This is a genomic window from Alicyclobacillus pomorum DSM 14955, from assembly GCF_000472905.1.
GTDB lineage: Bacteria > Bacillota > Bacilli > Alicyclobacillales > Alicyclobacillaceae > Alicyclobacillus_A > Alicyclobacillus_A pomorum.
This window is the reverse complement of sequence record NZ_AXAR01000022.1, coordinates 1-48,217: the sequence shown is the minus strand read 5'-3', so window position 1 is coordinate 48,217 and position 48,217 is coordinate 1. Positions and strand designations below refer to the sequence as shown.

Sequence of the window (48,217 nt, the reverse complement as noted above, 5' to 3'; positions counted from 1 at the left end):
CTAGGCCGGTATCATAAAGGAGGTTGTCCTGTTGGAACTCAAGGGGAAGACCATTGGATTCGCAGTGACGGGATCGCATTGTACGTATGCAGAAGCGTTTCCCTCAAAAGTGAGAATAAATCAATTCCAATCGAATTCGAGCCTTCCGTCTTTATAAACAGTGACTTTGTGAATTGCAGTCCTGAGGATCATCGATCGTTCTGTTTCGTTCAAATTCTCCCATTGGTTACGTATCTGATACAGTGATGTTCGAATCTCCTCAAAAGTGTCGTCTGGTTGCATCATCTCTAACTCGTCTAAACGGGTCAGGAGAGCCTTTTTTTCTTCCTCTAAGGCATTTACCCTTGCTACGACCTTTGCTTCGTCTATAGAGCCATTCTCGAAGGCTGTGTACCATCGTTCAAGCTTGTCGTCGATGGATTGTATTTCTGCTGAAATTGATGCAATTGCCTGGTCGATGTCGTTGTCTGTATTTCTCTCGCGTAATTCTTCACGCAACAATTCGGGATCAATGGTTGCCTCATCCTGTAAGGCACGGATGACGGACGCTTCCAACTCATCTCGTTTGAAATATCGATTAGAACATGATGAATGACCTGCATGCTTTGAGCTACATAAATAATAATTATGTTCGCTTCGACCGTTATCCCGTTTGTAATGAATGTGTTTCATCGTGGACCCACACTCGCCGCAAATGAGCAAATTACTCAGTAAGTATCGACCGTACGGGGAACGTCCTTTCTTGCGTTTACGGATTTCTTCTTGAACTGCATACCAAGTCTCTTCATCGACAATCGGGTCATGAAGGCCATCAACAAGGTTTCCGTCATAATTGAGTTTCCCCATATAAATGGGGTTCGTCACCATGTACAGAAACGTTTTATGGTGTGAGAAGAAGCGCCCTTTTTCCCGCTTATCAAGCCAACGACCGATTGATGTATAAGACTGACCTTTCAGCACACGACTAAACATCTCTCGAACTAGGTCCGCTTGTTGTGGCACAACAATAAGTCGTTGTTGTTCTGTTGACCACTCGTAACCGTATGGAATGGGGCCACCATACCACAAACCACGCCTGGTACGTTGACGCTTACCTGTTCGTGAGCGTTCAACAATCGTGTCTCTCTCTAATTGTGCGAACACAGCTAGAATCCCAAGCATCGCCTTACCAATGGGAGTGGATGTATCAAACGGTTCGGTTGCAGAACGAAACGCAGCACCATTTGCTTCGAATACATCTTCGAGCAAATACAATGCATCGCGTAGTTTACGACTCAGGCGGTCGATCTTATACACAACCACCATGTTCACGCGGCCGCTCCTGATATGCCGAATTAAACGTGTGAGTTGTGGACGGTTCAAATTGGTTCCTGTGTACCCATCATCCACATAATGCTCGTAGTCCTTCCATCCCTGTGACTCACAGAATGCCGCGAGTCTTTCCTTTTGATGGTCAATGGAAAAACCATGTTGCGCCTGTTCATCGGTTGAAACGCGGCAGTAAAGCGCTATGGTCACCTATAATCACCTCGGAACCATACTAACCAACCATCAATCAGTTAACATCCCCAAATAAATTCCTCTGAATCGACCTGTTCAACCTGTTCCAGTCCTGCTTTCACAATGCCATCTAATACGCCTAACACAATGAAATCATTCCGGTTGCGCCGCTCGGATGGGATTCTGTCGCCGCATACACGTAGAATCGGTTCTGTGTTCCAGATGTCTTCAATGATGCGGAGTGATACGTCATCTCCGAACGCGACCACGCACACCTGGCACTCGTCATTCGGCCACCGTTGTTCACGGAAGATGGCGTAGTCACCGGGCATGAGCCCGGCTGAATCCAGTCCATCATCAACCACTTGGATGGCGAAACGTTTGTATGGCGTATACGAGCGCACAAGGAGGTTCGGGGCGTCATAGACCGGATCCATGATGGTGTATTGCAGCGAAGGTACGGCGCCCATGATTTGAACCGCGAACATCTCACTCATGCGTAACCTCCTTACAACGCGGCGCGCCGGCGGCGACCAATGACGCGACCGTCTTTCACAAGGTACTCAATCGAGGGATTGAAGTGATTTCGGTAACTGTAGTCGTATGTAGCGCGCTCCTCAGCGATGGCAGCGGCCAGTTGTGCTTCGGCCGCGAGTGCCTGCATCCGTCGTTCAAGGAGTCCTAAACGTCCATCCATAAACGTCTCGGGCACGTCAAAGTGGTATGCCAACTGACTGACTTGCTGCTCACGCGACGAGGCTTCTACCCAACAGTTCGCAATCATGAATGTGGGCACCAAGGCGTATGCCGCAAACTTATCGGCCTGCCACTCTTGGAGTGCGCGGAAATCCTCCCTTAGAAACTCCTGTCGTCCGGCGTGAAGTAGAACATGACCGAGCTCGTGTGCCAGCTGGACCTTCTGCAACTCCCAGGGCAGACGGTTATCGACGATTATGGAGTACATATTGTGATCGGTTTCAATATGCGTAGTGGGCATTGATGAGTAATGAATCCAGACCCCCGCATCCCATGCGAACATCTCCAAGTCGATGTCTTGAGGTGACTTGACATGATTTTTGCGGTAAAAATCGACGATTGCAGCTTCCAACGGCGTGGGGCGATAGTACTGTAGTTGCAACAACGAGGCTTCCTCCTGTGAAAATGTGGGTGTTCGTTGCGAGTGATACGAACACACGTTCGACAAAATGTGCTAAAATTGTATCATCGTTTGGTGGTATTTGAGAAGAATTATTTTTGTGGGATGATCCACCCATATGGTAAGATGCAGGTGAACATGAACGGAGATGATTGCTGTGGCAGTCATGAATTCGCATATCGAGTGGACTGAGGCTACCTGGAATCCCACAACGGGATGTACGAAAGTGAGTGAAGGGTGCCGCCACTGTTATGCTGAGACGATGGCGAAACGACTCAAGGCGATGGGGCAACCCAGATATCAAAATGGATTCAAATTGACACTCCACGAAGACCTCGTTGATTTGCCGCTCAAGTGGAAGAAGCCGCGCAAAGTGTTTGTGAACAGCATGTCGGACCTATTCCATAAGGATGTGCCGACGGATTTTATTGTGAGGGTATTCGCTACGATGAATGCGGCAAGTCAGCACACGTTTCAGGTTTTAACAAAGAGACCGGAACGTGTTGCAGAGATCGCACATCTTTTGAACTGGACGGACAACATCTGGATGGGAACAAGCGTTGAAGACATGCGAGTGGCCGGTCGCGTTGAGCACCTTCGCAGAGTACCAGCTGTGGTCCGATTCCTTTCGTGCGAACCCCTGCTCGGGTCACTTGCTGACCTAAATCTCGAGGGAATTCATTGGGTGATTGTTGGGGGAGAGTCAGGACCGGGAGCTCGTCCGATGGATGCGAAATGGGCTCGTGAACTCAGGGATAAATGCCTTGAAAGAGGAATAGCCTACTTCTTTAAACAGTGGGGCGGCGTCCAGAAGCATCGTACCGGCAGACTTCTGGATGATCGAACATGGGATGAGATTCCGTCAACGCTATCGACGTATGCATGAACAGGAGCCAATTGGCTCCCGTTCTTTATGAGAAAGCCATTATGGTACCAGGTGGGAAACTCCCAGTTTTCTTTCGGGATGAATTGACTACCTTAAGTTCATTGCCTTTTTCCATTGGGTTAAGAATCTGGCGCTTGAAGTGCGTTGATAAAAACGGAGTTTCGCACAGTACAAAGTCTTCTATCTCCTCTATTGTCACCGTTTGACCACTGAATTTGTTTACGATTAGTTGTTTAAGGTACGCGTAATCCGGTTCATTGCTGAATAAGACTGCCTGCGATGGGTCGGTAGCATCTGAAAATGTATAGGCACCGCCAGTGTCGACTCTCCACATAGCATCCTTCATTTTTTCCAATCCTTTCTTGTGGTTAGTACCGTAGAAGAGAAAGTACTTGGTGGTATTCTTAAAACCTTTCATTTCAAACGAACGAACATAACGAGCTGCATGTTGTTCTAACTGTTTTTGATACAAGTCATGAATTGCTTGTCGACGTGCTGATGGGTCCAAACTCTTAAGATTTAAGGTACGCCAATCATCACATCCAAATAACATTGTCATTACCTGTTCTTGACCCGCGCGAGTGATGAAACGGTTAACGAATTCATACATGAAATTGATAAACACTTCACATTTGGGGTGCTTCATTAAGCGTTGGATTAAACTGAATGGAAGTGTGTAGCCGAAAGGGTCTATAAACACGAACGCCGGTGCTAGGTTGGATCCCTTGCTTTCCAGGAAATCGAGGATATTTGACGTGGCTACCTCGAAAGTCGAGTTCATTGTCTTAACAGATATTTGCTGCGGGATTTTCATCTGAGCGATCGTTTGCGTCAGTGAGGCGAAACGGTCGCCGTCTTGTTCAATGAACAAACAAACAATCTCTGGCTTAGGCCAATTGTTTTTCGTACACGCGTCAAGGTAATTCATTGCTTCTTTTAACACAATGACCGGTGAACCATCTTCGCCTTGGTCATACACACCCGGTCCTGCATAACCGTCGATGAAAAGAATACGTTGGTTCCATTTTCCCATGATCGGGAACCATGCGCGCAGATAGTTGCGAAGAATAATGTGTTTAGCAAGAGTATGTGGTTCTAGTGTCCAGATTGTCGGCAGATTGTCGTTCATTAAAACGACCTCCTCTATGAGTTATTGAATTGCGCACCTTAGAAATCACTGAATGTTCCAACAATGATGGACAGAAGAACGTTGCTCAGTGAACAACGTTCTCTCCCAAACTGCTTGTTATTGAGTTTTCACCTCATTACGACACATGCAACGTCAATCGAATGGTCTTACCGTTGGCGGTTATGTACACAGGCCAATTGCCCGGTGTGGTCCGTGTGCCAACCATCCAAGTCCATGTGACAATCCCCGCTGAAGTGGCTCTCTTGGGAGTTAGCCCCGCCGCTTTACTTCTGCCGGACTTGTAGTACACCGCGATGGAGCACCAAGCTCCTGGCGACGTTTTAATGGTCACATAGGCGTTGGCACCGTGACGAACATTCAGTTTCGACGATACAACTTTGATGCTAGTCGTGGTGGCTTTAACCGATGATGACGAGTGTACCGCTGTGGCAGCCGAAGCCGTTGTGGCAGGTCCAGTTGCAAACATAGATGTTGCAGCGATGACGGCCGCGCTGATCAGTCCAGTGATCCTTGCCCATACTTTGCTTCGCAAATCCATTCCTCCTATCTATAGTTGAAATTAAATATTCCAATAAACCGCATAGTTTGCGGGTTATTGGGCTGCGTAAAAGATAAGGCGTGACTAGCACCTTTGTTTGTACTCCCTTTACTTCCGCCCTGTTCTGTTACATATCCCTCACACTGGCCCACATCGAGTACAGAATGACGACGAAACCTATAGCCCCACAGGCGACTTGGCTTAGGCTCCACACCTTGCCGCCAACACTAATGTAGGCAGCATTGAACAACGCAGAAGCACTCACCACGAACGTTCCAAGTAGTAGTGCCTTTCGAGCACGAGTCATTCGTTCACGGAACTGCAGGCCCACCATAACTAAGATGCAGACGAATACCAGAACATCGAAAGCAACTATCATTGATCATTCCCCTTGCTTTTGCCCCGGCTTCCGACCTTTCTCCAGGTCGTATATCAGCTTCAAACTCCGCATATATGCTTCCTTGTCTTTCGACTGGTGGAAGTCGTAAAAAAACTGCCCGGTCACGTGTTCTTTTACCCATTCAAGAAACTCGCGTTCTTCGGGGGAGATAGATGCATCTACACCTTTCGATACTGTATCCCCCGTGATGAGGTAGTCGGTGGTCGTATCTAATAACTCAGCGAGCTTAGCCAAAGTGTCGGCATCCGGTTCATTTACGCCATTTTCGTACTGGGATATTGTTGACTTCGCAAGTTTCAGTCGATCAGCAACGTCTTGCTGTGTCATTTTCTTTGCCTTGCGGAGTTGTCTTAACCGCTCGCCAATCATGCCGTTCACCACCTCATAACCAGATTGTACACGGACAATGAACAATCAAAATTTCTTTACCAAAAAAGTTCATGAAAAATGTATTTGTGTATTGACGTTCATAAATCATGAACATATAATCGAGGTGTAAAGTTCATGAAACATGAACGGAGGTGAAAGCAGTGAATGAAGCGCTCAAGACCGCTCGTTTGGAAAAGGGATATACCCAAGAACAAATGGCTGAGTTCCTTGGATACAAGTCAAAAAGCGGTTATTGCATGATCGAGCGCGGAACAAACCAACCGCCCCTGAGAATTGCATTGAAGATCTCTGAACTTCTTGGAAAACCGATTAATGTTCTTTTTCATGGGATAGATGTTCATGATTCGAGAACATCTGACGAAACGGCATGAAGAAACGCTCTCCACTCAAACGCAAGACACCGCTTTGGCGGACCAGTTCCTTGAAAAGAGCGTACCCAAAGAGGAAGAAACTCAAGCGGACGACGTACACCAAGGAGTTGCGCGAGCACATCACGGAGCTGGGCGAGTATTGCCGGGTTTGTGGTGGAGCTGGTCATCACGTATACCACGTAATCCCATGAGGGTGCTACAAGGTACATCCAGAGTGGTACACGATCAGCGGCGTAAACGACGAGCGGAATCTCACGTACGTATGAAGTCGTACCACAACAAGATCCACTCTGATGAATTCCTGCGGTAGTCGTGAGATTCAAGAACAACGATTTGGACCGCACAGAAACGTGGCGTTGGTTGATCCATCCGCAAGTGACCAAGCGGAGGCGGCATAAGCCTTAACGAGGAGGTGGCGTAGTGGTTGAGTCCAAAATCAGCCGCGAAGCGCAGCGCATCATCGCCAGGATTCTTGTTGAGGCTGCCATGCGGAAAGAGCGAGAACAAGGAAAAGCTACTCAGCCGAAATCGACAGCTTAATATCGACCTCGCTGTACCGTTTGCGGAGCTCGACGGCAAGGTCGGCAAGCATCTCCTGCACCAGTTGTAGGATGGTCTGAACACGGAGACTCGGTTCATTTCCTGGTAAGTGGTCAATATGTTGACGGATGTTCACGGAAATCTCTCCTTAAGTGAGGGGTTAGGGGAGCGGCGTGAACCGCTCCGGGGGAATTTTGGACAAGCGAGAGGAGGTGAGGACGTGAGGAGAAAGGACGCAATGGTGCGGAAGATGCTGAGGTTATTGCGTCAGGGGGCAGGACTTTCGACAGAAGCGCTGGCTCACAAGCTGAACGTAGACCGGAGCCTCATCAGCAGGATTGAGAGCGCAAACGCGCCGCTAGGTCCCGAACTCATGCTCGATTGGATAACGGCATGTGGTGGTAAGTCGCTGACCTCCTTTGTGATCGCAGGTATGCAAGGTCTAGAAACATTCTACGACCTATTTAACGGGAATCATGCTGGCTACGCACTTAGCACCTTAGCACGGGAACTTCACACAAAACGTGCAGAAATACAGCAAATCGTGAAACTTGCGGAAGGAGTGAACGAGATGTCACGGATGAGCACAGTGGACTGGATGAGGACCTACGGCGTTGAAGTGGCTGCAACAGAGCGGTTTAGTGTGGTTGGCACTCCAATCATCACAACGAGCGGTCTTGCAAAACTCGAGACTAGCATCATCAAACTGCAAGCCGCCATCGACGTACTCCGGGACAGAAAAAAGGAGTTTGACGCTCAAGGTGAGTGGAAAGCAGCAACGATGTGTGAATCGGTGATCGGTTGTCTGCTAGAAAATTTCCAAGTTTTGAGGTCATTACAAAAAGACCTCCTCGCAGTCCCGGGCCGGTAGGCGAGAAGGCTTTGTGAAAACACACAGTGACAATTTAGCATAAAGGAGGTTTGGAACGCGAGCGCATTGGCTGGAGCAATGATTGCACGAGAGAACGTAGCCCTTCCAATGTCATCGGGTGACTCCGTGATACGAGGTAAATGGGGATGGTATCTCAGACCAATTCGGATGCGCATTTCACAGATATTCCAGATTCATTCCTTGGTCCGCAATTGATTACATCGAAGTCCACAGAGGTGCAACTGATGCCGAGATGAGTGTTTCGACGGCCACGACCTACATACATCGAACACGGATACTCACGTGGTGGCACCAGGAGAGTCATAGACTATAGCACGGTGAGTGGATACAAGGCATGACACATGGGATGTGGTGGACGAAATAGAGCGGATTTACGGGTTAGGTAGTTCAGACATAAGCCAGGGCAAGTTCTAATAGTACCGTAGCGGGGAAGTGACACGATGAACTTCTTTCGAGAGTTGAACGCGTTCCGGGATTGGTCAATGCTAAACGGTCCGTCAACAGGTCAAGTTGCTTTATGGTACTCGCTCATGAGCATAAACAACGTTACCGGTTGGGTTGACTGGTTTACTGCGACCAATCAAACGCTGCAACTCATGACCGGTCTTTCGCGGCAAGGCCTAGATAAAGCACGTAATCAACTCGTACAGAAAGGCTTGATCGAATACCAGAAAGGTTGTTCGAATCGCGTCGGGAAGTATCGGATGGTCAGCTTTGAAAGTCACAAGGTAGGCACACAAGTAGTCACGGGAGGAGCCACAGCAGTGGACAGACCGGTTGACGCAGTGGTAGGCATAGCAGGAGCGTTTGAGGAGTCACAGCAGCAGCGTTCTGGTAGCACATTAGTTAAACATAAACAAAACGAAACTAAACAAGACAGGAAATCATCATCATCGTCTAAGGCGCTTGCGTTGGTCTCGCAAGCCTATGAATCCGAGATCGGCGCTGTTACGAGCATGGTGGCCGAGGAACTTGTCGCATTGTTGGATGAATACTCCGCGGACTGGATTCTCGATGCGATCAAGCAGGCCGCGGTGCAAAACGTCCGCAAGCTCTCATACATCCGCAGCACGCTCGCCAACTGGCGGACGGAAGGCCGTGGAGGAAAAAACCGCAAGGCGAAGCTTGCGCAGATTCATGCCAAATCATCGAAGGGGTCGGAGTTGAAGGATGCGAAAGGAGGGGCACAAGGTGGAAAGCATCGGTCAATCACTCAGCCGGATGATGAGTGGGCTCGCATCGAAGCAAAATTCTTCGGCGGCTGAGTGCCGATATTGCGGTAGCCCCATGCGGCACATCACGACCGTCAAGCTCGGCGACACGGAATACCCGTTCGGCCCGCTCGTCTGTGACTGTCCGGAATTCGTCCGCAAGCGCGAGGAAGAACGGCGCCAGCGCGAAGAACAAGAGCGTCTCGAACAGGATCGGCAACGGGAAGCGCACATCGAGGCGCTGTTCCGCCGAAGCGCGCTTCCCGAACGCTGGCGGACCCGGACATTCGAACGGTTTGAGGTCACGCCCGCAAATACCGGGGCCTTTGCGACAGCCAAGGCGTATGCGGAAGGATTCGATCCGGAAGCGGGCAAAGGGCTGCTGCTGACAGGAACCGTCGGGACCGGCAAAACCCATCTGGCGGCAGCTATCGCCATGGAACTTATCGGCCGCGAGCACACGGTGGTGTTCGGCACGGTCACGAGCCTGCTTGCTCAGGTTCGCAGTGCCTATGGTGACGACAGGGTGTCAGAGATGGACATGATGCGACGGTTCACGCGTTGCAACCTGCTGATTATCGACGACCTGGGCAAGGAGAGAGTCAGCGATTGGGTCGAGCAGACGGTTTACGAAATCATCAACACGCGTTACGAGCGCAACCGCTCCCTTATCATCACGACGAACATGAGCCTTGCTGAAATTCGAGCGAAGTACGTGAACGTGGGCAACGCCATCGTGGATCGCATTCTCGAGATGTGCCAGGGAATCAGGATGGTTGGTGACAGTTGGCGTCATAAGGCGCTTCTCTAGCGTGGTGAAGTGATTGGGGATGAAGCGTAAGGCGAATGTGACGGAACTGGAGCCGAAACAGACGGATGTGTGCTGGATGTTTGTTGGGTCAAGATTCCCGACAAGTCGAATGTGAGCAACATCAAGGTCACGCTCCGAAGTCTCGTCTCCCAACTCGACAAATAGCCAGAGTTCAGAGCGGTCAAAGGCATCCGGCTCTCGTGGGAGAACAGGTCGATCCGAATCGAGCTTGAGGGAAACTGAGGCCTCGTGATGACGCTGAACGCGGGAGACTGTTCCGTCGTCAAGCGGCGAATGGGAAACACCCCAGGACCTGTCTAATCGCCTAAACGAAGAGTTTTGCTTCGACCTCGACGTCTGCGCGACCGCCGGAAAATGCGAAATGCGAGCGGTATGTCACGCCGGAACAGGGCGGCCTCGATGCAGCGGTGGGCGTGGCACACGTGTTCCGATCTCACAAAAACAGGAGTGAAGAACATGCAAGACTTCATTCGGGAGTACCAAGAGCAAATTGTCCTTCTCCGCAAGAAAAAGAACCTCTGCAAGGACTTCGAGCAAAAGAAAATCTACGTCAGCATGATTGAAAGCCTCAGTTATGCCCTCCGAGAAATGACCGGGGAGGATTACGAAGACACCCGGACTGTGCTAGTTGACCCCGATGTTTTAAGCAGCATCGCCGTAAGCCACGACACCTACGAGATGTTTGAGCATGAAAACCACGAAACGGACGCCCCGGTGGCACTCGATATGCGCTGCCTGTCATGTCAGGAATCGCGTGTTCTCCGTTTGCTCATGGGCGGAATGAGCTTTCAGGAAGTAGCCCAGGACATGGGCGTTACAAAAAGCACAGTTCAAAAGTACGCGGAACGCGCCAAAGCCAAGCTCCGAAGGCTGCAAAACAGCGGCGTTCAGATGGCCCTGTTTGACGATACGAAGGATACCGAAGGTGTCTATATCTCGGGCCTGTGGAAGTCCAAAGTTGCCGTACATTGACGCTTTTATGAGGCGATGGACATGAACATAGAGCATTTTATCTGCAGGAAGTGCGGGTATTGGCGCACCGTCGAGAGCCGGGGAACCGTGGTAAGCAGCCCCGTATGTCGCGTGTGCAATGCTCCAATGCGTAAGGTGCGACTGATCCAAACGACATTGAATCTGGAGGGATACAAGTTTGACGTGGCTACTTCGCAATGAGCTCGTTGCCGGTGTTGTTGGCGCTGTTGTCGTTGCCTCTCTAGCTGGGTGCGGTATTTTCTCTCGGACCCCAAACGTAAGCGGAACGTGGACGGTGAAGTACAGCCGGAACACGGAGGTAGATAAGCTCACCTTGACAGAGCAGACCGACGGGTCACTGGCTGGGGAGGTTGCTGATACATCATCGACTGATTCCATGCCCGTTACGGGCCGCATCACGAATGGCGGACAAATCACGTTTACCGCCTCGGGAGTAGGCACGGCGGTTTGGACCGGAATGCTGAAAGGCAATGAAATCACTGGAACATTTCACGCGCCATACACCCCATCACAAACATTTGAGGCAAACAGGAGTTGATTTACATGATTCACGCAACAGTTCATCACGTAGAAGTTGATCCAGCACCAGTCCATAAAGTCGTTCATGCAGCGCCCGCGCCAGTTTGCAAAATCACAGAGCCGAAGCGTTGCTGAAGGTGGAGATCTATACACAAGCGACATGCAATATGAACGTAATCTTCGGGTTTGTCTAGACCACATGGAAGGCAAGACAAACGTCTTTAGTGTACGACCAGATGCCGTACTGCGAAGCCACAATCAACTGGGGCAAAGTGACGAGTACAGGCTAGTACCATGTTTTGATTGCTTGCATTTGACATACGCCTCCGCTGATGCGAGAGGCGTTTTTTAGTGGGAAAGGAGGGACAACGTTGAACTACCGCACGCACTCGATGACGGGAGCGTTGGCAATGGAACTGATACTGGTCGAGACACATGCTCCAGTACATTGGTGGTCTCCAGTTTTGATTATCGCGTCAGGACTATCGGCCACGGTTCCAGATATCGACCACCCCGAGAGCGCGGTGTCGCACAGAGTGCCGCTTGTCGGCATAATCGCCCGCTTCTTGAAACACAGGACTGTCACACACAGCTTACTTGCAGTCGTTGCAGTATGGGCCTTGTTGGTCCGTTTCTTGTACTTTGATTTGCCTGGGGGGATGCCGTGGGATAGCCTCGCGTGGTCTATGGTGATTGGATACGCAAGTCACCCGTTTATCGACCTATTCAACCCGGAAGGCGTTCAGTTGTTTTGGCCCTTGCCGTACTGGGTGAGGGTGTTACCTGAACCGCTGGCTATTCCAGTGAATTCGCTACGCGAAGAGATTGTTTGCTTGATTTTCAAGTTGGCTGTCGTTGTTATCGGGATTTCTTGGGCGTTGGTGAATTTGCGTTTTCACGTGCCGGTTCTGGATTCCTTCGCTTGGCACGTCATTAAAACCATTACTTTCGGGAGGTACTAACGATGAAAAAAGCGGTTATGAGAAGCATAGCTGCAATGTTTTTAACCGCAGTATGCAGTGTATCGGTTGCATTTGCTGCTAGCAATCCATTAGCAAGTGTACCGTCTGTAGGAGTTGGCGGTAGCGGCCCGGGGAGCGGGGTGTATATCTACGTCATGCCGCAGGTGGCGTTCGTGTTCCTGTTGTTCTTGGCGATTCTGGCTACGTGGTACTTCATTACGCACAAACATACAAAGCTCATTTCGTTGGTCGTTGTTGCTGTAATCGTGGGCGTGATGGTACTCGACCCGAAGGCGCTCGGTCCTCTCATTAGCTGGTTCGCCGGCCTGTTCCAGCAGCTATAAGGTGATGTAATGGCGAACAGGACATATAGAAAGCTGTGGCAACAGCGGCCCGCGCTCACCAGTTTGGGGAATTTCAAGTTTCCGTTTGGCTTTCGTATCACCCTAGACGGGATGCTTGCGTTCCTCATTTGCCTTATTCCAGCGCGTTTCTTGCAACCGATGATTTCAGGCCTATCCGCTATCGTTACGGGTAGGCCATTGTCAAAGCCTCTTGTGATCTTCGGGTTAGCCGCACTTGGGGCGTGGGCTTCGACCAAGATCGACCCTGACGGAAAGCCCCTTCCCCTCTATGTACTAAACTTCGTTGCGTACCTCTTTAGGCCGCACGGAACAAACGGATGGACACCAGTCCGAATACGAAAAAAGCCCATGAATGTAACCCTTAACGCAAAGTGCATCATTCGTCGTACACCTCCCCAAGATTGAGGGAGGTGTTTTTAGTGGCTCAACTTTTCCCGGCTATACACTGGCACGAAAACCGGATATTCGACTCGCGGGGCCGCGTTTGGGGCGTGTATCGGTTACCCCAGTTCCCGTATGAACATCGGGGACAGAATGAGCAGTGGTCGGTTTCCGAGAGGTTTGAACGGTTCCTGCACATGTATAGCGGGCAAGGCATGTTGCTGAGTGTTGCAAGGCAAAAGTCACTCAGGCAGTTGGAAGAACACATGCGCTCCCGATCCGATAGCGAAGAATGGCAAGCGCATGTTGACGCCGCGATTGAAGAGTTGGCGTTCCGTCAGGCGTACGACCGGGAAGTGTATCTCGTCCTTCCGCTGCGTACATCGGTGGCAGGGTTTCGTATCGACACGGCCCTTTCGGACTCTGAGCATATCAAACGGTCCATGTCACAAGTGGCGCAACAGGTTCTTGGAGGTCTTGCTTACCTAAAGGACAGAGTGTTTGGCGTAGGACGAGAGATCCCGGTGCATCTCATTGAAACGGCCGAGATTGCAGACAGACAGTTGTTGGCGAAACTAAACGCCGCGATGGGCGGCTCGGTACAGCGTGCGAGTCCTGCCGACATCGAATGGCTACACCGAAAACCATATTTCAGGGGTCTCGAAGAACCGCCAAGCAGGATGCCGAAGGAACTGGCGACAGCAACCTCCATGAGACGCGGGCGGAAATCCAAACGGCCTTACCGTTCCACGATGATTGATATAGCGTCCGCCTACGTTAAAGAGGACCTGTTTCGGCTGAGGATAGTGCATATCAACAAGCGAGTCAGTTATCAGTCCATCATGGCGTTGGCGAACTTCACAGACTCCATCGAGGACTTCGGTGACGAGTGGCTTTACTATCCGCTGGAACGGCTGGACTTCCCGATTGACGCCTGTGTGCATTTCGAGGTAACGCCCGGGCATTTGGCGCGTGGTAAGGTTCGACGCAAGAAAGGCGCGGCCTTAGACCAGTGGGAAGAATTCGAGAAGGATGGCGAGTTATCGCTCGACCTCGAGGACGGTCTTGCAGATGCACCAGTTCTAGAGCAAAAGCTGAAGCGCATGCCGCTTGTCGAATTCCAGGCATTCCTCGCGATTGGTGCGGATAACGAGGACACGCTAATCGAGCGAGAGGAAATCCTGATTAACGCCTACGACGGGTACGCAAAGCCCGTACATCCTCCGGGCGATGCAATTGCGCTGTGGCGAGCATTCTTCCCCTGTACGGTCGGTGGCGTCCATTGGAACGTGCCAGCCGAACCGAGAGTGCTGTCCTGTGCCGCGCCTTTGGGAACGAGCGCACTAGGGGACCCGGAAGGGATGTTGCTCGGTCACTTGCTCGGTAGCGGCAAACCGGTATTCATGGCGCCGGAAAGACCGATGACGGTACTGAACCACACGGGATCTATTGCCTTGGTTGGTACGCTCGGGTCTGGTAAGTCCATGACAGCGAAGTACATCGGTGACCACATCCTCGCTATGGGAGGCGTGGGATTCGTCCTAGACCCTAAGCAGGACGAATACTGGAGCCTTTACGACAAGTGGCAGGATGAAGCGTACTGGTTGCGGTATGGGTCGGATTCAGACGCGGCGTTCAGCCCGTTCCGATTGGCGAAAACCGCGCACGACTGTCGGGCTATCGCGCAAAGCTGGCTGTCGATTCTGTTCAACATATCTAGCAGCCGAGAGGACAAATACGGGTCCATCGTAATAGACGCGGCGCTTCATCGGATGTACCAAGGCGACACATGGGACATGGATACGTTCATCCAGTGCCTAGAGGAACAAGTCAACGAATCCGATGACCCGGAAGAGCAAAGGGTCGGGAAGCTGTTTATCCGGCTCTTGGAGCAGTATCGTACGGACCCGGTGAAGTCTTGCGTGTTCGGTAAGGACGGTATATCCCGCTCGGTTGCGTCCGCACGATTGGTTGTGCAAAGCCTGTTGGGTCTTGATTTCCCTGACGCTTCGCAAACGAACCCGGACAAATGGCGTGACAGCCAGCGTTTCGCGGTGTCGATGCTGTACCTATCCACGCAGATCGGCCTTAAAAAGCTGATGGAGTCGGACATAAACACCATCAAATTCTTCTTGATTGACGAGGCGTGGATGCTGCGGGCAATACCCGAAGGCCGTGCGCTAATCAACAAGGTTCTGCTGATGGGACGCGCCATGAATCTAATCCTCATCCTTGGCGTACAAAACCCGGACGTGCTACTGCCGAAGGACGAGAACGACGACATCACGGCGAACCTTGGTTGGATGTTCTTCTTCAAGCTGGAGAGTCGCATCCAAGTGAAACACGCCGTAGAAATCCTCAACTTGCCGACAGACGAGGATTGGCAGAAAACATTCTCCGCCTACGAGAAAGGACGCGGCATAGTACGTGACCCGCTCGGGAGAGTCGGTGAAATCCAGATTGACATTCTGCCGGAAAGCCTGAAAGAAGTGTTCAGTACGACACCCGGTCAGGCCCGCAGAAGGCAGGTGGCGGTGAGTTGATTCCGTGGAATCAGTACCCGCCTACAGCGTACCAGTGGGACTACATCCCGCCTAGCGCGTGGAAGACACTTAATCCGTTGAGCGGTGTAGTCCCGGGCGCGTTAAACGATGTCGCCAACTTCGTTTTTACGCTTGGGACGATGAGTTTCAACACCTTGCTTTCGTTCCTGCAATTCTCTATCGACCCAAGCTCGTTGCTGAACCCGGTGGAACAGGAAATCGGGAACTTGCTCCATAAGGGTTACAGTTCGGTGTTCTTGCCGCTGTTCCCTGCCATGGTCTCAATCGTCGCGTTGTTCCTGCTGTATCGCTTCGTCCGGGCGCATCACGCATCGGTAATGCAAATTATCACGATGTTTGTTGTGATAACGGGCATGGCGATGTACTTCTACACGAACTTCGCGCCCGTCATGAAGCAACTGACGACGTTTGACGATGCAATGTCCGGCTGGATGCTCAATACGGCGTCAGAGATAGGCCAAGCGGCCACGGGAACAGTCGGCGTGAATCCGAATATCAACAACACGCTTTCAGTGATTTGGGACCAGTACGTGTTAACCCCGTGGGAGCAAGGCGAATTCGGTAAGGCAAGCCCGAACCTGTCAGACTACAACGTGAGCAAGCAGGAAGTCGGGAAGACATGGAAGGATGACAACGGGAAACAGCAAACCATCAAGCCAACTGATAACTGGGTCAATCTGATGCTCAGTCACGAGGAAGGCGGAGACGCACGAAGCAATCTGGCCGGAATCCTTTACGACACGAGCACTCAGCGGGCGGGAGCGTACGCAAACGCGAATCCTGACCCATCTGCACGATTGGCAGAGGCTGCGTTCTATGTGTTCTTCCCGTTGGCGATTCTGCCACCCATCATCTTTGTGGGGCTCATGGGTTGCCTTCTCCTAGCGTTTACGTTCGGGTTTATCTTCTTGGTGTTGAAGCTCGCGGTGACGTTTCCGCTCGGGATTATCCCGGACTACGGATGGAATTACTTTTTCAAGACGCTTAAAAACACAGCCGGGGTGCTTATCTCCAAGGTTCTGCATGCCATGTATCTCGGGATTACGCTGTTGGTCTTGGAGCTCGTGTCAAACGCCTTATTCTCGGCGAACTACGGAACGATGATGGTCGGATTGATGATCAATAGCGTAATCTGCGTGATGGCGATTATCTACCGTGGTTGGTTCATCAAAGCGATATCGAGCCGACTTCCGAAAGAATATCAGTGGTCTTGGAAAGAGCAAATTCAAAAGGCCAAGATTGAGGCTCAACGCGGAACCGCGCCAGTTCGCAACATGGCTCGGAAAATCGCGCAGATACACAACAGGAAAGCGGCAACTGAACCCACTGGCGTACAGGCACAAAGCGATACCAAGACCGCTACAAAAGGCGCGTTGGCAGGTCGCTTGCGTCCCACAAATACGGAGCGTGTTGTGGATGACGCAAAACCGAAACGTCCAGTAAAGCCTGTGACGAAAGGTGTTATGGCTCACTTCGTCAGTGAAAATAAAAGTTTCACAGAGCAGAGCCAAACCAAGAATGAGAAGCCGATACGAAAGAGAGTGCGCGATATCGCTCCCCCGGTTCAAAGGGATAGTTCAGAACCACCAAAGGTATATCGCGTGAAATCCGGTCAATCGGCTTTGAAGGAAAAGGTCGCAACGATGTCGCAGAATCCGCCGAAAACCGAAAAGCCAGCGCCAAAGATGGTGGCGAGAAAGGTTCAGGTATCTACGACACAACAACCGCAAAACAATCGGCCCGTTCGTCGATTTAGGCCGATAAGATGACCCCGCTCGGGGTCTTTTTTATTGCCGTTCAAAGCCGCTTAGTAGGAGGTGATTCCTTTGCTGGAAGCCGTGGTATTGCGGTGGGTAAAGGCGAATCCGGGTAAAACCGTTCTCATTGCGGGTCTCGCGATTTCTCCTTTCATCCTCCTGCCTTTCATGTCATTGGTCACATTCTTAACGATTCTTGACCCACAAGCATTTGACGCTGTTGCAAACATGCCGCTTCCGGGAGACTGGAACGGGCCTGTCGCGGTAAAGCCCGGCGTTATTCCGGCCAAGTATCTACCCGACTTACAGCACGCCGCTATGGCAGAACGTGTGCCATTACAGCTACTTGCCGGGGAAGCGGAAACCGAGTCTGGATTTAGGCCGGACGCCACGAACTACGCGCCTGGAACGCACGCCGCAGGGATGTTTCAGTTTGAACCCGCTTCATGGTCTGGATGGGCAAACCCGTACTCGAACAACTCCACATTCGACACAAACCCATCACGCATCAAGCAGTACGGAGGATACGGCGTAGACGCAAACGGGGATGGCTCAGCAAGCCCGTTTGACCCTGCCGATGCGGCGATGGCAGCGGCCACGTACCTGAGACAGCTTTACAACCAGTATGGACATCGTTGGAGTCTCGCGTGTTTTTGGTACGGGTCGGAGACACAGGCGTACGTGAACACGGTTTTCGGCTACACAGAAGGGTTTATAGCCACGACGCCGCCGCAAAAGGCCGGAAACGGTTACTGGTTCCTTGGCGGCACGAATTCAAAGTTGAGTCAAAACAACGGGAACAACATCACATTATCGGCGCCAGCGTGGGACCCGATAATCGCGCCTGTCGACGGTACGCTTTCCATCCAGTACGGAAGCTCGGGTGATTCCATCTCACTAGACACCGGGGCCGGGACGCTCAAATTCTCGGGAGGCGTTGTGGCGTGGACCAATAACGGGAGCGACGTAAAGGCTGGCTCGGTGATAGGCTTCACAACCGGAAACATCAACGTGACAGGTCCACAAAACCCGTTGCAGATGCTAGGAATTTCAACGCCGAAATGGGCGCAATAAGGAGGTTGTGTATATGGATTGGCGTTACCTTCGGATTCTACCGAAAGACAATCATCAACTTCACTCGGGCCAAGTAACGCAGTTCCTGAACAAGTTGTGGGGATTCCAGCGGCCTATGGTGCAAGCACTTCGCAAAGGGCAAACCATGTTTCGCTCCATTTTCCGCAAGACGACAGCGGGAGAGGTCGAGTGGTACATGGGGATTGCCGAAGACAGGATGCAAGGCTTTTCTGCCGCGTTTCTTTCGTCCTTTCCTCAACTGGAACGTGCAGAAGTACAGCCCGAGTATATGGACTTTTTACAGCGCGTATACATGGGCACGTTCCTGAAACTCGGGCAAAAAGGAGACCGCAAGGGCCTTCCCCTTGGAACGCTAAAGGATGGAGACCCGCTCCCGTCGATTCTGTACGGTATGGGGGTTGGCGCGGAAAGCAACGAAGAAACTGTTCTCGATGTCGTCATTTCCCCTGCGTCTCACAGAACGCTGTACAACGTTGTGAAGCGTACCGAACGCGCCGTGAGCAAGCAAGGAGACCAGCGGATTGACCCATTGGATCGTTTGGCACACTTAGGACACGAGGTCGCCCGAGACCTTGTAAGCGACGGCCACGGGACCCCTCCTAAGAAGACCACGAAACAAACAAAGATGTCGGATCTAGACCCGCAAGACCAGAACCGCGTCCAGTCAGTTCGCCGCCGATATACGGGTCAGGAGTTCGGTTTTCAAACGTGGATTCGACTTGGAGTATGCGCCACTCCAGATAAAGGACAGGAGAAGTATGTGAAAGCAGTTGCGAACTCCCGCTTGCGGTCGATGGTCAACGGCTTTATGGACTGGCAATCGTACAACTACCTCACGGAAAACCGCTATTTTCGTGGGAAAAAGGCTGCGGAAAGCATACGGTCAGGCCGACCTCCAAGATTTCATGAAATGATACTCACGGCCCCGGAATTGGCTTGCCTGTGGCATATTCCCGACTCGCGCAATCCGGTCTTTCAGTACATCCCATCTGTACGTGAACACGCGCAGACGTTGAAGGATGGCGAGCTGAACCAGGGCGTGTATATCGGAGTGATGAAGCACCCCGTTCAGAAGGAAAGGCAAGTGGCGATTCCGTTCAAAGAGTTCCAGAAGCACTTCCTGCTTACGGGCATGACTGGCTCGGGTAAATCCTCGGAATTAGTGGCTATGTGCGATTCGTTAATCCAGCAGTGGAAATCGTCTCCGTGTTCCCCGGGGTTTAGCTTGATAGACCCGGCGCAGGAAACCATCGTGATATTGCTTACCCGTATGTTGAACGCGGGCCTGACAGACGAACAGTGGAGTAAGGTTCACTATGTATCGCTCAAAAACTCGGAGCATCCTATCGGCCTGAACCTGCTTTATAGGGCTCCGGGAACATCTGCCGACGACTTGGCGGAAGAAGCGATGGAATTGCTCAAATTCGCCTACGGTGGCGACACGCCGCAGATGGACCGACTGCTGAGAAACGGGCTGCGGACGTTGCTGGAGGACGAATCACAGGCCCATACCATTGTCGGCCTAATCCCGCTGTTTACTGACGAGAGATTCCGCGAACGTGTACTCGCGCATGTACATGACTCAGTTCTCCGCATGTTTTGGGAACGAGAATTCCCGGCGATTGAGGGCAATATCGAGAAGGCGATGGGACCGCTGTTGAACCGTCTGAATCCGTTTATCTCAAATAAGGCCATGCGCCGTATGTTTGGACAGCGCGAGTTTAGCCTAGACCTCAAACGCTACATGGACGAAGGCCACATTTTCTTTTGGGATGTCCTCGGAGTTGGCAAAGAGCAAATGAAGCTCGCTGCCGGATTTCTGATTACGCAGTACCATAGGGCCGCGCAGACAAGGCAAGTTGGCTCCATGACGCACTTCCTTATAGTTGACGAGGCTCACAAGGTACAGATCCCGGTAGAGGAAAAAATCATTGCGGAGGACCGGAAATTCGGATTGTCCCTCGGCCTGAGTACCCAGTTCGTTGAACAATTCGCTGACTGGCTAAAACTCGCTGTCAAAAACAACGTGCAGAACATCTTCTCGTGCGCCCAAGGGACAGACGCTGCGGCCAGTGTTGCGGCTATGACAAATGGGTACTTTGAGCGCTCCTATTTGCAGGGTCTGCCCGAGCGCACGGTTGCGGTTTACACCAAAATCAATGGTCAACCGAGAAGCCTAGAGGTGACTGTACCCCCACCGTATATGTACTTACCGGGAGGAAAACCCGTGAACAAAGACAATCCCCGGGAGATCGAACAGGCTACAAGGCTGGCACTGGAGAAGGCCCGGGAGTTACAAGCCCGCGACGGTCGATCCATAAAGGATATCGACGCGGAACTGGACGACTATCTGATGACGAAAACACCGTTGCAACAGGAAAAGCGAGAAGAAGAGCCGGAATCCGAAGATGACGTTCTATTTTCCCTGTGAGGTGATTGCATGATTCTAAAGTGGCCCGAGTTACCGTTCAAGCCCGAGGAACAGGTATTGGGGATGTTGTTTGATGGCGGGATGCTTACCCGCGAACAAATAAAGATATTGACGGGATGGACCGATACGAAAGTCGCGTATTGCTTTAGACGGATATACAAAAAGGCAGGTACCGAGGAAGAACCGATGATTCGGCATCGATTCTTGCCGGGTCCTCGCTTTAGATTCATGGTTTATTCCCTAACCGTGACTGGCGTTAGATACGTTTACGACATGCTTGGAATCGAGCATCGTGTGCGAGTGGCCCCGGAAGGTCAGTTAGCGCACTACATGGGAATCAACAATATTGCGGTGCGAACTGTGCAACGCTACGGCCGACAGAATGTAACGTGGCTATCCTCGCGTGAGATTACGGAAGAAATAGCTCTGTCTCGTCGCCTGTATGGAAACGGAGAATCGGAAAAAAGTCGAGTCGTACGTCCAGACGCGGCAGTTGGTGTTAATGGAGGTCGTTCCGCGTGGATTGAATATGACAACGCCACGGAATCGACCGCAAAGCTGGAAGGTAAGTTCCGCGCCTATGCCAACTTGCACAAAGAACTGGGTAAGCACATGAAACCCGTGGTATGGGTAACTCCCACCGAGGCCCGTAAGAACTTCCTCCAGAGAGTGTATATAGCATTACGAAAACAGATCGCTCTACCTGATGACATGCAACATTTATTCTTCACGGAAGGAGAGGAACAGGACTGGTTAGGAGGCGGAAAACAGACAGTGAGAGAGGCCAGCGAACAGGCATTATAAAAATGGCTTACGTATAGCGGAAGGCATAAAGTCTTTTTAATTTCCCTTACAGCCGTAAGGGATTTTTTATATGTAAGGATAGTCACAGAGACACTCAGATGGATACCCACAGAGATACCTACAGAGATACATGTTAGAGACCAATTTTGTCGTACAATGCCACATAGGTGAAAAGGGTAAAAATCAACGGAGGTGCCATCGGTACGCTGAAGATTACGGAACGGAGCGCACGCAGGGGTCACAATCCTCAAACCGGTGAGCCGATTATGATTCCTGCAAAGACGACTATCGTTCGGAGACCGAAAGAAGACGTTCTGAAAAACATCGCTTCCTGAAAGTAGCCCGCCCGGGACCTAGACGGGTTTCTTCGTTGGCTGGCCTAGCTTTGGACGGCTCAAGTGGATCCTCGCTCACGACAGTACCGTAGCTTCTCGCGTGTTCCCCAAAAACCGACTACAGATACCATTTTTTCGGTTTATTTAAATTGTTGTTTCTCCCTGAATTGTTATTGTTTTACAGTCATCCATCTTCATCTAAACTAAGATAGGCCTCCAGATTATTTAACCCATGCAACGTATTTGACATCCCTCGTAAGGAGTGACCGGCTTCAAGAACCACGGGAATTCGGCATATCGCCTCACTCTCGATGAGCGGAATAATATTTGTCCTATTTCTGTAACAAAATACAAATTATATGCAATAAAGTACGACTCTTTGGTACCAGGTAATTATCTGCTAGAATTGGTCATGGGAAATGAAAGTTACATACCGTTAGTCAGAATTAGCTCTTCACGACGAATGCACGGAACCTAACTCTATCCATTATCTTGGCGAAGAAGACCGAGTTACAACCGCTGACTCCCAAAGATGCCGGGATACAAGTCATTTCAGAGAATGAATCCAGACTGCTCATCATTGACGGGCACGTCATGGAAAAGTCCTTACAACATTTCGGTTATACAAGGGAATGGTTGCTGGGAGAAATCATGAAGCAGGGTGCATCAGATTTCAGAGACGTATTTATTGCACAAGTGGACTCAAATGGAAATGTGTACGTTGACCTCTATAAGGATGTGCAAAAGGAGCCGCCAATTAAGGAAAAACCTTTACTGGCAGCATCCTTGCAAAAAATCCAAGCAGATCTCGAGATGTTCGCTCTGCAAACTGAGAATCGACAAGCCAAGGAGACCTATGGCGAGGCAGCGACCCATCTTAAAAGCCTGATCGCACAAATCAGTCCCTTTTTAAAAGAGTAACCGTTAAGGATCAAATGAGGAGCGGTTTCGGTTAAAACCGACGTAATATCAAATTTTTGGTGATTATGTCGTGAACTGCCCCTCAGCATTGTGAGAGGGAAAGGTAATATGAGGAATATTGGTCCATGGCACGAGTCAATTTCGGTATTATTAAACATCCCTAATGAATTGTGCTTTTATGGATTCATTAACCCAAAATTCCGTTCTGATAACCCCTTTTAGACATACATTTTTTCCCTTGATAAGAGCTTCCGTAACTGCTCATACTCAGAATGAATTTTCGAAAAAATGCGGGGGAGCCGACATGGGAATGGTACACAATGCAGTCGGGAAGTTTAACGTGAATCAGCGAACTGAACTTTTTTATCGCAGATTTATTCCCAGCAAACCTTCCTTGGTTTTGGTATTTATTCACGGGGCAGGTCAGCATTCCGGACAGTTCGTCGATTTGGGAAGGTATTGTTTGCAACATAATATTGCTTTCTACGCATTTGATCTGCGGGGGTTTGGACAATCGACGGGGAAACGTGGCCACGTACATTCGTTTTATGAGTATCTGGATGACATGCACAAATTTATTGGGTTTGTGAGGGAGGTGCATCCTGGTGAACCCATCTTCTTGTTAGGACACAGCTTGGGTGGGACGATCGTCGCACGGTATGGGCAAGAGTATGTAAGTCAAGTGCAGGGAGCGATTTTTTCATCACCTGCCTTGAGACTTCGATTTCATATTCCAAAATCTTTATATCTCGTGTGTCACTTCCTTTCGTTCCTTACCCCAAGGATGTCCATGGATCTGAATCAGTGGTGTAACCTTGTAACAAGGGTTTGTCGGCTCACTGATACATATACATTTGTGGAAAATGATCCTTTGTTTACTTGTAATTTTTCCGTCCGATGGGTGAATCAACTCCTTGCCAACGGCCAACAGGCATTGAGGAAAGCACGAAATTTTCAAATGGCTACACTCTGTCTCGGTGGAACAAATGATCCATTAGTGGATCCAGTCGCTGTACAAGAATTTTACGATTCGTTACAGGTAAAAGACAAAAAATTTGTTTTGTTTGAAGCAAATCATGAGCTTTTGCAAGAGGATAGTAAAGAGACTGTCTACGAAAGTATTATCGAGTGGTTGAAATGCCATCTTTAGGATAATGCATCATTGTGTATGAAACGATGAGTGTTCCAGAGTATGGTGAAGTAACGGAGCAGTGTAGGCTATAACAACGACGAAAATAAGCGCGCTCCCTGCTCCAGAATGCGCTGTGAAAGGGTTCGATGCAGCAGATCTTCGATGCGCAGTGATACGGAATCAGTAAGATCGCGCTCGAATTGTTCGGTGATTTCCCGCGCAACGTCGGCACTGTACAAGACTTCGGACACCTCAAAGTCCAGGCGAAAACTTCTCATATCATAGTTTGCGGCCCCTACGACGGCAATATCCCCATCAATGGTCATCAGCTTAGCGTGCAACACACCTTTGTCGTACAAGTAGATATGGACCCCGGCTTCTAGCAGTTCACCGTAGTAAGTACGGCTTGCAGCGCCCACGATTTTATGATCTACGTGGCGAGGAACCAGCAATCTTACGCGCACACCGCGGGTGACGGATGTCTTTATTGCCATGATGATGTCTGCATCGGGCACGAAATAGGGCGTGGTGATGTCAATGGTCTTTGTCGCTTGTGTTAGGCATATAAAGTAGGCCTGCCGGATGATTTGAATCGGAATTCCAGGATTACCTTGTAACGTCTGTACGTACGCTTTCTGTAACGCCTTTGTGCTCGGAGCGGCGTTAACACCGATGCTATTCATGGAGCTCAACTCAGCGCCGAGTTCTACCGACCACGTGGAAAGAGAAGCCGCGCAGGTTGATGAAATGTTCGATTTATACCTTGGACCCTGAAAAGGCTTTCGGGTATTCTTCGTCTTCGTGTTCCAGCGTGTCCTCTTCTTCATCCGTTCGGGCGAAGAGATGTTCCAGTGGGCATTAAAGATTGCCTGTAAATCGACTGCAATTTCACCGACCATTCGCACATGGGTATCGCGCCAGAATCCTACATTTGGCTGAAATCCGGTGTACTCATCTCCGATGTTGATACCACCTGTAAAAGCTTCCTTTCCGTCAATCACGACAATTTTACAATGATCCCGGTAATTCAGGGTGGATCTGAGCCACGGGAAGCGAACTGGAAACAGCGTCCGGCATTCAATCCCTGCGTCCATCATCCGTATGATCTCTCGCCGCGGGAATTGTCGGCTCCCCCAACCGTCTCTCAGAAAGCGAACCTTTACACCGGCGGCGGCCCGTTCAATCAGTAGGTCCGTGATGCGTCTGCCAATTTGGTCATCTCGATATATGTAATATTCCAGATCAATCGTTTTTTCCGCGTTCTGTACAGATTTGATGAGCTTTTCATATGTTTCAACACCGTTTGTAAGTACCTGAACTCGGGCACTCCGAAGTCCATTCACGGTCAACTTTCGTAAAGCTTGTGCGATGACCGAGGCTGACCGGCTGAACGAATCCGGCAACGTGTCCGACCCGTTGTTCGGAGAAGTCGGTATTGCTTGTTTTATGCGCACGGGACTCGATGCGATGAGATAGAGTCCAAAACCAATGACAGGCAAAACATGGCCGACGGTTAGCCAAGTCAAAGCCCTGACCGGCCGGCGTACCTCGCGAATTAATACGACTAACATGAAGAACGTGTTCAACAAGTACAGCCCAACAATCCACACCAAACTAAGTCCTCCCACGTTGATGAAAGGATGCAAACGGTGCTGCGACGCGAACGCTTAGAATTTGAAAGACACATGACGGACCTGTGCAACATGGACGCTTGCTACACATGTTGCGTGACAGAACCACTAACCTTACGCATCCCACTCGCCTCCAATGTAAGCGTCTAACATGCCGAGTTGACAGTAATACTTTCCAGAAGCAGCCCATTTCATGCCGTGCTGGGTCGATACCTAAACGACCCATCGTCCAAAGAATTAGAAAGACCCAAGTCATGTCGTGTTAGGCACGACGAATAGTTGATGTTACACGCCAAATTTTAGGACATCACAAAATGTGTTATTTCGCGTGACATGGGGATAATACTTTCAACTAACTTCGATTGGGGGTGGAAATTATGCGCTTTCTGAACTCGGATGCGTTCATTTTAGTGGATGTATGCAATATTGGCATTACTGATTGGCGAAGAGGTGTTGTTTAACGATTCGAAAACCTAGGAAGGGTGAAGGAAGATTTGATTAGGAAATATGTCATTAAGCAAGCCGGAACGTCCAATGGAATGTGGACACGGGGACAACATGGTTAAAGCGCTATTATTCACCTCGGCCTTCGGTGACGGACATCGGCAAGTCGCCTGCGCACTCCGATACGCATTTGTGAAACGGGGAGTAGAAACTATTGAGGTAGACTGCTTTCGTTCCACAAGTCCCTACATTGCCGGATTGTTGGAATCGACATACGATTGGCTTACACGCCATGGCTCACACATCTATGGCATGATGTACAATCGAACCGCTCACTTTGGTTCAAAAAGCAAACTGTGGAAATTCGCTTCAAGGGTATCTAAATCCGCCGCTATCGCTGCAATTGAAGAACATCGCCCCGACATAGTCCTGCAAGTGTTCCCGGATCACGCGATAGCGTCTCTGCCCCAAAGATTGCACAAACCGTACATCGGTGTTGTTTTAACAGACTATAGCATTCATGGACATTGGTTTCACGAAAATGTCAACACATACTTCCTTCCACATGAAAGATTCGTTGCACGTGCGCAGCCTTTTGTACCACGCCATTCAGAACTGGTAGTCACAGGAATCCCAATTCGACCACAATTTTATACACGAACTGAGCATTTGGTCACACAAAGACAACATCCGTACATTGTGTTTGCGACGGGAGGGCGCGGGGTGTTCCCTCATATCACGTATACGGTGGAAGCCGCTTGTGACATGCTACCGGACTATGATGTGTACGTCATGTGTGGTCGAAGTATCTCCATGTATCAGGAAATAAAGGAGATTGCTCTCCGCATTCCACGTGTACAGGCCCTACCCTATGTTGAAGATGTGGATGCTTGGTTTCGTGGAGCTGAGTTTGCAGTAATTAAAGCAGGCGGAATTACGGTGAGTGAGTGTTTAGCTACTCGATGTCCCATGGTGCTTTATCGACCACAACCTGGACAAGAAGCGGATAATGCGGCTTTTTTAGAACACGAGGGGGCGGGAAAGGTCGTTCGAAATCTGAAAGAATTTAAGGAAACTGTTACCCAGTTACGCTGTTCACAGAGGCAACGGGTAATGTCACAGACGTGTGAGCGCATTGCGCGTTCTGATGCTGCCGAACGCGTTGTGCAGCATGTCTTACGTAATGTAGGCTACATGAATTAAACAGCAACTGCAGAAGTCCAGAAGGACTTGTAAGGGGTTGTTGATAGTTTATTTCCATTCAACTCCGTGACTATGACTACTATAGTCTGCAATCTATGTGCTAAGTGAATAAATTTCCGGTAAAACACTAAAAATATGGTTTGTTTCCAATCCGGAGGTGTTCTCATGGCACACTACGCTGTTTATGGGGCTTTAGACAGTGAACTCAAGAAAAGATTTGCGGATGGCCTGCATAAAAAGTTTAATCACACAGGTTATCAATTGGTCGAGCCACAACAAGACAACATTCGATTAGTATTTAACTTTGTAGATCCCAAAAACCCACGTCCGTTTCGTCGAAAGGCACAAGCTACGTATGTGGTGAGTGTTGTAGAAACAAATGAGCCCCCAAAGGATGTTCTTCGCACCGCATACCCAATTCTAATTCGGTCATTGTCAAACTTGCTGATCTTTATTGTTAATCAACATAGCACGGGTGTGGCACGTTGATTTCGATTTCGCTGGGTTGATTTTTGGGCAGCTTGTTTTTCATGGCTCTTGTCTCCCATATGTCCTTTGACATGATAGATTGTTCTCTCACACACATGGCTTTTATTCAGTGGTATCCACAAGCATAAACATACGGTCATATTAAGGCGTGACCTCGGGGTATATGTTTACATCCTATAGCGCTGGTACTTCTAAACCTGTCACCTTCTGTGATTTTCTTAAGCTGAGATACCATGTGTTCCCATTCGCCCCTTAGGATATTCCATCACTCATAATAGCGTTGGATAGGACAGCCAACGACTGGTGACTTCGTCGATATGGCAAACATGAAATCCTTGCGAATGACACATTTTATATCTGAGGTCAATGCGAGCAAGGGGAAATTGTTTCATGAGAATCTTGTTTATTGTGATTATCACTGTGGCAATGTTAACTGGTTGCAGCATTCAGACGATGCCTAAACAATCCAGTGCGGTTTCTGATATGAACCGGCACAAAGTGGTTGTCATTGTTGTCGATTCGCTAATGGATCGGTCCATTCGAGCGGCGATGAATGACAAACAATTCGCTGCAATACGTTATTTAATGTCGCATGGGCACTACTTGAGTGATGTTGTTGCGTCATTTCCATCGATGTCGGTGTCTGACTTAAGCACCGTTGTAACCGGGTCCTACCCTGAGGAGCATCATATCCCGGGGCTAGTGTGGTTCGATACAAGCCGAGGGACCATTGTGAACTATGGAAATAATCTCTGGCAAACCATCACACTCGGAACCCGGTCTGTATCACAAAGTGCCCTTTATGATCTAAATCAGACCCATCTCTCAAAAGGTGTGCATACGATTTTCGAAGATCTACAGGGTGCCGGGTACAGCACCGGGGCAATTAACATGCTCGTTTATCGTGGAAGAACACCTCATCAGCTCACGTTACCACTATATACGCGACCCTTTGCAGGTACAGGTACCTATACTGTCCGTGGACCCGACACGTTCGTACTTGGTCAACTCACCTCACAGGGAGTGGGGAGGAGTAAGGACGGAATGTTTAATAAATTCGGGTTAAATGATGACTATGCCACCGATGAACTGGTTCAGCTCATTAAGCAAGGTAAGCTTCCTGATTTCACAATGGTGTATTTACCCAATAACGATACTGTCGTCCACAAACACGGAGTCAACGCAATGCAGGGGATAGCTGATGTTGATAAGAACCTCCAGAAAATCCTTTCTACATACGGTAGTTGGGACAAGACATTACAGAGCATGACTCTCATCGTGATGGGGGATGGAGGTGTTACACAGGTCTTTCCGAAAGGAAGACAACCCACCATTTTTCTAAAAAATGTATTTTCGAATTATGTACCCCATCGTTGGGGTAAGAAAATGAAGTCAAATGATGATGTAGCGTTCGCCGTTAATTCAAGAATGGCATACGTTTACCTTTTAAGTGGTCGCATTCGACCTGATGATGTAGTTAAACAGTTAAAGCAGGAAAAGCGGATTGACGTCATCGCATGGACCGATGGAAGCAACGTCTTCGTGACGAGACCAGAGAATACTGCATCTCCCTTGGTCTTTCACAAAGACGGCCCCTTTACTGACCCGTACGGACAAAAATGGAACATCCAGGGTGACCAGTCGTTGCTCGATATGAGTATGGGACCGGACCGGACCATAACATACGGTAAATACCCGGACGCTCTGCATCAACTCTGGAGTGCAGCACATTGTCAGAAAGGCCGATACATGATCGTAACTGCAAAAAAGGGGTACCAATTTGGGGATGAGAATGCCCCGAAGCATAATGGGGGTGCACAACAGGCTTCTTTGATTGACGATGATGTCTTTGCACCAATAATTATTAACGGTACAAATCACGTTCTGAAGGAACCATCCCGGTTCGTGGATTTAAAGAAATACTTTATCTCCATTGTAAGATCTCCGTAAGGAAACAGGCAATACAACGTCTTGAGCTGTTGTTTATACCGAATGTAAAGCATCAAATTCCATCACGAGTAACGGATTAAATGCCGTATAACACAGTTGTTTATTAAAACCCCGAGAAACACCTCAATTAGTGCTTTGTTATTTTGTACTCAAACATCCTCAGGCACAAAGTCCTGTGGTAACCACGGGTGTACGGGAAGCCTCCATCATGTGCCATCTTGCGTAAGATATGTACCCAAATTCATTTATACAACAAATACGATAATTGTGCGTGTCATTTCCACACTCGACAATTTCTTAATCCACCTTTGATTGAGTTTATTTTCCACGCCTCTGTAGATAATACACTCTGGAACGAGTTTGAGAACAGGGGGTATCCAATGATGATCCGGTTAACCCGGAGTCAATTCGTGGACTATGTCTATGTTTTGCTGGCTTTTTTCATTGGCGATGAGTTATTCGTTGAGACCCATACCCCGAACCGGAAAGGCAGCTATAAGAATCAGATCCACAGTTTGGTTTGGAGGTCATGGGATTCACTGTTTCGGGTGGTGGCGAGAATCAAACATCTAGAACAGGGAGAGTCGCATCTTTTTTGTATTGCCAAGCGCCGACATCTAGGACGGCCGTTTGCGGTGGACGGAGTCTGTGTGCGCCGATTTGATCCTGTCATCGAAATTCACATGAACAATAAATTCTTGGCTCAAGTCATGCGTGAACAGGACTCCGTGGTTAGCCTAGCAGCGCGACTCCTAGAAGAGACAAGACGCTCTTTGCCCGCTCTTGCCAATTGTGTAGTTTCTCATAAGTATCAAAAGGTAAAAATCCTGTACGGTACAACGTTCATCCACCGAGGTGTAAAACGTTTTGGCTTTAGTACCCATCCCATTCAAAATCCGACTACACATCGTTTTCTAGCCTGGTACTTACGCAACATTTTGCGTATGGCGAATCCGAACGCATACGTTTTGTCTAAGTCACACCGAAATATCTTTAGCCCTAAACTTGTTGCTATTTCAAAGCATCGCCTCATCCAAGAATACGGAGGAAACCGTGTTGCAGAAATGCAAACAGATGCTGAAGTGTCACCTTGCTAACCGTTCACTGTCCGCTTCAAATTCGGTGAATTTGAAAGAATAGACATACGGAGTTCGGTTACAAAATATCCATAAATTTAGTGTGCAGGAGGGTATGCTATGCTCTACACCGTATCTGGCCAAGTGACCTCTCACGTTCAGAGGTGGTTCATGGATGGGGTCCATCAAGTCCTTCAGAAACATGGACATCTCTTCGTGAATCCAACCGAAAAGGATATTCGACTTGTTTTTAATTTCGTTGATCCCAACGTCCCACGTCCGTTTCGTCGTAAAGCACAGGCGACGTATGTCATTTCAGTTGTAGAGACGAACGAGCAGCCTCAAAACGTCCTTCGGACCGCCTATCCAAGTTTGATTCGCACGCTTTCTAACTTGCTCGTTTTCATCGTAAACACGGACGAACGCCTGAATACATACTTCGTGACACTGGAACAAGGATATTATTCCGTTCCTTATGAAAGCGGCCAGGATGATAAGTACTTCGAGTATATTTACCAGCGCATGGAACCCTTGGCTTCTTCAAATTTGATCATTGATAACGAATTTGAACCTGACCTTCCTGAGGAGTTGTGGGAAGGGGATGAAATCACGGAACAAGTTCGGCATGCTGCTAGGAAAATCGACGAAATGAACTTGTTTCCGGCACCATTCCCGATACAGGAAATCTTGCCGCCGGAAGATTTTCGACATGTTAAGCGACTGTACGGGATCGGTGGGCTAAGCTACGGTAATTTAAGCGCACGGAAAGATGAACAGCGCTTTTGGATGAGCGCGAGTGGAGTCAACAAGGGGAATTTGCGTCGTATAGGGGAAGACATGCTTCTCGTGAAGCGGTTTGATGCGGATCGTAAAGCCATGCGACTAAGCGTACCACCAACCGTTACACCTCGAAGAGTGTCCGTTGACGCAATCGAACATTGGATGATCTATACTGAGCACCCGACAGTGGGCGCAATCGTTCACATTCATGCCTGGATGGATGGGATTCCCTCAACGCAAATCAACTACCCCTGTGGCACAGTGGAACTCGCCCGCGCAGTAGCAGAGCAAGTTCGGCAGGCAGACAACCCTGACCGAGCCATCATCGGGCTGAAAAACCATGGTTTGACCATTACCGGTCGCGACCTCGACGATATTTTTGAACGGATTGACGGCAGAATTATTCCTCAAGTTCCGATGGCGTAGTCATGCGATTGGGTTGGAGTGTACGGCTCGTCTGATGATGGTTACGTCTCTGTTTCTCAATTTCGTTTTGAATCGCATTGTTCCAGTCAGGGACCGACAAACGATAGTACGATTCAACTAGCGAAGGAAACGCGTAGGCAAGGCGAGCCGCCCAACCCATTCGATTTGGAATAACAACGTCTTGTTTACCCCGGCTGACGGCCTTAAATATTTGATGTGCCGTCTTTTTTGGTTCCAACACTGGAATTCCAGGTGGTAATCGGTACATTTCCCGATGAATATACTCCTCGATTAACGGAGTTTCCACAGGACCTGGTGCTATCATTTGTACACGAATTCCTTCTGGTCTCAATTCTTGCCGTAACGACAGAGCGAGTCCGTGAAGCGCGTGCTTGGTTGCGGCGTATGCTGCGAAGAAAGGAGGCGTGCACGGCACAGAGAGAGATGACATGAGAACAATCGTCTTTCTTTGACTATTTCTGATTAACGGTAAAAATGCCTGTATGACGTGTACCGCTCCCCAATAATTTACTTCCATGGCGTGCTTGGCAATATCAATATCCATCATTTCAACCGGCGACAGGTAAAATGAGGCTGCTCCATATATGAGTATATCTACCCGTCCGAATTGACTAAAAATCTTATCCGCCAGCTGTTTCACTTGATCCGGGGATGTAATATCAGCGGGAAATTCTTGGGCATTACCTCCATTCGAATGGATCTCATCGACAACTTCTCGCAAGCGTTCTCTTCCTCGGGCTATCAATAGCGTCTCTGCGCCGTGTTCGGCAAACAACAGCGCACACTCTCTGCCAATACCACTTGAGCCACCAACAATGACTGCTACTTGATTCGTGAATCCGCTCACATAAATTCGCCACCTGTTAGCAACACTCAATTTCTCTTCAATATACCCAAATTAATCCATACACAATCGTTTTGGAGAAGATACTCACACGTCGAATTTATGAAATTTCGTCGGTTCTGCGGATCCGAAACAGTGAATGACCAAAAACGGTATTGGAGAAGATATTTGCTGGCAAGAATCCTCGTTTGATTTTCTTCGAAGGGGAACCACATTTGCATGATATCCGTGCGTTTGCTTCTAAAATGTATCGTTCAACTGTACTACAAAGTATTCCACAGAGTTTCCGTTCGCGGTCTTGAAAAACTGCCTTTTTGTGATCCCTACATCGTGGCTTCAAATCACATTTCCACTCACGATCCGATACTGTTGGCTGCATTCCTGAACCATAACATCAAGTTTATGGCAAAGGAAGAACTGTTTCGAGTTCCTGTCGTTCGTTCCATTGTAAAACGACTTGATGCATTTCCTGTGCATCGTAACGGTATAGGAATTGGTGCGATTCGCCACGCGATTCGGCTGCTAAATATGGGTCAAACGGTCGGAATTTTTCCTGAGGGAACAAGGAACCGGGATGAACGTCAAATTCCTTATAAACCGGGAGTGGGATTCATCGCAACAAGATCCAACCGTGCAGTCATCGTTCCAGTTGCGATTTGTGCTCAGCAACGTGGATTCTTCCGACCAATCCACGTCGTCGTCGGGGATCCTATCACACCACTTGATTCAGATTACCGATTGCTCACTGAACATGTGATGAAGGCCATCAATGGCTTGAAGAATTCCGAATTCACTTCCACAAGGTACGTCATCGGTCAAGAAAGTATCGAGTAATGTTAGGGTTGTTGGTATCGATAACCCATGCGGTGGTTTCGGTTATCCTTTAAGGAAGCGAATCAGTTGTTCACTCATGCTAACTCGGAGAGACGACGAGGCGATGAGCTCACCATCGGCGTGGGCGATCATGGAATCGGGACACGTTATCTCGATGTACTTGCCTTGCTGCGTAGTAATCATTAGCTCCTTCTCGACATGCCTTCCCGAGTATACAGAGGGCAGCAGCTTTAGGAAAGTGATTTTCCCTAGGTTAGACACAATGCAGACGTCAAGCAGACCATCATCATACTTGGCGGACGGGCAGATTTTCATACCTCCTCCATAAAAAGGACAATTTCCGATAGCGATCATCCACACATGTGAAAACGATGCACAACGTCCGTCAATGTTGAGAGACACTTCAAACGGAACAAATGATTTTAAGACAGTTATGGCACTGAAAGCGTATCCGAGTGCACCAAGATTTTTGATAAACATATGACGATTGATATGATTTGCCACCATACCGTCAAATCCGATACCAGCAGCGTTAATAAAGTACCGTCCGTTCACGTTCGCTACGTTTAAATAAGTTTCCCGAGGGTAACAGAGCATGTTCAGGAGGTCCTTGAACGAGTTCTTAGCCCCTATAGACCGCGCCAAGTCATTACCTGTACCAAACGGCAGTATTCCAATGACTACATCATTTCCAAGCACTCCGTTGATGATTTCATTGACGGTTCCATCTCCACCGACGGCAATCACTCGTTCAAAATGGGACCGAATTGCCTGCAAACAAACGGCTTCAGCTTCTCTTGAACGGGTCGTAAAGTGTACCTCAAAAGGGAAATTGGCACGCTTCTTGAGTAGCCGTTCAAAGCTGTCCCATCGTGATTTGGTTTTTCCTCTTCCAGCGCTGGGATTGACAACAAATAAGGTTTTCACGACAAACGCCCTTTGCAACAAAGATGTTCGGTTAAGGAATCCAGTCTTCACTGGGGGCGGGCTGAACTGCAGTATTCATGGCAAGCAGGCGGTGATAGTGATGTAGTAATTGTTTGGTTGGCCCATTCCAATCTAAGGTAAGTACCATCTCCTGAGCACGAGTTTGTACCCTACGCCGCTGCTCTTCGTCATACAGTAATTTATCCAGCGCTTTTAACATGGACTCGATGTTGGCAGGATCATATATGAATCCAGCTTGTCCATTTTCTAATACCTCTCGTGTTACGGGGCTATCTGCAGCCATGACTGGCAACCCGCTTGCTATCGCTTCATATAAGACCAGTCCGAGGGTTTCAATGGTCGATGTAAAGACAAAGCCATCGGCGGAAGCATACGCATGTGCCAAGTCCTCTCCGAACAAGTACCCAGTAAATACTGTATTGGTATCTGCAAAAATGGTTTCGAGTGTTGCGCGGTACGGACCATCCCCCACAATGGCCAGATGTACATCAGGCCGGTGTACCAAACACGCGCGCAGTTTCTCAATTCCCTTCTCCTTGGCCAGGCGCCCGACGTACAACAATAACTTCTGATTCCTATCCTTGTCATTCAACAGTCGTGCACGCATCTGTTCGGACCGCTTTGCAGGCGAAAATATCTGTAAATCGACGCCGTGTTCCCATAAACCAAGGTTACGAAATCCTCGAGACTCTAACTCCGCCATTGTTGCCTTAGACGGACACAAGTTAACTTCGGCTTGATTATGTATCGAGCGAAAACACCACCATAAGTATGGTTCCAGCCAAGGGAGGCGGTAATATCGCGCGTACGTTGGAATGTGCGTATGGTACGGAGCAATCAGAGGTACACGATTTCGCCGTGCATAGTAAATTGCGGCAAAGCCGAGGAAACCTGGATTTACGGCGTGAATGAGGTCAGGCTTAAATTCTTTCAGAACTCTTCCGACCCTTGGTAAGGGTAATGCGAATTTCTTTTCCGGGTAAAGAGCAAAACGGAAGGAAGGAATTCCGACAATCGTGGCGGCCGCAAACGTTGGCGGAGCTCCATTGGGTGCAAACAAGAGCACATCATGTCCAGCATCCCCTAAGTGTTTTAACGTACCGCATAAACATGTGACAACACCATCCGTTCCGGGTAGAAATGTCTCAGAGAACATGGCGATTCTCATTCTGTCCACCGACCTCTTATCATACGTGTTGTTGATAAAGCTTAATAAACGCCTCACGCACATCCCAAAATCTATTGGAAAGTCTGGTCGGTGCTTAATTTTTCCTTGAATGTGTTATGACATACGTGGTGTAACCGATATACAGTCTCACACCATGTGCAAGTCAAGGAACCCAAATGGGGATACGGAGGGGGGGGGAAGGGTAACAGAGATGTCAGCCGTGAAAACTGTCTTTAGTGATTTGGGGATGGGGAAACCTCTACAACCTAATGCAGAACGGTGCGACAAATCTGCCAGTACACGGACGCTGGTACATCATCCGCCACAGAGGGAACACCGGTTGGCGTCGAGTGGTGCCCTGGACTACGCAGACGTAGACGGCAATGGCGGTGGCGGAGCCCCTTTTTCAACGCGTGAAGAACTGGACGAGTACGTGCGACACTACGGATTGCGACCGTATGAGCAGTTGACGCTTGGGATTTGACCACAAAAGCGACAGACCGGACTTTATTATCCGGTCTGCTACGAGGGTTACACCAAGTTTTGCGGGGAAGGAATGTGCAAGCTACTAATGCATACTAACAGCTCGATGTTAGAAAGCCCTGACTGAGTGATTAGAGTTCGATGAGGAAAAGAGAAGGCTCGGGGGGTGGTCCGACATAGGGCCTTGGCCCGAAGAAAGGGGTAGTTGTCTGCGAGCACACATAACCATATGTGTGATTGATATCGGTTATTCCAGGATCTGTGAAGGGTGCAAGCAGGAAGGTTAAACTCGCCCGCAAACGAACAGTTTGTCCACGGACGAGTTGTGTTCTCATTGTGTGTTCTCATTGATAGAAGAATTGGTCTCCAGATAAGTCAGACCAGGCCAACATATTGACGGGACGAACTGGCTTTACATGACGGAGGTATTTTACCGGTAGTACATGGTTTACGTGCTTGACTGGTTTCACATGTTTGACCGGTTGCACTGGTCCTGAGCCAGTTACATTCTCGGTAAAGAAGACGCACCGACCGCTGTTATCTCTAACCCATCCATCTTCATAACGCCCGAGGTGGATGCCTCTATAGGAGTAAATGGACTCTTCATCGAAATAACCTACGGGAGTTCCATCAAACAAGTAAATGTGAAGTCTGTCCTCTGTGTAGGCAATGGGCCTGCCGTGTCGGTCGTAAAAGGTCTTTTCCAAACCTATTCACCTCCTTTTTGTTGTAATTCTGTAACTGCAGAAAATTTTATTTTTTGCGTACTCCGCTTCGGCGGGTTTTTCTTTTGCCCAGATACATACTGAAGTGAACAACATGATAAAGAGGGTAAGAAGCTTGTAAGGTGCTACGAAAATTTGTTAAAATTTGTCGCCTGCCCGTCTCGAGGTGTTATGAGTGTTAAGTGAACACAAAGGGAATATTTACGGGCATTATGGAATAGTGTGCAGTAGATGGCAGGAAAAAGCACCCTTGCTCCGAACAAGCAGGGAGGCGCGAGGCGATGGAACAGGTAGTGGTGATGCTACAAATTGTTCTGGTCAGCCTGCAGATTATTGACCTATCAATGCGCCTAATTCACAAACGAGGTATCGCTCATGTGTTGCGTAAAACCGGGCATGGCCTATGGATGAGGGTAACCCACCGTACTCGCATCCGTACGTAACGAGGAGAGGGTAGGCTTTCCTGTCATCCCTCAACAATATATGGCCCTGGTCTTCGCAGCATGACTAATAAAATACACTTGTGTAACAATACTCACTTCGGTGGATTTTCATTCACACAACCACTTGAAGATGAACGAGAATACCCCGCTTCGGCGGGTTTTTTATTTGATATCCGCGTGTGACGCACGGTAAATGGCTTAATCTTATACGGTCAAGCATGCGTATCCTAACACTACCCATAAGTTTGCGATGGGGGGTGTACGGGTGAAAGACGAAGAACGTGCTCAAGACGAACAACATGTTTATGGAGTTATTTATGAGAGTGAGGAATCCGATGCGGGTACTCATTCTCATAAGATTTTCCTGATTACGTGGGACGGAAGGGTACTTCATACCCATGGTTTTTCAGGTATTACCTCCTTCGATGTTGGTCATCGACACCATTACGCAGGAGTCACTGGACCAGCTCCAAGTGGTGTCCCGCACACCCATGCCTACTCCACTGAAACAACATTCAATGACGGACATCGGCACTTCATCAGCGGACGGACAGGGCCTGCAATTCCACTTCCAGGCGGTGGTCATTACCACTTCTTTGAGGGTGTTACCACGGTAAATGGGAGAATCCCGCATACCCACACCTACAGCGGAAGAACGGGAAACGAAATCCCAGTTTAAATCAGAGCATCCGGGAAGTGGAGATGGTCCCTACATCGGGGCGTATGGCGGCCAGGGGATATCTGGTCACGATGGGCAGTATCGTTCCTCATCATATATGTGCTCGGAATCCCTGTACGGGCAAATATCGATTCAGCGATCCCGCTTCGGCGGGTTTTTTCTTTGGAGGCAACCCATGGTCCGGTACAGTGTAACCTGCTGTAAGTGCAAATACGTTTGCCGATACGAAGGAAAAACTATCGGAGACTGTACAGACCAGACATCAGAAGATGGATGGGAACCCACCGGCAAAATGACGGAGAGAGTGTGTAAGGGATGCAGGAGTTTAGGCAAATGCCTTACCGCCGTGTACAAAAATGAACCTGTTGCAGAAGGACTGAATAAGATTTGTGCCAATGTATGGGGGGGCGCTTGTTATAGAAGAACTTCCAATCGCAAGAATGATTTGTTCATTAGAGTTCTACGCGAAGTTACACCAGTATTGGAAAGAGTATGTTTCACGGCAGTGCATGTCGTTGTTGATGGTGTAATGCCCAACCCGCTAGTACAAAGATCGGCTGTTCTTCGTCAAAAAATTGGATCCGCTTTTGCCTGATTCGTCACAGAAATACATATATCTCTTTTACACGATTGCCCCTTTGTCCCAACAGATAGAGAGAACTCGCCCGTACCACTAATTTACCTCCTCCATACATTCTGGTCTATCATTCCTCACGTTCCGTGGTAATGTTTACGTCAACGTCGCCCAGTCAATAATGCAATGGTGGAGCTTCTCTCTTCCCCATATAGTAGCCCTCATCCTTCATTGGATGGGGGCGTTTTGTCATCTTGCCGCTTCTTGATCGAACAAATAGTTCAAGTGTTTATTGAGCATTAACCCACGACAGTCAAGGCAAAACTGGTTACCGAAATTTGAGTGAATAACCAACGGTACTTTAGCGCATGCTGTCCCTCAGAATCTCTTCGTCAAGGGGGATGCTTGACATGACAGAATCTCCGATCGAGTCCCAGTCTGACGTGTTGGACTTAGTCGTGCAACCGGAGATCAAGGAATTCCTCGTAACCGCGGTCCAGATGATACCGAAGATCACAAACATCATGAAAATCACTTCAGAAATGTACGATCTCACTGAAGCATTATTAAAAGACACGGAGATGTTAGAAATCTTCGGTGAGGCCATGAATGGGACAACTGAACCGATTCAAGACACGATTGAAGATGGCGTTTCCTTGTTGCACGAGGCTCAAGAACGAGCTGAGGCAGATACTTCGAATGTCGGTATGATTGGTTTGTATAGAATGCTTAAAGACCCTACAATACAAAAAAACCTCCGATTCATGAAGGCATTGCTCGCAACTATAGCCGAACGCCGAGACAGGCAACTCCATTAGCTTAATATCGATAATAAAACGGGCAGTGAACATTCCTCTCTTCATACCTAGCCTTCATCCCAGAGCAGGATGGGGGCGCTTTGTCATCTTACATCAGCGAAAACTCTGGCATAACATGCGTCACGTTTTCCCCGAGCTTTCCTGTCACTCCTTTGCAAAGAACGGCTCACTTTGGCGGAGCACAACGCCTAGTGCAGTGTGAATATACAGTTAAATTAATAATTAGTTTAATTTACCCATATGTTACGGGAGGGAGGGTATTGCCCCAAAGTTACAACGAGATTTTCTATTATGGGGCCGATAGCTTGAAGGCAAAGTGCATCTTGTGTAAAAACTATGTCGATGAGTCTGAAATGAAGGTTATATTCAAAACAGGTTTCATACGTAAAGACAACACAGATTTTCCAATGGGTATTTGCCAACAATGCAGTCCTTCTGTTGACTACGAATTACCCGTACATAAGACACACGGTAACCCGTCCGAATCCTAAGATCGGCGGGTGTTTTTATGATCAACCTAGCCCCTAAAAAAGAAAAAGCCGTAGAAACGCGACAAATGAACATGGTTGGGCTTGGCGTGTAGCAGATTCCCTACATCACTGTACTGTACCCTGTGATACGTTGACACGACATTCACTGGTGTGTCCATTATGCATAGGAAAGTATATTACTTTCCGATCAGCCTTACATAAGAGTTCCGTTTTTAACTGTGCGATGATTTCGTTGGAAACACCCGCTTCGCCCAGTCGTCTTTCTAAGTACTCTTCCTGTGACATGTGCGACCATCCAAACATCAGTGTCCACCTCATAGCCTTTATGTGTTTCATTCATCACAGCAATGCAGATTATCACATTATTGGTGTCGAATATTGTCGAAAGTTGACGGACACATTTCTTTCTCAATTCGTCTTCTCGATACACTCCGCTCCATCGTCCAGCACGTTTCATGGTGATGTTTACGTGACCACCGACTGGTCAATACTACATTGGTCGGAGCTTCTCTTCCCCATACAGTGGCCCTCGTCCTTCTTAGGATGGGGGCGTTTTGTCATCTTACTTCCTCGATACACTCCGGTCCGTCATTCCGCACATTTCCCACGAGCTCCGGTGCCCGGTATGCATACATGTCCTCTGAGTACGGCTGCAGTACTGACATAAGTACATCAGTGTCGGTGATACTGCGGTCCAGCCAAATGTCCTCATTTTCCCGCGTTAGAATCACGGGCATCCGGTCATGTAGCGTGGTCATAAACATGATTCACATTTAAAAAGGGCTTGCCTGCCGAAAGTAGTTTGGTTTCACCGTCGTATTATCATACTGCGTATGAAATATGTGAGTCGTCGCAGGAGAAACGGGCGGAATCAGCCATGTCCAGTCGCCCGTGAGCTTTCTTCCACAATCAGCTTCCATTTGTTCAAAACGTGCAAACTGTTTCGCAGCAGTATGATGATCCACAATGCTCACACCGTTTGTTTTGAATGAGTACAACACCGCGATGTTCAACTCGACGAGTGCCTTGTCTTTCCACAGGGACGAATCTGTTTTGGTATCTAACCCCATCAGAGATGCGACTTTGGGCAGCATATTATACCGCTGCACATCAGCCAAGTTACGTGCACCGATTTCTGTCTCCATATACCAGCCATTGAACGGTGCTGCCGGATAGCGAATGCCGCCTATTTCGAGTACCATATCTGAAATCATCGGAACCGCGTACCACTTCAGATTTAACTCATCGAAACTACGTAACTCTGGGTGACGAATATCGACTTCCAGAATCAGTTCTTCAGGTATAGAAAACACCCTTGGTGTACCGCCATCAACCTGAATAACCAACGGTAATACGTCAAACTGTGTGCCTTTTCCCTTCCAGCCTAAGTTCTCGCAGGCTCGGGTAAAGCGAAGTGAGTGCGGATCACCGACGATTCCATGCTCAGTTTCGTACCCGGCATAGCGAATGAGTTGATGGTTCCAAATGCGAATTTGCTGGCCTTGTGTCTCTGGCTTGAATACCGTAATGGTCGGGCGGATTTTCCCTGAATTGGTCGCATATCGGATATGGTTATAAAGAGCATGCACAATGCCCTCTGTTGATTGTACATTTCTCGCATCAAATACCTTCAGGGATTGCCAAAACAATCGACCTATACAGCGATTACTGTTCCTCCATGCCATTCTGGCCCCGTGTTCCAATTCCTCGTATGTATGCTCGTAGGTTCCGTCCTGTTTGATGTGCTCTCTAATCTCCGCCAATCTATGCTCTGTTTCATCGGCGCTCTTGCCGAGTTCCTTATAGCAAGTAGTGATGAACACCTTTGCTTCATCGTACAGTCGACCGTGAGACATCATGATGAAATATCCTTTCCTATACGTTAACACTACCCTGTGAATCTCAATTCAGCCTGTTATTTAGGCGGCAAACATTTCAATTCAGCAGGTGCAATTCAGTTTACTTTATGAGGGAGTGTCTTGCCATGTAGGTCGCATGTTACTCAGCAGTTCATCTACACCCGCGTAGATGGTGCTGAAACTGGTACTCATACCATATCCTTCATCCTTCATGGGATGGGGGCGTTTTGTCATCTTGCTTCCTCAATACATGAAAATTGAGGCCGAATACGGAAAAGAAGTGCTGTCTGAAATAGTAAACACAAGAAGGACATTGAGGGAAAGGAAAAACGGATTGTAATGATTAGGGCCACCTCCCACGTAGGAACGTGAAAGGTGGCCCTAAGCAGCAAGAAAAGTATTCGAGGTGAAGTACAGTATATCTCCTTCCGCACAACGACACAAGGTACGCATACATATAATCCGAGTACGGCTTGACCCGGAGTTTAGCGGTGGTAAGTGGTATATCTACCGGGTGTGGGATTAAAAAAAGACGCCCACATCATATATGTGAGCGCTCTGTAGTGATACAGGGTCGATGTCCCATTTTCGACCGGAGACGCTGAGGAGTATAGCATCTGTATGTGAAAAATATGTGTAGATTGCGTATAGGGTTTGTTTGATTTTCATTGAACAATGATTACAAAAACCCCACTCATGTCATCGTGAGGGCCATTGTAAACGTTATGCACATTGTTTCCTCTACTTCACGGCGATAGCATAGTCCCGCCATTTCGGTTTCGCTTTAATACCGCCTTTAACGTGAGTCATACACACACCCACAATACCCACGACATTATTCTGCACGTTCGGTCGTGCTGTTTACGCCGACGTCTTTCAGCCAATAATACAATGGTCGGGCACTCCTCGTTTCCCATATAGTAGCCCTCATCCAATGGCAGATGAGGGCGTTTTGTCATCTTATTGCCTCAATTCACTTCCGTAAATTCCCGACCTCCAGAAGCATGGTTTGGATTGATCTGGTCAAAATACCGGAAAATGGTGCTTGACCGGAGGCCGACCACCTATGTCGAAGGTACAGATATCGCGATTCCAAATCGTACTCGCTCTCATTTGGAGTACCCTCGGTACGGCCATTATCACGCTCCCTCCGGCCATTGCCCAGTTTACCGTCCGCGACGGCTGGATCGTGAGCCTTCTGTTTGCGGTCGGCGGTCTGTTGTCCGCTAGCGTCGCAGCACTTTTCGTTCATGCGTTACCCAACCGATCTCTGACCAGCGGTCTTATCCATGCGTTGGGACCACGGCTCGGACGCGTGTTTGGTCTCTGGTTCCTTGTCTGGCTATATCTTATTAACTCCACCATCTTACGGAGGGTGGAATTGTTTGTGGGAACCACCATCTTGCCTCAAACACCGGAGTATCTACTCGGATTTGCTGGTATGATTGCGGTCTCATATGCCGTGTACATGGGTGCGGAGGTCGTCATGCGAAACGGCGAGTTTATCACGCCGTTGGCGTTCATTGTGGCTCCCGTTCTCTTCGGATTGTCTCTGCAGCACGTGGATGTTCATCAACTGATGCCTGTGCTCGCCGACGGCTGGAAGCCGGTGTTGCGTGGTGCGGTCACACCGGATCTCACCTTCGCATTGGAGCTCTTGATTGGCCTGCAGTTTGTACAGGCCTTGCGCAACAGCCGAACCCTTCCCAAAGATATGATCATTGCCGCCGGCATCCTGACCGTCGCCGCGACCGTCATCACAGTGATCACGATAGGCGTGGTGGGGCAGTCCGCCAATTATCTTGCCTATCCGGTGCTTGAGGCCGTCCGCAGTATTCGCGTCGGTCGGAATCTGGAACGCCTGGACACGCTGTACGTGATGGCTGTGATGTCGACCATTTTAATCAAACTAGCCGTGTTTCATTATGCTTGGTGCGAAGGGATGAAGGACGTGTTCAAGCTGTCCTCGCACCGGATTGTTGCGCTTTCCGGCGGCTTATTGGTGTGGGCCGGCAGCGTTGCATGCTTTGGCAGCCAGGAAGAGGTGATCCACTTCACCATCTTTGTAGCGCCCGCCTATTTTGTTGTGACGTTGGTTGGGATTCCCCTTCTGACTGTCATGGTGATGGCATTTCGTAAGCGAGCACAACGTTAGACCATGCGTCATATGTATATTGAACCCCCATCCCAATTGGACGGGGGTTCTACAGGAGGAAGAAAAGACTTGCAACCCACGCTCACAAGCGATTACGGTTGCATTTCGCAATTATACATCGCGGAAAACGCAATGTGATTAGTGAACTGGTGGCGAGATTGGAACGCGACCCCATCGCATACATCAAATGTGCACAAGGAGTGCCCAAGTGAAAAAGGGGATGCCGAATAAACCCGTATCCCCTAACTTAACAATAGTCTCCACCGATCCTGTGTACCTTCGTACATAGACGTACGACCGAGAACTATATTGAATTATGTGAGGTTAATGAGTTGTTAATTAAGCCCCTGGAATATCGCCCTCCATTCAAGGCCCGGAACCCTTTTTAAGGTATTCCGTTATCCTGAATTGTGTGCGGTGTTCGATCAGTGGGATTAAAAAAATACGCTCACTTCAGTGAGCGTGATATGTCGAAAAGGAGAGAGGGAATTTGTCACTGGCCACACACTACACCAGCGACTGTTGAGACAAACGCGAGGCACTCAGCCCAAGGAAGAGTGTACAGGATAAATGTTTGAAATATGTGTACAAGGTGTGGAGAGTTTGTGGTTATGGTTTGAAACACAGTGGCACTGGACTATTTGTTAGTGGTGGAAATAAAGAGACGCCCACATCAGTGAGCGTCACGCAGGAGTAGAAGTTGTAGGCTGCCACTGGTGGTCCCCTATTCACCAGTAACTGTGACGACCGCTTGTGCCGTCTTACCCCACAAACACAGTGTAAAAGCAAGATGTGGAAAATTTGCAGAGAAAATATGGAGAAATTGTGGTTATGGTTGGTGGAGATTGTGCTCCACGTTATTCCTTCACGGCAACCCCGTACCTCAACCCCTCTCCATCTCTTCCGATAAGCCACAGCGCGTTCCCCTCGTCTGAATCGACAGTGAGCTGGTATTTCGTACAGAAGATCCGAATGGCTTCCTCTCTACTATCGGCCTCGATGGATTCCTGCTGCGGATAGGTTCGCGTTGTCGCGTCGGAATAGTACAGGAAGAATGAGTACTTTATCTGTCATCCTCCTCACGACGTGGGATCCCCACACACGCCTTTGTATCCGCAGTTGCTGCAGAACGGAGTGCACCCACGCGTCTCTCCACTGAGCGGAAAGTTGCAGATGGGGCAGTACATCGTTTCTGTATTCTCCATGTTTGCTTTCTCCCGTTCGTCCACTCGGCATCCTCCTCATCACCAACTTTCGGTCATCAGATTGAAAATTTATTCCAAACACTATCGACACCTCACGTGCTAACTGATACATTGCAGACAAGGAGGTGTGTTTACTTGATCACAAAAGACGGAAAATTCAATATTGTCGTCTTTGACAACGGAGAAAACTATGAACTGATTGCTTCGCCGACTGATGAGCGAGATGTTCCATTCGTCCTCGACTATTTCGTAACGAAGGACGAAGCGGAACGCATTGTACCCCACTTCGTAGCGTGTTACAACATCGCCATTGAAGAGGGGTTTTCGCTTGATTGGAAGGAAGAGTGGGGCGGACCATACTTTCGGAACCCTATAGAAGGAGAAGCAAATGTCTACGTGGATGACGCACTTGTACCTGATGAACAGTCTGCCGAGCAGTTTGGCGTTTTTGTGCGTGGTGTACTCGGCATACCTAAACAGGTGCAGTAGTGGTCCGTTTTTTCCTGTGCGTTATCGATATGGTATCACGTGCTCTTTATGATCAAGTTAGGTCATCCATTTTTGGCCCGCAGAGATGCGGGTCTTCCTCTTGTATCTTTTCCCCAAGTTCCTTGTGACGTCTCTTGCGCAGCTGTGCTCTAACAAGAATCTCTACAATTTTTCGCATTGGCAACTGGATTGATCTTAGGTTGCTCCATCGACATCCTCATCCTCCAATGGCCACAAATAATCCACCGTTGTATTTAACGCCCGTGCAATCTTCTGAGCCGTTCTCAGGTTAGGTAGAGACTTTCCATTCACAATTACACTCAAAGCTGATGTTGTAACATTAGCCTTTTCCGCTAACCACGATTGTTTGATTCCGCTCTCTTCAAGAATTTTCTTTAGCCGCGTTCTCTGCTTCATATCATCACCACTTAATTATTCCGCACTTAACGTTTCATATCCTTCCACGAAAAAAAGTTATTGTTCGACGAATATCACCAAGCCTCGACAGCGTATCTTCTATCATCCAAACACCAAGGAGGATGGTCGCATGTTGGAACAACAGTTTGCACGTTTTCTGCTGGACCGTATTAACGAGAAGGTGCAGGGCATTCCTGAACCAATCGCCAAGGAGATTCGTTTACATCTGAATGAACTTCGCGGCATCGTCGACACTGCACTAGACGCAACTCCAACTCGCGGTCGAAAAGGTGGTTCCACAAATGCATGAACGTTGCCGCATATGTAACCGGCATAAACGTGCACATCTGATGTACGACGAGAAGGTTTGCATCGAATGCCATGATTCATGGTTGAAGTATTCACGCATGGCAGTACGAGGTCTTTAAAAATGAAAGGGGATATCATCATGCAAAAAGGTACAGTTATGTTGGAATCCGGATTGGTCGGGGTCGCAGTGGTGCAAGTGGATGGTGCTGAAGCTCGTGTTCGGAATGACGAAGGAGAAGAGTACTGGGTATCGTTGTCCGACCTGGAGATTGCAAGTCCAATGTCTCCCCCACCGGTAGAAGGTGGCACTCTGCCACGGAGTGGCGGACTTATTTAGCGGAAAGGGGGGCTGTCAGAACGTTGAGTAGGGCGGACAAGAAGAGGAAAATTGCGCCGTATGTGCCACGTTTCATTAAAGAACATGTCCACGAGGTCAGTCGTTACCTGCGGGCGTCAGAGGGAGATACAGGAGCACGTTTGGCTATTGCAGCGCTGAACGACTTCCCTACATTAAACCGTCTCGCATCATATATGTGGAGAGACTACGCGCACGGGACTCACGCATGGATTGGGCATCGTGATCATGAAAATCTAGACACATTGATCAACCCTCGCGGTCATGTAACAGAACGTCTATTTATGCGGTTCACTCAAGACGATTGGGCATCCATTGACGCATTAGGATTTGCGTTTGGTAGACCCGTTGCTCACGCAGCGGCTGCGCTGTTGCGGTTCGCCTACGACTATCCCCGCGTGACACAGATGGTCGCGCCTGAATATGTACCACGTAGTCCTTACAGTGTACAAAGGGGGCGTGCGCAATGGGGTTTTGGTCAGACGTCGTGATCAGCGTACCAAAGGTGACGTTTCGCAAGTTGGAGGATTTGGCCGAGGAAGTGTATTACCTAGAGACCGAAGAGGAATTGGATCGTCGCGGTCGTAAAGAGTTGGCGGAAAAACTGGTGCAAAAGATGCTTGCCGAATATGTCGATGAGTATTTCGGAGAATCTGCAAAAGCGGCAGCGCAAATGTTTCGGAATCGACAAGAAAGGAATATGCTATCGCTGTGATTTAGACGTATCCATTTGCATACCGTGCACTAAGGCCTCCATGATGAAAAGAGTGGGGGTCACCTTACATTTAAGCAAGGCCCCCACGTTTGTGAGGGCATTTTGTTTTGGGCAGATAACATGATAATGAACCACATAGGCTCACACAGGAGGTGTGTCATGGCGAAGCGCAGTCTACCGGAAGAACGTAAGCCTGATATGGCCTACAAGGTGGGAGAGACCACCATCGAGATTTACGGACCAGGACCAATGACCGAAGAGGAACGGAAGCGTCGACATGCAGCAATTGTCCGGGCAGTCGGCAAGTGTTTGGTGACAGCCACTCGCCAGGACTAACTACGCAGAAGAAAAGGCCCACATTTGTATGACTGTAAACGCATTTTAGAAACTGTGACCCCGTGAAGAGACCCCTACGATGATATGATCAGGGGTCTCTATTCGTATTCAAACTTTTGCAGGAAACGTTGAAGTATTTCCTGAGGTTGTAAGACTTGTTTCGATGGATGTAAACGTCATTCCGATTTTCTCGAATACGGTATTGCAGGTATCCACCCGATTCGG

General features: G+C 48.9%; 51 protein-coding genes and 1 pseudogene. 34 read left to right on the top strand and 18 right to left on the bottom strand.

The features are described from left to right. Window positions 1–120: 120 nt before the first annotated feature. From YWK_RS20430 to YWK_RS21205, 3 genes are read right to left on the bottom strand one after another with little or no spacing between them, the layout of a single operon-like run. Complete coding sequence (locus tag YWK_RS20430) at window positions 121–1,518, bottom strand: recombinase family protein (protein WP_035467335.1); 1,398 nt, start codon at window positions 1,516–1,518, stop codon at window positions 121–123. Between the two features lie 41 nt (window positions 1,519–1,559). After that, window positions 1,560–1,997, bottom strand: a complete 438-nt coding sequence (locus YWK_RS0116395; protein ID WP_026965653.1) for a hypothetical protein — start codon at window positions 1,995–1,997, stop codon at window positions 1,560–1,562. An 11-nt stretch (window positions 1,998–2,008) separates the two neighbouring features. Further along, window positions 2,009–2,641 (bottom strand): ImmA/IrrE family metallo-endopeptidase, encoded by a 633-nt coding sequence (locus YWK_RS21205; protein ID WP_051375694.1) that lies wholly within the window; start codon window positions 2,639–2,641, stop codon window positions 2,009–2,011. A 181-nt stretch (window positions 2,642–2,822) separates the two neighbouring features. Between YWK_RS21205 and YWK_RS0116385 the strand changes: the two genes are divergently transcribed. Next, window positions 2,823–3,542, top strand: coding sequence for a DUF5131 family protein (locus tag YWK_RS0116385; protein ID WP_035467349.1), 720 nt, complete (start codon window positions 2,823–2,825; stop codon window positions 3,540–3,542). A 25-nt stretch (window positions 3,543–3,567) separates the two neighbouring features. Here YWK_RS0116385 and YWK_RS0116380 read toward each other — a convergent pair whose 3' ends face one another. From YWK_RS0116380 to YWK_RS20415, 4 genes are all read right to left on the bottom strand, one after another. After that, entirely contained in the window at window positions 3,568–4,671 is a 1,104-nt protein-coding gene (locus YWK_RS0116380) for a three-Cys-motif partner protein TcmP (RefSeq protein ID WP_051375692.1), read from the bottom strand. A 136-nt stretch (window positions 4,672–4,807) separates the two neighbouring features. Further along, window positions 4,808–5,224: a hypothetical protein gene (locus YWK_RS20420; RefSeq protein ID WP_026965650.1), complete on the bottom strand. Its 417-nt coding sequence runs from the start codon at window positions 5,222–5,224 to the stop codon at window positions 4,808–4,810. Between the two features lie 133 nt (window positions 5,225–5,357). Next, window positions 5,358–5,609, bottom strand: coding sequence for a hypothetical protein (locus YWK_RS0116370; RefSeq protein ID WP_026965649.1), 252 nt, complete (start codon window positions 5,607–5,609; stop codon window positions 5,358–5,360). A 3-nt stretch (window positions 5,610–5,612) separates the two neighbouring features. Further along, a complete protein-coding gene (locus YWK_RS20415; RefSeq protein WP_051375691.1) occupies window positions 5,613–5,999 on the bottom strand; it encodes a helix-turn-helix domain-containing protein in 387 nt (128 codons plus the stop codon). A 161-nt stretch (window positions 6,000–6,160) separates the two neighbouring features. Between YWK_RS20415 and YWK_RS0116360 the strand changes: the two genes are divergently transcribed. Then, entirely contained in the window at window positions 6,161–6,391 is a 231-nt protein-coding gene (locus tag YWK_RS0116360) for a helix-turn-helix transcriptional regulator (RefSeq protein ID WP_026965648.1), read from the top strand. A 514-nt stretch (window positions 6,392–6,905) separates the two neighbouring features. Here YWK_RS0116360 and YWK_RS22005 read toward each other — a convergent pair. Continuing rightward, complete coding sequence (locus YWK_RS22005; RefSeq protein ID WP_156909194.1) at window positions 6,906–7,067, bottom strand: hypothetical protein; 162 nt, start codon at window positions 7,065–7,067, stop codon at window positions 6,906–6,908. A gap of 84 nt (window positions 7,068–7,151) precedes the next feature. On the opposite strand from YWK_RS22005, the gene YWK_RS20410 reads away from it, so the two are divergent. From YWK_RS20410 to YWK_RS21190, 16 genes are all read left to right on the top strand, one after another. Next, entirely contained in the window at window positions 7,152–7,802 is a 651-nt protein-coding gene (locus YWK_RS20410; RefSeq protein ID WP_035467333.1) for a helix-turn-helix domain-containing protein, read from the top strand. Window positions 7,803–8,263: 461 nt separating this feature from the next. Next, window positions 8,264–9,088, top strand: coding sequence for a DnaD domain-containing protein (locus YWK_RS21200; RefSeq protein WP_051375690.1), 825 nt, complete (start codon window positions 8,264–8,266; stop codon window positions 9,086–9,088). Further along, window positions 9,015–9,845 carry an ATP-binding protein gene (locus tag YWK_RS20400; protein WP_169727201.1) on the top strand — a complete coding sequence of 277 codons (831 nt, stop codon included), beginning with the start codon at window positions 9,015–9,017 and terminating at the stop codon, window positions 9,843–9,845. Before YWK_RS21200 ends, YWK_RS20400 begins: the two co-directional genes overlap by 74 nt. Before the next feature lie 477 nt (window positions 9,846–10,322). Continuing rightward, a complete protein-coding gene (locus YWK_RS0116325; protein WP_026965647.1) occupies window positions 10,323–10,838 on the top strand; it encodes a sigma factor-like helix-turn-helix DNA-binding protein in 516 nt (171 codons plus the stop codon). 178 nt (window positions 10,839–11,016) lie between these two features. After that, window positions 11,017–11,397 carry a hypothetical protein gene (locus tag YWK_RS0116320; protein ID WP_026965646.1) on the top strand — a complete coding sequence of 127 codons (381 nt, stop codon included), beginning with the start codon at window positions 11,017–11,019 and terminating at the stop codon, window positions 11,395–11,397. A 352-nt stretch (window positions 11,398–11,749) separates the two neighbouring features. Then, complete coding sequence (locus YWK_RS21195; RefSeq protein WP_026965645.1) at window positions 11,750–12,340, top strand: metal-dependent hydrolase; 591 nt, start codon at window positions 11,750–11,752, stop codon at window positions 12,338–12,340. Between the two features lie 2 nt (window positions 12,341–12,342). Further along, window positions 12,343–12,684: a hypothetical protein gene (locus YWK_RS0116310; protein WP_026965644.1), complete on the top strand. Its 342-nt coding sequence runs from the start codon at window positions 12,343–12,345 to the stop codon at window positions 12,682–12,684. 9 nt (window positions 12,685–12,693) lie between these two features. After that, on the top strand, window positions 12,694–13,110 hold the full coding sequence (locus YWK_RS22945) for a TcpE family conjugal transfer membrane protein (protein WP_026965643.1): 417 nt from the start codon (window positions 12,694–12,696) through the stop codon (window positions 13,108–13,110). 14 nt (window positions 13,111–13,124) lie between these two features. After that, complete coding sequence (locus tag YWK_RS20390) at window positions 13,125–15,629, top strand: ATP-binding protein (protein ID WP_051375688.1); 2,505 nt, start codon at window positions 13,125–13,127, stop codon at window positions 15,627–15,629. After that, window positions 15,626–17,419 carry a hypothetical protein gene (locus tag YWK_RS0116295; protein ID WP_026965642.1) on the top strand — a complete coding sequence of 598 codons (1,794 nt, stop codon included), beginning with the start codon at window positions 15,626–15,628 and terminating at the stop codon, window positions 17,417–17,419. Before YWK_RS20390 ends, YWK_RS0116295 begins: the two co-directional genes overlap by 4 nt. Before the next feature lie 57 nt (window positions 17,420–17,476). Continuing rightward, a complete protein-coding gene (locus tag YWK_RS0116290) occupies window positions 17,477–18,481 on the top strand; it encodes a transglycosylase SLT domain-containing protein (RefSeq protein ID WP_026965641.1) in 1,005 nt (334 codons plus the stop codon). A 13-nt stretch (window positions 18,482–18,494) separates the two neighbouring features. Then, on the top strand, window positions 18,495–20,933 hold the full coding sequence (locus YWK_RS20385; RefSeq protein ID WP_051375687.1) for a type IV secretory system conjugative DNA transfer family protein: 2,439 nt from the start codon (window positions 18,495–18,497) through the stop codon (window positions 20,931–20,933). A gap of 9 nt (window positions 20,934–20,942) precedes the next feature. After that, window positions 20,943–21,737, top strand: a complete 795-nt coding sequence (locus tag YWK_RS0116280) for a replication-relaxation family protein (protein WP_026965640.1) — start codon at window positions 20,943–20,945, stop codon at window positions 21,735–21,737. 167 nt (window positions 21,738–21,904) lie between these two features. Then, window positions 21,905–22,072, top strand: coding sequence for an HU family DNA-binding protein (locus YWK_RS21625; protein ID WP_084453800.1), 168 nt, complete (start codon window positions 21,905–21,907; stop codon window positions 22,070–22,072). A gap of 492 nt (window positions 22,073–22,564) precedes the next feature. After that, complete coding sequence (locus YWK_RS20380; RefSeq protein WP_051375686.1) at window positions 22,565–22,993, top strand: YetF domain-containing protein; 429 nt, start codon at window positions 22,565–22,567, stop codon at window positions 22,991–22,993. A gap of 304 nt (window positions 22,994–23,297) precedes the next feature. After that, window positions 23,298–24,143, top strand: coding sequence for an alpha/beta hydrolase (locus YWK_RS21190; protein WP_026965639.1), 846 nt, complete (start codon window positions 23,298–23,300; stop codon window positions 24,141–24,143). Between the two features lie 68 nt (window positions 24,144–24,211). Here the strand turns inward: YWK_RS21190 and YWK_RS0116265 are convergent, their stop codons facing one another. After that, on the bottom strand, window positions 24,212–25,738 hold the full coding sequence (locus YWK_RS0116265) for a phospholipase D-like domain-containing protein (protein WP_026965638.1): 1,527 nt from the start codon (window positions 25,736–25,738) through the stop codon (window positions 24,212–24,214). A gap of 576 nt (window positions 25,739–26,314) precedes the next feature. Between YWK_RS0116265 and YWK_RS20370 the strand changes: the two genes are divergently transcribed. The 5 genes from YWK_RS20370 (at window position 26,315) to YWK_RS0116240 (ending at window position 32,124) form a co-directional block, all read left to right on the top strand. Next, window positions 26,315–27,403, top strand: coding sequence for an MGDG synthase family glycosyltransferase (locus tag YWK_RS20370; RefSeq protein WP_169727200.1), 1,089 nt, complete (start codon window positions 26,315–26,317; stop codon window positions 27,401–27,403). A gap of 165 nt (window positions 27,404–27,568) precedes the next feature. Further along, window positions 27,569–27,892, top strand: a complete 324-nt coding sequence (locus YWK_RS0116255) for a hypothetical protein (protein ID WP_026965637.1) — start codon at window positions 27,569–27,571, stop codon at window positions 27,890–27,892. Window positions 27,893–28,282: 390 nt separating this feature from the next. Beyond that, window positions 28,283–29,842, top strand: coding sequence for an alkaline phosphatase family protein (locus tag YWK_RS0116250; protein ID WP_026965636.1), 1,560 nt, complete (start codon window positions 28,283–28,285; stop codon window positions 29,840–29,842). A 410-nt stretch (window positions 29,843–30,252) separates the two neighbouring features. After that, complete coding sequence (locus tag YWK_RS0116245) at window positions 30,253–30,939, top strand: YkoP family protein (protein ID WP_156909191.1); 687 nt, start codon at window positions 30,253–30,255, stop codon at window positions 30,937–30,939. A 99-nt stretch (window positions 30,940–31,038) separates the two neighbouring features. Further along, the gene (locus YWK_RS0116240; RefSeq protein WP_026965634.1) at window positions 31,039–32,124 is read left to right on the top strand and encodes a class II aldolase/adducin family protein; all 1,086 of its coding nucleotides are present in this window, start codon (window positions 31,039–31,041) and stop codon (window positions 32,122–32,124) included. Here the strand turns inward: YWK_RS0116240 and YWK_RS0116235 are convergent. Then, window positions 32,099–32,992, bottom strand: a complete 894-nt coding sequence (locus YWK_RS0116235) for an SDR family NAD(P)-dependent oxidoreductase (RefSeq protein WP_026965633.1) — start codon at window positions 32,990–32,992, stop codon at window positions 32,099–32,101. The genes YWK_RS0116240 and YWK_RS0116235 overlap by 26 nt on opposite strands. A gap of 216 nt (window positions 32,993–33,208) precedes the next feature. Between YWK_RS0116235 and YWK_RS20365 the strand changes: the two genes are divergently transcribed. After that, complete coding sequence (locus tag YWK_RS20365) at window positions 33,209–33,823, top strand: lysophospholipid acyltransferase family protein (protein WP_051375683.1); 615 nt, start codon at window positions 33,209–33,211, stop codon at window positions 33,821–33,823. A gap of 42 nt (window positions 33,824–33,865) precedes the next feature. Here YWK_RS20365 and YWK_RS0116225 read toward each other — a convergent pair whose 3' ends face one another. The 3 genes and pseudogenes from YWK_RS0116225 to YWK_RS22575 form a co-directional block, all read right to left on the bottom strand. After that, complete coding sequence (locus tag YWK_RS0116225; RefSeq protein WP_035467330.1) at window positions 33,866–34,750, bottom strand: diacylglycerol/lipid kinase family protein; 885 nt, start codon at window positions 34,748–34,750, stop codon at window positions 33,866–33,868. A gap of 31 nt (window positions 34,751–34,781) precedes the next feature. Beyond that, window positions 34,782–35,378, bottom strand: a complete 597-nt coding sequence (locus tag YWK_RS22580; RefSeq protein WP_245578652.1) for a glycosyltransferase — start codon at window positions 35,376–35,378, stop codon at window positions 34,782–34,784. Window positions 35,379–35,420: 42 nt separating this feature from the next. Next, window positions 35,421–35,927, bottom strand: a pseudogene (locus tag YWK_RS22575) (glycosyltransferase); the annotation flags it as partial. A 223-nt stretch (window positions 35,928–36,150) separates the two neighbouring features. On the opposite strand from YWK_RS22575, the gene YWK_RS0116215 reads away from it, so the two are divergent. Continuing rightward, window positions 36,151–36,423, top strand: coding sequence for a hypothetical protein (locus YWK_RS0116215; RefSeq protein WP_026965630.1), 273 nt, complete (start codon window positions 36,151–36,153; stop codon window positions 36,421–36,423). A 343-nt stretch (window positions 36,424–36,766) separates the two neighbouring features. Here YWK_RS0116215 and YWK_RS22940 read toward each other — a convergent pair whose 3' ends face one another. Then, on the bottom strand, window positions 36,767–37,129 hold the full coding sequence (locus tag YWK_RS22940; protein WP_035467329.1) for a 4-fold beta flower protein: 363 nt from the start codon (window positions 37,127–37,129) through the stop codon (window positions 36,767–36,769). A 299-nt stretch (window positions 37,130–37,428) separates the two neighbouring features. Here YWK_RS22940 and YWK_RS22000 point away from each other — a divergent pair, with 299 nt between their 5' ends. The 3 genes from YWK_RS22000 to YWK_RS0116190 all read left to right on the top strand — a co-directional run bounded on the left by YWK_RS22000 (window position 37,429) and on the right by YWK_RS0116190 (window position 39,661). Next, entirely contained in the window at window positions 37,429–37,590 is a 162-nt protein-coding gene (locus YWK_RS22000) for a hypothetical protein (protein ID WP_156909190.1), read from the top strand. A gap of 313 nt (window positions 37,591–37,903) precedes the next feature. Then, a complete protein-coding gene (locus tag YWK_RS21620) occupies window positions 37,904–38,269 on the top strand; it encodes a YmaF family protein (protein ID WP_245578651.1) in 366 nt (121 codons plus the stop codon). 984 nt (window positions 38,270–39,253) lie between these two features. Then, on the top strand, window positions 39,254–39,661 hold the full coding sequence (locus YWK_RS0116190; RefSeq protein ID WP_026965626.1) for a helical membrane plugin domain-containing protein: 408 nt from the start codon (window positions 39,254–39,256) through the stop codon (window positions 39,659–39,661). A gap of 1,048 nt (window positions 39,662–40,709) precedes the next feature. On the opposite strand, the gene YWK_RS22935 is transcribed toward YWK_RS0116190, so the two are convergent. Together YWK_RS22935 and YWK_RS0116175 are read right to left on the bottom strand one after the other, a co-directional pair. Continuing rightward, on the bottom strand, window positions 40,710–40,910 hold the full coding sequence (locus YWK_RS22935; RefSeq protein WP_026965625.1) for an SOS response-associated peptidase family protein: 201 nt from the start codon (window positions 40,908–40,910) through the stop codon (window positions 40,710–40,712). A gap of 15 nt (window positions 40,911–40,925) precedes the next feature. Next, window positions 40,926–42,011 carry a nitric oxide synthase oxygenase gene (locus YWK_RS0116175; RefSeq protein WP_026965624.1) on the bottom strand — a complete coding sequence of 362 codons (1,086 nt, stop codon included), beginning with the start codon at window positions 42,009–42,011 and terminating at the stop codon, window positions 40,926–40,928. Between the two features lie 1,066 nt (window positions 42,012–43,077). On the opposite strand from YWK_RS0116175, the gene YWK_RS0116170 reads away from it, so the two are divergent. Continuing rightward, on the top strand, window positions 43,078–44,166 hold the full coding sequence (locus tag YWK_RS0116170; protein ID WP_035467323.1) for a GerAB/ArcD/ProY family transporter: 1,089 nt from the start codon (window positions 43,078–43,080) through the stop codon (window positions 44,164–44,166). Window positions 44,167–45,245: 1,079 nt separating this feature from the next. Here the strand turns inward: YWK_RS0116170 and YWK_RS21995 are convergent. Next, window positions 45,246–45,395 (bottom strand): hypothetical protein, encoded by a 150-nt coding sequence (locus YWK_RS21995; RefSeq protein WP_156909188.1) that lies wholly within the window; start codon window positions 45,393–45,395, stop codon window positions 45,246–45,248. Between the two features lie 111 nt (window positions 45,396–45,506). On the opposite strand from YWK_RS21995, the gene YWK_RS0116160 reads away from it, so the two are divergent. Continuing rightward, the gene (locus tag YWK_RS0116160; protein WP_026965622.1) at window positions 45,507–45,860 is read left to right on the top strand and encodes a hypothetical protein; all 354 of its coding nucleotides are present in this window, start codon (window positions 45,507–45,509) and stop codon (window positions 45,858–45,860) included. A gap of 195 nt (window positions 45,861–46,055) precedes the next feature. On the opposite strand, the gene YWK_RS0116155 is transcribed toward YWK_RS0116160, so the two are convergent. Next, the gene (locus tag YWK_RS0116155; protein ID WP_026965621.1) at window positions 46,056–46,277 is read right to left on the bottom strand and encodes a helix-turn-helix transcriptional regulator; all 222 of its coding nucleotides are present in this window, start codon (window positions 46,275–46,277) and stop codon (window positions 46,056–46,058) included. 130 nt (window positions 46,278–46,407) lie between these two features. Here YWK_RS0116155 and YWK_RS0116150 point away from each other — a divergent pair, with 130 nt between their 5' ends. From YWK_RS0116150 to YWK_RS21990, 4 genes are all read left to right on the top strand, one after another. Beyond that, the gene (locus YWK_RS0116150; RefSeq protein WP_026965620.1) at window positions 46,408–46,587 is read left to right on the top strand and encodes a hypothetical protein; all 180 of its coding nucleotides are present in this window, start codon (window positions 46,408–46,410) and stop codon (window positions 46,585–46,587) included. Window positions 46,588–46,725: 138 nt separating this feature from the next. Continuing rightward, window positions 46,726–46,923, top strand: a complete 198-nt coding sequence (locus YWK_RS0116145) for a hypothetical protein (RefSeq protein WP_156909187.1) — start codon at window positions 46,726–46,728, stop codon at window positions 46,921–46,923. A gap of 484 nt (window positions 46,924–47,407) precedes the next feature. Next, on the top strand, window positions 47,408–47,656 hold the full coding sequence (locus tag YWK_RS0116140) for a hypothetical protein (RefSeq protein WP_026965618.1): 249 nt from the start codon (window positions 47,408–47,410) through the stop codon (window positions 47,654–47,656). A gap of 159 nt (window positions 47,657–47,815) precedes the next feature. Further along, the gene (locus tag YWK_RS21990) at window positions 47,816–47,992 is read left to right on the top strand and encodes a hypothetical protein (protein WP_156909186.1); all 177 of its coding nucleotides are present in this window, start codon (window positions 47,816–47,818) and stop codon (window positions 47,990–47,992) included. The last annotated feature ends 225 nt before the right edge of the window (window positions 47,993–48,217 follow it).

Coding starts and splice junctions, on each gene's coding strand:
- YWK_RS0116395 (WP_026965653.1), bottom strand. CDS start 1,997: ATGAGTGAGATGTTCGCGGTTCAAATCATGGGCGCCGTACCTTCGCTG.
- YWK_RS0116385 (WP_035467349.1), top strand. CDS start 2,823: ATGAATTCGCATATCGAGTGGACTGAGGCTACCTGGAATCCCACAACG.
- YWK_RS0116380 (WP_051375692.1), bottom strand. CDS start 4,671: ATGAACGACAATCTGCCGACAATCTGGACACTAGAACCACATACTCTT.
- YWK_RS0116370 (WP_026965649.1), bottom strand. CDS start 5,609: ATGATAGTTGCTTTCGATGTTCTGGTATTCGTCTGCATCTTAGTTATG.
- YWK_RS20415 (WP_051375691.1), bottom strand. CDS start 5,999: ATGATTGGCGAGCGGTTAAGACAACTCCGCAAGGCAAAGAAAATGACA.
- YWK_RS21200 (WP_051375690.1), top strand. CDS start 8,264: ATGAACTTCTTTCGAGAGTTGAACGCGTTCCGGGATTGGTCAATGCTA.
- YWK_RS0116325 (WP_026965647.1), top strand. CDS start 10,323: ATGCAAGACTTCATTCGGGAGTACCAAGAGCAAATTGTCCTTCTCCGC.
- YWK_RS0116310 (WP_026965644.1), top strand. CDS start 12,343: ATGAAAAAAGCGGTTATGAGAAGCATAGCTGCAATGTTTTTAACCGCA.
- YWK_RS22945 (WP_026965643.1), top strand. CDS start 12,694: ATGGCGAACAGGACATATAGAAAGCTGTGGCAACAGCGGCCCGCGCTC.
- YWK_RS20385 (WP_051375687.1), top strand. CDS start 18,495: ATGGATTGGCGTTACCTTCGGATTCTACCGAAAGACAATCATCAACTT.
- YWK_RS0116280 (WP_026965640.1), top strand. CDS start 20,943: ATGATTCTAAAGTGGCCCGAGTTACCGTTCAAGCCCGAGGAACAGGTA.
- YWK_RS21190 (WP_026965639.1), top strand. CDS start 23,298: ATGGGAATGGTACACAATGCAGTCGGGAAGTTTAACGTGAATCAGCGA.
- YWK_RS20370 (WP_169727200.1), top strand. CDS start 26,315: ATGGTTAAAGCGCTATTATTCACCTCGGCCTTCGGTGACGGACATCGG.
- YWK_RS0116255 (WP_026965637.1), top strand. CDS start 27,569: ATGGCACACTACGCTGTTTATGGGGCTTTAGACAGTGAACTCAAGAAA.
- YWK_RS0116250 (WP_026965636.1), top strand. CDS start 28,283: ATGAGAATCTTGTTTATTGTGATTATCACTGTGGCAATGTTAACTGGT.
- YWK_RS0116240 (WP_026965634.1), top strand. CDS start 31,039: ATGCTCTACACCGTATCTGGCCAAGTGACCTCTCACGTTCAGAGGTGG.
- YWK_RS20365 (WP_051375683.1), top strand. CDS start 33,209: ATGATATCCGTGCGTTTGCTTCTAAAATGTATCGTTCAACTGTACTAC.
- YWK_RS22580 (WP_245578652.1), bottom strand. CDS start 35,378: ATGCGTGCACGACTGTTGAATGACAAGGATAGGAATCAGAAGTTATTG.
- YWK_RS0116215 (WP_026965630.1), top strand. CDS start 36,151: ATGTCAGCCGTGAAAACTGTCTTTAGTGATTTGGGGATGGGGAAACCT.
- YWK_RS22000 (WP_156909190.1), top strand. CDS start 37,429: ATGGAACAGGTAGTGGTGATGCTACAAATTGTTCTGGTCAGCCTGCAG.
- YWK_RS0116190 (WP_026965626.1), top strand. CDS start 39,254: ATGACAGAATCTCCGATCGAGTCCCAGTCTGACGTGTTGGACTTAGTC.
- YWK_RS22935 (WP_026965625.1), bottom strand. CDS start 40,910: ATGACCACGCTACATGACCGGATGCCCGTGATTCTAACGCGGGAAAAT.
- YWK_RS0116175 (WP_026965624.1), bottom strand. CDS start 42,011: ATGATGTCTCACGGTCGACTGTACGATGAAGCAAAGGTGTTCATCACT.
- YWK_RS0116170 (WP_035467323.1), top strand. CDS start 43,078: ATGTCGAAGGTACAGATATCGCGATTCCAAATCGTACTCGCTCTCATT.
- YWK_RS0116155 (WP_026965621.1), bottom strand. CDS start 46,277: ATGAAGCAGAGAACGCGGCTAAAGAAAATTCTTGAAGAGAGCGGAATC.
- YWK_RS0116150 (WP_026965620.1), top strand. CDS start 46,408: ATGTTGGAACAACAGTTTGCACGTTTTCTGCTGGACCGTATTAACGAG.
- YWK_RS0116145 (WP_156909187.1), top strand. CDS start 46,726: ATGCAAAAAGGTACAGTTATGTTGGAATCCGGATTGGTCGGGGTCGCA.
- YWK_RS0116140 (WP_026965618.1), top strand. CDS start 47,408: ATGGGGTTTTGGTCAGACGTCGTGATCAGCGTACCAAAGGTGACGTTT.
- YWK_RS21990 (WP_156909186.1), top strand. CDS start 47,816: ATGGCGAAGCGCAGTCTACCGGAAGAACGTAAGCCTGATATGGCCTAC.